At 49.0% G+C, this 55604-nt stretch carries 61 protein-coding genes and 9 pseudogenes (1 of these 70 running past the window's edge); 38 read left to right on the top strand and 32 right to left on the bottom strand.

Features of this window, described 5'->3' with window-relative positions:
• The 3 genes from CRO19_RS24285 to parM all read right to left on the bottom strand — a co-directional run.
• Positions 1-203: the 5' portion of a hypothetical protein gene (locus tag CRO19_RS24285; RefSeq protein ID WP_097098400.1), read on the bottom strand. Its footprint begins 37 nt before the window's first position; only the first 203 of its 240 coding nucleotides appear in the window; the start codon lies at positions 201-203; its stop codon lies beyond the left edge, outside the window.
• Between the two features lie 15 nt (positions 204-218).
• Positions 219-584 carry a plasmid partitioning/stability family protein gene (locus tag CRO19_RS24280; RefSeq protein ID WP_097098399.1) on the bottom strand — a complete coding sequence of 122 codons (366 nt, stop codon included), beginning with the start codon at positions 582-584 and terminating at the stop codon, positions 219-221.
• Between the two features lie 75 nt (positions 585-659).
• Positions 660-1352 carry a plasmid segregation protein ParM domain-containing protein gene (gene parM, locus CRO19_RS24275; RefSeq protein ID WP_320204555.1) on the bottom strand — a complete coding sequence of 231 codons (693 nt, stop codon included), beginning with the start codon at positions 1350-1352 and terminating at the stop codon, positions 660-662.
• Positions 1353-1884: 532 nt separating this feature from the next.
• Here parM and CRO19_RS24270 point away from each other — a divergent pair.
• Positions 1885-3093, top strand: coding sequence for an AAA family ATPase (locus CRO19_RS24270; RefSeq protein ID WP_097098398.1), 1209 nt, complete (start codon positions 1885-1887; stop codon positions 3091-3093).
• Positions 3090-4073 carry a ParB family protein gene (locus CRO19_RS24265; protein WP_097098397.1) on the top strand — a complete coding sequence of 328 codons (984 nt, stop codon included), beginning with the start codon at positions 3090-3092 and terminating at the stop codon, positions 4071-4073. The genes CRO19_RS24270 and CRO19_RS24265 overlap by 4 nt, the downstream gene beginning before the upstream one ends.
• Positions 4074-4855: 782 nt before the next feature.
• Here the strand turns inward: CRO19_RS24265 and CRO19_RS26195 are convergent.
• The gene (locus CRO19_RS26195; protein WP_176519255.1) at positions 4856-5005 is read right to left on the bottom strand and encodes a hypothetical protein; all 150 of its coding nucleotides are present in this window, start codon (positions 5003-5005) and stop codon (positions 4856-4858) included.
• 1576 nt (positions 5006-6581) lie between these two features.
• On the opposite strand from CRO19_RS26195, the gene CRO19_RS24255 reads away from it, so the two are divergent.
• The gene (locus CRO19_RS24255) at positions 6582-7655 is read left to right on the top strand and encodes a RepB family plasmid replication initiator protein (protein ID WP_097098395.1); all 1074 of its coding nucleotides are present in this window, start codon (positions 6582-6584) and stop codon (positions 7653-7655) included.
• Between the two features lie 560 nt (positions 7656-8215).
• Here CRO19_RS24255 and CRO19_RS24250 read toward each other — a convergent pair.
• Positions 8216-9109 (bottom strand): annotated as a pseudogene (locus CRO19_RS24250) (IS3 family transposase); the annotation flags it as partial.
• A 67-nt stretch (positions 9110-9176) separates the two neighbouring features.
• On the opposite strand from CRO19_RS24250, the pseudogene CRO19_RS24240 reads away from it, so the two are divergent.
• Positions 9177-10328: pseudogene (locus CRO19_RS24240) on the top strand (IS30 family transposase).
• Between the two features lie 11 nt (positions 10329-10339).
• On the opposite strand, the pseudogene CRO19_RS24235 reads toward CRO19_RS24240, so the two are convergent.
• Positions 10340-10585: pseudogene (locus CRO19_RS24235) on the bottom strand (transposase); the annotation flags it as partial.
• A gap of 357 nt (positions 10586-10942) precedes the next feature.
• On the bottom strand, positions 10943-11140 hold the full coding sequence (fumD, locus tag CRO19_RS24230; RefSeq protein WP_097098392.1) for a fumarate hydratase FumD: 198 nt from the start codon (positions 11138-11140) through the stop codon (positions 10943-10945).
• Positions 11141-12325: 1185 nt separating this feature from the next.
• Between fumD and CRO19_RS24220 the strand changes: the two genes are divergently transcribed.
• The 5 genes from CRO19_RS24220 to CRO19_RS26365 all read left to right on the top strand — a co-directional run bounded on the left by CRO19_RS24220 (position 12326) and on the right by CRO19_RS26365 (position 15695).
• Positions 12326-13219 (top strand): GGDEF domain-containing protein, encoded by an 894-nt coding sequence (locus CRO19_RS24220; protein WP_097098390.1) that lies wholly within the window; start codon positions 12326-12328, stop codon positions 13217-13219.
• A 937-nt stretch (positions 13220-14156) separates the two neighbouring features.
• Positions 14157-14411, top strand: coding sequence for a hypothetical protein (locus tag CRO19_RS26380; RefSeq protein WP_320204554.1), 255 nt, complete (start codon positions 14157-14159; stop codon positions 14409-14411).
• 112 nt (positions 14412-14523) lie between these two features.
• Complete coding sequence (locus tag CRO19_RS26375) at positions 14524-14868, top strand: cache domain-containing protein (RefSeq protein ID WP_320204553.1); 345 nt, start codon at positions 14524-14526, stop codon at positions 14866-14868.
• Positions 14869-14988: 120 nt separating this feature from the next.
• Entirely contained in the window at positions 14989-15411 is a 423-nt protein-coding gene (locus CRO19_RS26370) for a GGDEF domain-containing protein (RefSeq protein WP_320204552.1), read from the top strand.
• The gene (locus CRO19_RS26365) at positions 15402-15695 is read left to right on the top strand and encodes a GGDEF domain-containing protein (protein WP_320204551.1); all 294 of its coding nucleotides are present in this window, start codon (positions 15402-15404) and stop codon (positions 15693-15695) included. Before CRO19_RS26370 ends, CRO19_RS26365 begins: the two co-directional genes overlap by 10 nt.
• 51 nt (positions 15696-15746) lie before the next feature.
• Here CRO19_RS26365 and CRO19_RS24210 read toward each other — a convergent pair whose 3' ends face one another.
• Together CRO19_RS24210 and CRO19_RS24205 are read right to left on the bottom strand one after the other, a co-directional pair.
• On the bottom strand, positions 15747-16010 hold the full coding sequence (locus tag CRO19_RS24210) for a hypothetical protein (RefSeq protein WP_097098389.1): 264 nt from the start codon (positions 16008-16010) through the stop codon (positions 15747-15749).
• Positions 15986-17767, bottom strand: a complete 1782-nt coding sequence (locus tag CRO19_RS24205) for a bifunctional diguanylate cyclase/phosphodiesterase (RefSeq protein WP_097098388.1) — start codon at positions 17765-17767, stop codon at positions 15986-15988. The genes CRO19_RS24210 and CRO19_RS24205 overlap by 25 nt, the downstream gene beginning before the upstream one ends.
• A 398-nt stretch (positions 17768-18165) precedes the next feature.
• Here CRO19_RS24205 and CRO19_RS26190 point away from each other — a divergent pair, with 398 nt between their 5' ends.
• The 4 genes from CRO19_RS26190 (at position 18166) to CRO19_RS26185 (ending at position 19348) form a co-directional block, all read left to right on the top strand.
• Complete coding sequence (locus tag CRO19_RS26190; protein WP_176519254.1) at positions 18166-18318, top strand: hypothetical protein; 153 nt, start codon at positions 18166-18168, stop codon at positions 18316-18318.
• A 196-nt stretch (positions 18319-18514) separates the two neighbouring features.
• Positions 18515-18841: a hypothetical protein gene (locus CRO19_RS25980; RefSeq protein WP_141400286.1), complete on the top strand. Its 327-nt coding sequence runs from the start codon at positions 18515-18517 to the stop codon at positions 18839-18841.
• Positions 18816-18965 carry a methyl-accepting chemotaxis protein gene (locus CRO19_RS25975; protein ID WP_141400298.1) on the top strand — a complete coding sequence of 50 codons (150 nt, stop codon included), beginning with the start codon at positions 18816-18818 and terminating at the stop codon, positions 18963-18965. Before CRO19_RS25980 ends, CRO19_RS25975 begins: the two co-directional genes overlap by 26 nt.
• A gap of 227 nt (positions 18966-19192) precedes the next feature.
• Complete coding sequence (locus tag CRO19_RS26185) at positions 19193-19348, top strand: hypothetical protein (protein WP_176519252.1); 156 nt, start codon at positions 19193-19195, stop codon at positions 19346-19348.
• Here the strand turns inward: CRO19_RS26185 and CRO19_RS24195 are convergent.
• Positions 19342-19551, bottom strand: a complete 210-nt coding sequence (locus CRO19_RS24195; protein ID WP_097098387.1) for a DUF3606 domain-containing protein — start codon at positions 19549-19551, stop codon at positions 19342-19344. The two genes, CRO19_RS26185 and CRO19_RS24195, sit on opposite strands and share 7 nt — an antisense overlap.
• A gap of 353 nt (positions 19552-19904) precedes the next feature.
• Between CRO19_RS24195 and CRO19_RS26360 the strand changes: the two genes are divergently transcribed.
• From CRO19_RS26360 to CRO19_RS24175, 4 genes are all read left to right on the top strand, one after another.
• Positions 19905-20144, top strand: coding sequence for a transcriptional regulator (locus CRO19_RS26360; RefSeq protein ID WP_097098507.1), 240 nt, complete (start codon positions 19905-19907; stop codon positions 20142-20144).
• A gap of 445 nt (positions 20145-20589) precedes the next feature.
• Positions 20590-22809, top strand: coding sequence for a putative bifunctional diguanylate cyclase/phosphodiesterase (locus CRO19_RS24185; RefSeq protein ID WP_097098506.1), 2220 nt, complete (start codon positions 20590-20592; stop codon positions 22807-22809).
• A gap of 1120 nt (positions 22810-23929) precedes the next feature.
• The gene (locus tag CRO19_RS24180; RefSeq protein ID WP_097098386.1) at positions 23930-24115 is read left to right on the top strand and encodes a hypothetical protein; all 186 of its coding nucleotides are present in this window, start codon (positions 23930-23932) and stop codon (positions 24113-24115) included.
• Positions 24116-24904: 789 nt separating this feature from the next.
• The gene (locus CRO19_RS24175; RefSeq protein ID WP_097098385.1) at positions 24905-25222 is read left to right on the top strand and encodes a hypothetical protein; all 318 of its coding nucleotides are present in this window, start codon (positions 24905-24907) and stop codon (positions 25220-25222) included.
• Between the two features lie 373 nt (positions 25223-25595).
• On the opposite strand, the gene CRO19_RS24170 is transcribed toward CRO19_RS24175, so the two are convergent.
• A complete protein-coding gene (locus CRO19_RS24170; protein WP_097098384.1) occupies positions 25596-25781 on the bottom strand; it encodes a con-10 family general stress protein in 186 nt (61 codons plus the stop codon).
• Positions 25782-28146: 2365 nt separating this feature from the next.
• On the opposite strand from CRO19_RS24170, the gene CRO19_RS24160 reads away from it, so the two are divergent.
• Positions 28147-28461 carry a hypothetical protein gene (locus CRO19_RS24160; protein WP_097098382.1) on the top strand — a complete coding sequence of 105 codons (315 nt, stop codon included), beginning with the start codon at positions 28147-28149 and terminating at the stop codon, positions 28459-28461.
• A 144-nt stretch (positions 28462-28605) separates the two neighbouring features.
• Entirely contained in the window at positions 28606-28857 is a 252-nt protein-coding gene (locus tag CRO19_RS24155; protein ID WP_097098381.1) for a bacteriocin immunity protein, read from the top strand.
• A 42-nt stretch (positions 28858-28899) separates the two neighbouring features.
• Here CRO19_RS24155 and CRO19_RS25970 read toward each other — a convergent pair whose 3' ends face one another.
• Positions 28900-29130, bottom strand: coding sequence for a hypothetical protein (locus CRO19_RS25970; protein ID WP_141400285.1), 231 nt, complete (start codon positions 29128-29130; stop codon positions 28900-28902).
• A 268-nt stretch (positions 29131-29398) separates the two neighbouring features.
• Here CRO19_RS25970 and CRO19_RS24150 point away from each other — a divergent pair, with 268 nt between their 5' ends.
• From CRO19_RS24150 to CRO19_RS24120, 7 genes and pseudogenes are all read left to right on the top strand, one after another.
• On the top strand, positions 29399-29632 hold the full coding sequence (locus CRO19_RS24150; RefSeq protein ID WP_097098380.1) for a hypothetical protein: 234 nt from the start codon (positions 29399-29401) through the stop codon (positions 29630-29632).
• Positions 29633-29785: 153 nt separating this feature from the next.
• A complete protein-coding gene (locus CRO19_RS24145; protein WP_097098379.1) occupies positions 29786-30106 on the top strand; it encodes a GrlR family regulatory protein in 321 nt (106 codons plus the stop codon).
• Positions 30107-30263: 157 nt separating this feature from the next.
• Positions 30264-30602 (top strand): annotated as a pseudogene (locus tag CRO19_RS26355) (HNH endonuclease).
• Positions 30603-30767: 165 nt separating this feature from the next.
• Positions 30768-31012 (top strand): annotated as a pseudogene (locus tag CRO19_RS24135) (P27 family phage terminase small subunit); the annotation flags it as partial.
• Between the two features lie 38 nt (positions 31013-31050).
• Positions 31051-31269, top strand: a complete 219-nt coding sequence (locus CRO19_RS24130; protein ID WP_320204550.1) for a hypothetical protein — start codon at positions 31051-31053, stop codon at positions 31267-31269.
• Positions 31244-31815: pseudogene (locus CRO19_RS26500) on the top strand (phage tail tape measure protein); the annotation flags it as partial. The gene CRO19_RS24130 and the pseudogene CRO19_RS26500, both read left to right, overlap by 26 nt.
• A gap of 65 nt (positions 31816-31880) precedes the next feature.
• Positions 31881-32117, top strand: coding sequence for a hypothetical protein (locus tag CRO19_RS24120; protein WP_097098378.1), 237 nt, complete (start codon positions 31881-31883; stop codon positions 32115-32117).
• Positions 32118-32332: 215 nt separating this feature from the next.
• On the opposite strand, the gene CRO19_RS24115 is transcribed toward CRO19_RS24120, so the two are convergent.
• From CRO19_RS24115 to CRO19_RS26340, 7 genes and pseudogenes are all read right to left on the bottom strand, one after another.
• On the bottom strand, positions 32333-32923 hold the full coding sequence (locus tag CRO19_RS24115) for an ATP-dependent Clp protease proteolytic subunit (RefSeq protein ID WP_320204547.1): 591 nt from the start codon (positions 32921-32923) through the stop codon (positions 32333-32335).
• A gap of 311 nt (positions 32924-33234) precedes the next feature.
• Positions 33235-33579: a LysR family transcriptional regulator gene (locus CRO19_RS24110; protein WP_444505492.1), complete on the bottom strand. Its 345-nt coding sequence runs from the start codon at positions 33577-33579 to the stop codon at positions 33235-33237.
• Positions 33580-33585: 6 nt separating this feature from the next.
• Positions 33586-33633: pseudogene (locus CRO19_RS26550) on the bottom strand (hypothetical protein); the annotation flags it as partial.
• Positions 33634-33793: 160 nt separating this feature from the next.
• Positions 33794-34741 (bottom strand): DMT family transporter, encoded by a 948-nt coding sequence (locus CRO19_RS24105; RefSeq protein ID WP_097098376.1) that lies wholly within the window; start codon positions 34739-34741, stop codon positions 33794-33796.
• Positions 34741-35592, bottom strand: a complete 852-nt coding sequence (locus CRO19_RS24100; RefSeq protein ID WP_097098375.1) for an alpha/beta fold hydrolase — start codon at positions 35590-35592, stop codon at positions 34741-34743. The genes CRO19_RS24105 and CRO19_RS24100 overlap by 1 nt, the downstream gene beginning before the upstream one ends.
• A gap of 157 nt (positions 35593-35749) precedes the next feature.
• Positions 35750-36403, bottom strand: a complete 654-nt coding sequence (locus CRO19_RS24095; protein WP_320204546.1) for a ketopantoate reductase family protein — start codon at positions 36401-36403, stop codon at positions 35750-35752.
• Positions 36404-36408: 5 nt separating this feature from the next.
• Positions 36409-36558 carry a ketopantoate reductase family protein gene (locus CRO19_RS26340; RefSeq protein WP_320204545.1) on the bottom strand — a complete coding sequence of 50 codons (150 nt, stop codon included), beginning with the start codon at positions 36556-36558 and terminating at the stop codon, positions 36409-36411.
• Between the two features lie 114 nt (positions 36559-36672).
• On the opposite strand from CRO19_RS26340, the gene CRO19_RS24090 reads away from it, so the two are divergent.
• Entirely contained in the window at positions 36673-37263 is a 591-nt protein-coding gene (locus tag CRO19_RS24090) for a TetR/AcrR family transcriptional regulator (RefSeq protein ID WP_097098374.1), read from the top strand.
• Positions 37264-37440: 177 nt separating this feature from the next.
• Here CRO19_RS24090 and CRO19_RS24085 read toward each other — a convergent pair whose 3' ends face one another.
• The gene (locus tag CRO19_RS24085; protein ID WP_320204544.1) at positions 37441-38280 is read right to left on the bottom strand and encodes an EamA family transporter; all 840 of its coding nucleotides are present in this window, start codon (positions 38278-38280) and stop codon (positions 37441-37443) included.
• Positions 38281-38300: 20 nt separating this feature from the next.
• Positions 38301-39185, bottom strand: coding sequence for a MurR/RpiR family transcriptional regulator (locus CRO19_RS24080; protein ID WP_097098372.1), 885 nt, complete (start codon positions 39183-39185; stop codon positions 38301-38303).
• Positions 39186-39260: 75 nt separating this feature from the next.
• On the opposite strand from CRO19_RS24080, the gene CRO19_RS24075 reads away from it, so the two are divergent.
• Together CRO19_RS24075 and CRO19_RS24070 are read left to right on the top strand one after the other, a co-directional pair.
• Complete coding sequence (locus tag CRO19_RS24075) at positions 39261-40157, top strand: oxidoreductase (RefSeq protein ID WP_097098371.1); 897 nt, start codon at positions 39261-39263, stop codon at positions 40155-40157.
• An 11-nt stretch (positions 40158-40168) separates the two neighbouring features.
• Entirely contained in the window at positions 40169-40894 is a 726-nt protein-coding gene (locus CRO19_RS24070; protein WP_097098370.1) for a sulfite exporter TauE/SafE family protein, read from the top strand.
• A 45-nt stretch (positions 40895-40939) separates the two neighbouring features.
• On the opposite strand, the gene CRO19_RS26545 is transcribed toward CRO19_RS24070, so the two are convergent.
• On the bottom strand, positions 40940-41035 hold the full coding sequence (locus CRO19_RS26545; RefSeq protein WP_444505493.1) for a DUF3363 domain-containing protein: 96 nt from the start codon (positions 41033-41035) through the stop codon (positions 40940-40942).
• A 648-nt stretch (positions 41036-41683) separates the two neighbouring features.
• On the opposite strand from CRO19_RS26545, the gene CRO19_RS24060 reads away from it, so the two are divergent.
• Positions 41684-42523, top strand: a complete 840-nt coding sequence (locus CRO19_RS24060; RefSeq protein ID WP_097098369.1) for a DNA circularization protein — start codon at positions 41684-41686, stop codon at positions 42521-42523.
• 47 nt (positions 42524-42570) lie between these two features.
• Complete coding sequence (locus CRO19_RS24055) at positions 42571-42699, top strand: DUF2767 family protein (protein ID WP_097098368.1); 129 nt, start codon at positions 42571-42573, stop codon at positions 42697-42699.
• An 873-nt stretch (positions 42700-43572) separates the two neighbouring features.
• On the opposite strand, the gene CRO19_RS26335 is transcribed toward CRO19_RS24055, so the two are convergent.
• The 8 genes from CRO19_RS26335 to CRO19_RS24030 form a co-directional block, all read right to left on the bottom strand.
• Positions 43573-43887, bottom strand: coding sequence for an ImmA/IrrE family metallo-endopeptidase (locus tag CRO19_RS26335; protein ID WP_320204543.1), 315 nt, complete (start codon positions 43885-43887; stop codon positions 43573-43575).
• On the bottom strand, positions 43869-44324 hold the full coding sequence (locus tag CRO19_RS26330) for a helix-turn-helix domain-containing protein (RefSeq protein WP_320204542.1): 456 nt from the start codon (positions 44322-44324) through the stop codon (positions 43869-43871). Before CRO19_RS26330 ends, CRO19_RS26335 begins: the two co-directional genes overlap by 19 nt.
• Positions 44325-44383: 59 nt before the next feature.
• A complete protein-coding gene (locus tag CRO19_RS25965; protein ID WP_141400284.1) occupies positions 44384-44482 on the bottom strand; it encodes a YoaK family small membrane protein in 99 nt (32 codons plus the stop codon).
• Entirely contained in the window at positions 44479-44628 is a 150-nt protein-coding gene (locus CRO19_RS26325) for a putative hemolysin (RefSeq protein ID WP_320204566.1), read from the bottom strand. Before CRO19_RS26325 ends, CRO19_RS25965 begins: the two co-directional genes overlap by 4 nt.
• A gap of 118 nt (positions 44629-44746) precedes the next feature.
• Positions 44747-44959, bottom strand: a complete 213-nt coding sequence (locus CRO19_RS24040) for a hypothetical protein (RefSeq protein WP_097098367.1) — start codon at positions 44957-44959, stop codon at positions 44747-44749.
• A 62-nt stretch (positions 44960-45021) separates the two neighbouring features.
• Complete coding sequence (locus CRO19_RS25960) at positions 45022-45204, bottom strand: hypothetical protein (protein WP_141400283.1); 183 nt, start codon at positions 45202-45204, stop codon at positions 45022-45024.
• A gap of 823 nt (positions 45205-46027) precedes the next feature.
• Positions 46028-46477, bottom strand: coding sequence for a DUF421 domain-containing protein (locus CRO19_RS24035; RefSeq protein WP_097098366.1), 450 nt, complete (start codon positions 46475-46477; stop codon positions 46028-46030).
• Between the two features lie 12 nt (positions 46478-46489).
• Entirely contained in the window at positions 46490-46993 is a 504-nt protein-coding gene (locus tag CRO19_RS24030; RefSeq protein WP_141400282.1) for a hypothetical protein, read from the bottom strand.
• Between the two features lie 769 nt (positions 46994-47762).
• Between CRO19_RS24030 and CRO19_RS24020 the strand changes: the two genes are divergently transcribed.
• The 6 genes and pseudogenes from CRO19_RS24020 (at position 47763) to CRO19_RS23995 (ending at position 52944) form a co-directional block, all read left to right on the top strand.
• Entirely contained in the window at positions 47763-48671 is a 909-nt protein-coding gene (locus tag CRO19_RS24020; RefSeq protein ID WP_097098363.1) for an SDR family oxidoreductase, read from the top strand.
• A 165-nt stretch (positions 48672-48836) separates the two neighbouring features.
• The gene (locus CRO19_RS24015; protein ID WP_097098362.1) at positions 48837-50030 is read left to right on the top strand and encodes a zinc-dependent alcohol dehydrogenase; all 1194 of its coding nucleotides are present in this window, start codon (positions 48837-48839) and stop codon (positions 50028-50030) included.
• A gap of 341 nt (positions 50031-50371) precedes the next feature.
• Positions 50372-50536 (top strand): con-10 family general stress protein, encoded by a 165-nt coding sequence (locus CRO19_RS24010; protein WP_097098361.1) that lies wholly within the window; start codon positions 50372-50374, stop codon positions 50534-50536.
• Between the two features lie 271 nt (positions 50537-50807).
• Positions 50808-51281, top strand: a complete 474-nt coding sequence (locus CRO19_RS24005; RefSeq protein WP_097098360.1) for a YciE/YciF ferroxidase family protein — start codon at positions 50808-50810, stop codon at positions 51279-51281.
• A 166-nt stretch (positions 51282-51447) separates the two neighbouring features.
• Positions 51448-51954: pseudogene (locus tag CRO19_RS24000) on the top strand (ferritin-like domain-containing protein).
• A 71-nt stretch (positions 51955-52025) separates the two neighbouring features.
• Positions 52026-52944 (top strand): annotated as a pseudogene (locus CRO19_RS23995) (manganese catalase family protein).
• Positions 52945-53490: 546 nt separating this feature from the next.
• Here CRO19_RS23995 and CRO19_RS23985 read toward each other — a convergent pair.
• Both CRO19_RS23985 and CRO19_RS23980 read right to left on the bottom strand, forming a co-directional pair.
• Positions 53491-53721, bottom strand: a complete 231-nt coding sequence (locus CRO19_RS23985) for a hypothetical protein (protein ID WP_097098359.1) — start codon at positions 53719-53721, stop codon at positions 53491-53493.
• A gap of 577 nt (positions 53722-54298) precedes the next feature.
• Positions 54299-54787 carry a CinA family protein gene (locus CRO19_RS23980; protein WP_097098358.1) on the bottom strand — a complete coding sequence of 163 codons (489 nt, stop codon included), beginning with the start codon at positions 54785-54787 and terminating at the stop codon, positions 54299-54301.
• A gap of 569 nt (positions 54788-55356) precedes the next feature.
• Between CRO19_RS23980 and CRO19_RS23975 the strand changes: the two genes are divergently transcribed.
• Positions 55357-55604, top strand: a 248-nt coding sequence (locus CRO19_RS23975; RefSeq protein WP_320204541.1) for a thiamine pyrophosphate-binding protein, incomplete at its 3' end; no start/stop codon positions are given.

Raw genomic sequence — 55604 nt, 5'->3', positions numbered from 1 at the left:
ATGAATGCCGCGCGAGAAACGCAGGCTCCCCACAGCAACTGAAGGCCGATTTTGATCAGCTCACTGGCGTGAGGCAGGAAAAGGAGCGGCACGATGAATAGCGCACTCAGCAGGAACCCCCATTCAGCAGCACTTTTTTTGTCTTTGCCGGTTAGCTTAACAATTCCCAGATATCCTGCTGCCAGCAATACCACCCTGTTCATGATGACCTCAATAAGTTAGCTACTACCAAACATCCCTTTTGCATTGCTGCGGGTTTCATCCAACGTGTCATTTTTGGTAGGTTCAAGGGGCTCTCCCTCCCTTTCAGCTTCTGCATTAGGATGAGTTGTCATGCTTTTAGGACTGACAGCCTGGATAACCTGTAGCACTTCTTCCGCTGTCGTGTTTTCACTGAGTAGTTCAGACAGTAAAAACGGTAGACGCGGATCGATACGCTCAAGTGCAAACCCGCTTAGCATAGCGGCCTTCCATAAGCGGCCGCGTTCTCCCTGGGGGGGCTCATCCGTATGACTGTCTGCATAAGCCTCACCGAGGCTGCTTTTAGGATTGATGTAAAACTGGATTTTTCTGCGCGTATCCATAGCGTTATCCGATAGCAATCATCCCCCTGACTAAATCGAACTGGGATGACCCGGTTTTATAAAAGCGCTCTGCCCTCACACCACTATTCGTGCAACGGCCTCGGCAATAATCTCAGCTCCACCGCCAATAACCATTACATGGGTATAACCCTCGAACGCCTTCATAGCGCTGAGAACACGCTGAGTAAGACGTTCAAGTGATTCGTTAATGGTACTTTTAACCAGACTCACGCGGGAGAGATCGTTAATACGGCACTCCAGGTAAGCATCATCATTATGATGGACAATAATATCATCGGCAAGATAACTGCTGCCCCGCGTTCCTGCAACACGCAGCGCGTCCGCGACTGCGTTCGTCACCAGTGACACACCAATTGTTGCATCACCATGAATGCGGGTAATACCGCTCATGCGACCGCGTACCTGTGAAATATCCAGTGTCGTTCCCCCCAGATCAACAATGAGAAGCGAATCAAGCTCGCTCAGCAGCTCAAATCCGGCGGGGATAGATTCTGGCATTACCGAGACACTGCGGATTTTGAAGCTCTCACCACCGGTCATTGAGACCGGACGCAGCAGGCTCGCTTTTTTCTTTTCGATGTTTTCTGCAGCTGGTTGATTGTTGTGATCATAAAACTCCGTTAACGGCAGTGTGACCGTAATGTCCACTTCGCATGGATTAAGGCCAGTCTGCAGGAGCGCATGATGCACACCAACGACGTTCACGTCAGCATGACTCATTCCTAAAATTTCTTTGCTACTAATCATTATCGTCCTAAAACGATAATGATTAGAGTAATGAAGAAAAGAGATGGAGGGTAAGGTAATCAGTTAATGAAATATCGCTTCAAATTTTGCAAAATTAAGAATCTAAGAGCCCTTGGTGCTGCGTGTAAAGCAAAACAAATCAAATGAATAATAATAATGAACGAGAGTTGGTTTACACGCATTATCAAATCTGAATTAGAAAAAAAATTCAGACCCTTAACATGCTGGGAATTTCAATCTGAAATACAATAACAAAATATAATTATATCAATAACTTATCATTGAAATTGGCTCGGGTAAAAATGCAGAATGTGAGTGCATTCCATAAGCATGTAAGAGGGCGAGGGCAGGTTGAAGAGGATATTGAAAATTTGATTACTACTAAAGAGGAGCATAAAGCGATTTCAATAACCGATGTGGAATGGGATCAACACCTCATGCTTGGTACAACATTTCAATGAATTTCATTAAAAGTTGCACGTAGCATCATAAACTGTACACTAGCTTCAAAAGTTACCAACGGAGCGGAGTAATGAGAAGCAATTACGGTGGCGTTGACGAAACAGCACGCAGGGCTAATGCCATGCTACGCAGCATGAGTGATGACATTACCGATAGGCGTAATGAGTATGGCCTCGATCAGTATTACCAGACTTTTACTCGCAACTCAGTTGCCAATCTACCGAAGCTCAGCCGCCGCGCTGTTGAGCAAGCTATAGAAGAGATGGAATCAAAAGGGCATGTGTTTGGCAAAAAGGACGCTGGAAATGCAAAGCATTATGCGCTCACCATTCAGGATGTAGTCGATATATACGCTCATCGTAAAGTCCCTAAGTACCGTGATATCCATGCGGGAGAAGGTCCTTTTGTAGTGTTTGTAGTGAACCTGAAGGGCGGGGTTTCAAAGACTGTTAGTACGGTCACATTGGCGCATGGATTACGTGTTCATCCCGACCTTTTACAGTATGACCTGCGAACGCTTGTTATCGATCTTGATCCACAAGCATCCAGTACGATGTTCCTTAACCATACCAACAGCATTGGTTCCATCGTTGAAACTGCAGCTCAGGCTATGCTGAACGACCTTGATGCTGTCCAAATTAAAGAAGACATCATCAAGCCGACTATTATTCCAGGCGTTGATATTATCCCGGCTTCAATTGACGACGGCTTTATAGCTAGCCAGTGGAGCAATCTAGTAGACCAGCACTTACCTGGAGTATTGCCCTCAGAAGTGTTGCGCCGAAACATCATTGAACGTGTTGGCAAAGACTATGATTTCATCTTTATTGACACCGGTCCGCACCTGGATGCGTTCATGCTGAACGCTATAGCGGCAAGCGACTTACTGCTAACGCCAACGCCTCCGGCTCAAGTAGATTTCCACTCTACTCTTAAGTACCTGACACGCTTGCCTGAGATGCTTGAGCAGCTCGAGGAAGAGGGAATCAACCCCCGCATTAAGGGAAACATTGGCTTCATGTCAAAAATGACGTCCAAACGCGATCATGAAATGACGCATGGCCTGGCTCGTGATGTATTTACCTCTTATATACTCGATGCCTCTTTGCCTCGCCTTGACGGTTTCGAACGCTGTGGTGAAAGCTTCGATACAATCGTTAGCGCCGATCCACATTCATATCCAGGTAGTACCGAGGCTCTTAAAAACGCGAAGCGTGAAGCCGAAAGATTTACGCAAGCGGTGTTTAAGCGAATTGAATTTGTGAGAGGTATGAAGTGAAGAAAGAAATGGTAAAACTGGGCCGCCAGTTTGGGAATTCAAGTTTTTCAAAAATGTTGAGCGAAACAGACAGCGAACGTGTCTTTACCTTGAAGTCTGGCGCAGAAGCCCGATTTACGCTCAATAAGGTATTACACGATGATATTGAAACCCAGACCTATGTAGATTCCTCTATTAATGGCCGTGATCAGGCTCTTCTTACGCCTGAATCAGTCAGAGACATCGCCAGAACGATTAAATTACAGCAGTTCTTCCCAGCGATAGGTCGGGAGGTAGAAGGGCGTATTGAGGTTTTAGACGGTTCTCGTCGCCGTGCTGCATGCATTTATAATGGCACGCCTTTTGAAGTGTTGGTAACACGTGATGAAATTACTCTCACAGATGCACGACAGCTAGCAATCGATATTCAGACAGCCAAGGAGCATACGCTTCGCGAACTTGGTAAGCGCTTAAAGCTGATGTATGCAGTGGATATGAACCAGTCGGAGATTGCAGCTGCAGAAGGTTTGTCAGCCGCTAAAGTAACTCGTGCATACCAAGCAGCTTCTGTGCCGGATGAAATGATAGCAGTGTTCCCGTCTATCAGTGAACTATCCATAAATGACTACCAAACGTTACTAGATATCGCTGAAAAGGCTAAAGCTAAGCACATGAGTATCGAAACGCTTGCAGCTGCGGTACGTGAGCGCATTAGCAATGATGTGGCTTACGCATCTGACGATCCTTCTGTTAAAGCTAAAATTATTGGCTATTTTCGTGCGGAAAATGCTGACGCCAAAAATAGTCGCGGAATCAAAAAAGTTGTCACTGAAAAAATTGCTGATTTTAAAGATAAAAAGCAGTTTGCTCGTAAGAAGACGGATGCTGAGAAACGACTGGTGACTTATGAGTTTTCACGTTTACCATCGACCTATCAAGCAGAGCTCGATGCTGCTGTTAAAGAAGTAATTGCGCGGATGCAGGCTGAAAGTGATAGCTAATTAATATCATCATATGAAAAGAGACACTACCAGCCTCTAGTCGGTTGGTGTCTCATTCAAGCAGAATAAATGAAATTCTGACAATTTCACCCCTTCAAAATACGCTGTAAGCTACTGTCATAACTACAAAAAAATAAAATATTTCACATTGAAATTCCCAACCAAAGTCTATCTTTGCATCAAAAGATGGACATTTGTACATTCACAATTTTCATGACATTTACAAGCCAAAAATGGCACTAACGTAAATATTACAGAAGACACAATTATAGAATGCTAATGCAAACTTGAACCAGATAAATCAAGGGATTGAAGTGTTATCTCGTTTCATGGTTAAAAGAGAGTGCAAATCTGGTTATCATTCTCACAGAGCCATACTGATAAAGACAGCCATGGATCAAGGCTGAAATGGATTTTGCACAGTTATTGCTCGAATTTTAATGATGCCTCAAGCTAGTAGCTTTCAAATCAATGAGCTACAAAATATGACGTCTCTACGCTAAAATTCCACCTTAAACAGAGTTGTTTCCCTGCAGAATTCACTAGAATGCGTCATACATTGGCAAAAACTTATCTTTCACGATTTCATCTCTAGCGCTTTTATCAAATGCTCATCATGAGCAATACGTGATTCAAACAAACTGAAATCTCCAAATACTTTGAACTGAATGCACCAGCTATGTCGTTTTCTCGACAAGTGAAGAATGGACCCAGCGTGCTGGCATGTCACACATTCCTACACTCAAAGTCTTACTATTAACGAAACCATCTGAGAAACATGATCAACGGAGCAGGGTAAAAGCAGAAAAATTTTGAACCTGACTTAAGAAATTAAAAGGATGATGAAAACAGATATCACTATTCAAAGGCATCCAGCCACTAATCTCATCAATCCGCGTACTTTGATTAAGGGTTGGAATCATATCTGGCATATCCCAACCTTAGAGCAAAACACGAGCTAGTCGTGAGATAGCTTTTCGAGATGAAAAGGATCTCGCAGCATTTTGAGGCCATGTTTTCATATCTTTATATAGAACTACATCTGATAACCGATCATTCATACATCCATTCGTGAATGAAATTTGCTCGAAATGGTTTCCAGATTGAGAATTATGAGCTTAGAAGCACTTAATTTTTATAAATAACCCTTATATCTTTGAAAGGAAAAGACAGCGACTAAATCAGGTGGGTGAGGTTAGGTAGGAATTTTTTTCGATAACCTCTTAAACATTAAGTGACGTGCAAAAGTTTATGTATGGAAAAGTAGGAAAAATGAGTAGTAGGACATGTCCACAAAGCCAGCATCAAAAGATGCTATAAAAATTAGCAGAGTTAAATACAACCTCTTGGTCAAATTCATTTAACAGTTGAATTTGTCAGTATTTTTTCAAAAATGACCACTATAGCGAGTAAACTACTCTCTATAGCGGTCATAGAAGATGCCCATAGCAAGTCTTCTTGTATGGATAAAATCTTCCAGTCGAGAAAACCAGAGAATGATCACTCTCTATAGTGGTCTTGTACTCACTACTATGGTCATTAGTCTAGAAGCGTAAGATGAGTAGAAAGAATATTTAATCTATAAAACAAGATATTGTAGATTAATATTTGTAATTCGGTCGCGCTCTTGTACCTTAGATTCCCGCCATGATGAGCATAAAAAAGAAGCTATTCTTCGAGGTTTGATGCGCGAAATCTTCGAACCAATGAGGAACGGATAAGATCTCACCCGTCTAGCGCAGTTTAATTGCTTAATTTCATTAGACGACCTAGCACAAATACGCTGCTCAGAGTTTTCTACAGCCCGTACTCAGCTTTAACCTTTGATATGCGCAAAATTTTTCATGAGCCATTATTTACATCGTCCGGCCCGACTTTATCCACGTTATCCACAGACCAGATCCAATAACTTGATCCTAATATGATCCCATTGAGATCCTAAACAGATCCCGACATCGCTACAGGCCATGGTATTAAAGGCTTAAACCCTTATCGATGACTGCTGTAGAGAGCGTAATGACTATTGTAACGAGTAACTTGACCGTTATAGAGAGCACTGATGACCTTTGTAGGGAGAACATCATGACTGCTATAGTGAGTAAACGTATGATTTGCTGGTTAATAAGTCATGTTGACGATAACTTGAGCTTAGCCTTGATGTTAAAGGGGCTCAGCTCCGTGAGTAATTTCTAGAGCGCTTAGATTTAAATAGTTATGCACCGAAAACAGCACCTGAATGGCAATAATTCGTTTTTAAAAGTTATCAACTGAATAGATCCAATAACAGATCCATACAAGAACCTAAAGGTTCCTAATAGATCCCTTTACACCATGAAGCCTTGATATAGCTGAGTTTAAGAAGGATCGTTGACCGCTATAGCGAGAAGAAAGACTACTGTAGCGAGTAATTAAACCACTATAGTGAGTAGAATAACCGCTGTAGTGAGTGCTAGTATCCCCTGTAACGAGTAACGGCGATTATCGCTTGTTCATATCACGGATTTTCAAATGCCGAAAAAAGAACAAGAAATCAACCTGATAGCTGAAGCATTCAGTGAAACGGACAAACGAACGGGTGAAATTATTCACCTAACGCCCAACAGTAATAATACTGTTCAGCCAGTAGCATTAATGAGGCTTGGTCTATTTGTTCCAACACTGAAATCCACCGCTAATGGTCGTAAGAATCAGATGTCCTCAATGGACGTGACTGATGAGCTTAAACAACTCTCGATCGTTAAGGCTGAAGGTTATGAAAATATCAAGATCACTGGCGCACGCCTTGATATGGATAACGACTTTAAAGCCTGGGTCGGGATCATTCATGCCTTTGCGAAATACAAAGTGCTGGGAGACAGTGTAACGCTCCCCTTTGTTGATTTCGCCAAACTCTGTGGCATCCCCTCCTTGCGCTCTTCTGCGAAGCTTAGAACGCGTCTGGAGGCCTCTCTGACGCGTATTGCGACTAACACAATCCATTTTGCTAACAAAGAGGGGGAGTATTACGTCACGCATCTGGTTCAGTCAGCTAAATACAGTGTCAAAAATGACACCGTGACATTGCAGGCTGATCCTAAGATCTTTGAACTCTATCAGTTTGATCGCAAAGTATTGCTTCAGCTACGCGCCATCAACGAATTAGCGCGTAAAGAGTCTGCTCAGGCACTTTACACCTTCATTGAAAGCTTACCTCCCGATCCCGCTCCGGTGTCCATGCAGCGTCTTCAGGCGCGCTTAAATTTGACCTCACGACCTAATACCCAATATGCCACTGTGAGAAGGGCAATGGAGCAGCTGAAAGAGATTGGGTACCTCGATTACACAGAGTTCAAACGAGGTTCGACGATCTACTTCTCTATCCACTATCGGCAACCTAAGCTAAGGCCTGCAAACATCCCGATCAGTCTTCCAGAACTTGAAGACGATCAGCTGGAGAGTGATGTTGATATTGCTCCTGCTAAGAAGCCAGTGAAGCCGAAAGCAGCTCCTAAAGCCAAGAAGGAAGGCGCTGGCAAGATGGTTATGTTGTCAGAAGAAGAGCTGGCTATGTTGGAAACTATCAGGAAGAGTAAGAAGAACTAACGTCAAAAACTGACAGGAGAGGGCACTCAACCGTGAGTGCTTTTTTATTATTTCTTAAAACTATGACCGCTATAACGAGAAGCCTACTCGCTATAGCGGTCTTTTACCTACGAACCTATTGTGACTGTTTTCACTCTCACTACAGCGGTCATCAAATTCATTTGTCGGAGGTTTGATCTAAATTTCACTCTATAGCAGTCTTTTACCTTGCATTGACACTAACCGCTGTAGTGAGAAAACGCCGATAAACGTCTGGTTGAGCATGACTGCTATAGCGAGTAGACATAACAGCATAAGGTTTACGTTTTATAAAGCGCCCTAGTGATCACTAACCTTGTAGGCCTTTTTGCAACTGATGTTAGTAACTACTAACGGTATATATACTCATCAGGCTATATTCTTTAACATACATCCTTTATTTTGGCTTCGAGTCTCAACTCTCTGCTGATACTCTTCACAGAGGTCATCACCTTTTACTCGCTACAGTGGTCATCGTAAGTCTACGAGCCAATTTCTCACTACAGCAGTCGTTACTCTCTGTATGAATCGCCACGGATAATCTAGATACTTCTGAGCCGTTGATAATATAGGTTTTCATATCCAGCCGGTGGCATCTGCTCGCTCGAACCATGCCGACACTTACTGTTATAAAACATTTCGATGTAATCAAAAATATCGCTTCTGGCTTCGTCTCTCGTTCCGTAGATCTTTTTCTTAACCCGTTCGCGTTTCAGTAGCTGGAAAAAGCTTTCCGCAACCGCGTTGTCATGGCAGTTACCGCGACGACTCATGCTGCCTTCCAGAGCATGTGATTTCAGGAACGACTGCCACTCATGGCTCGTGTACTGACTGCCCTGATCAGAGTGAACCAGTACCTGTTTTTGAGGATTACGCCTCCACACCGCCATAAGTAATACGTTCAGGACAATCTCTTTTGTCATGCGGGGTTGCATTGACCAGTCGATAACTTTTCGGGAGAACAGGTCAACCACCACGGCCAGATACAGCCAGCCTTCGTGGGTTCGGATGTAGGTTATGTCCGTCACCCAACGCTCATCCGGTGAGTCCGGATTGAACTGCCGCTGGAGCCTGTTGGGTGCCACGATGCTGGCTTCGCCTTTACGTGCCCATGGGCTACGGTACCCAACCTGAGCCTTTATTCCGGCACGCTTCATCAGCCGCCAGACCCGGTTCACTCCGCACTGCTGTCCGGTATCACGCAGATCGAGATGGATCTTGCGATAACCATAGACGCACCCAGACTCAAGCCAGAACTGTTTGATCTGCCCGGTCAGCATCTGGTCTGCCTGGTGACGCTGTGAATGTGGCTGCTGAAGCCAGGAATAAAATCCACCTGGATGGACATCCAGAACCCGACAAAGCAAACGAACAGGCCAGCAACGGCTGTTGTCGCGGATAAAGGCGTACCTCAGTCGGATAGCTTTGCGAAGTACGCCGCTGTAGATTCAATTGGTCAATGCAACAACCATGTGAAAACATGTGCTTGCGGAGGATCGTTGGATGAGACGTACATTTACAGCACAAGAGAAAGCGTTGTTTTTTGACCTGTGGAAGAGTGGGGCAGGCTTTAGTGAGATAGCTAAAATTCTGGACTCAAAACCCGGAATAATTTTCACAATGCTGAGAGATACGGGGGGCATAAAACCCGGTGATCGCAAGCGGGCAGAGGCTCATCTGACGCTGTCTGATCGCGAGGAAATACGAGCCGGCCTGTCAGCCAAAATGAGCATTCGTGCGATCGCTGTAGCACTGAATCGTGCCCCTTCTACGATCTCACGGGAAGTTCAGCGTAATCGGGGCAGGCGTTATTACAAAGCTGTTGATGCTAATAACCGAGCCAACCGGATGGCTAAAAGACCCAAACCGTGCTTGCTGGATCAGAATGTGCAGCTGCGGGAGCTTGTTCTGGAAAAGCTGGAGCTGAAGTGGTCTCCAGAGCAAATATCAGGATGGTTAAGGCGAACGAAGCCGCGTCAGAAAACGATGCGAATCTCAGCTGAGACAATTTATAAGACGCTGTATTTTCGTTGTCGTGAAGCCCTTCATCATCTGAATGTTCAGCATCTGCGCCGTTCACACAGCCTTCGGCATGGAAGACGCCATACCCGTAAAGGGGAAAGAGGCACGATCAATATCGTAAATGGAACACCCATCCATGAACGTTCCCGACATATTGATAACAGACGCTCTCTGGGGCATTGGTAGGAGGATTTAGTCTCTGGAACAAAGAACTCTCATCTCGCGACTCTTGTAGATCGAAAATCGCGCTATACGCTCATCCTTAGGTTGAAAGGAAAAGACGCTGTTTCGGTGAACGAGGCGCTTACAGAAAAATTCCTGAGCTTGCCAGCTGAACTACGGCAATCGCTGACCTGGGACAGAGGGATGGAGCTTGCCAGGCATCTGGAATTTAGCAGCAGCACGGGAGTGAAAGTTTACTTCTGCGACCCCCAAAGTCCCTGGCAACGAGGCACAAACGAAAACACGAATGGACTGATCCGTCAATACTTCCCCAAAAAGACATGTCTTGCCCAATACACCCAGCTGGAGCTAGATCAGGTTGCAGCCCAACTAAACAGCAGACCGAGAAAGACACTGAAGTTCAAAACACCGAAAGAGATAATTGGAAAGCATGTTGCGTTGACAGGTTGAATCTACAGCGGCTTTTTTAATATATCCCGTTCGTCGGTGTCTCGCTTCAACTCCTTCTGAAGACGGCGGATCTCGGCCTGAGTATCTGACTGTTCATGATTAGTGGAAGAATCCGGACCGTACTTCTTTATCCAGGCGTAAAGACTGTGAGTGGTGATATCGAGACGTGTTGCAACACTGGAAACAGAATGACCGCGATCAACAACCTGTTTGACCGCTTCAATTTTGAACTCTTCGGGATAACGTTTACCGCTCATGGGTACCTCTCTTTTAAGTCATCTTAAATGACTCTGAGGTGTCTGTTAAACCCATGGCGATTCATCTATCTATTTTGGGTAAATATTTTAAAAAGCTGGGGTGCGGCTTTAATTAGATCAGATAAGACTGTTCAGATAAATACTTATCTGAAAGGGTTAATCGACAGGAATGAGTATTTTAACGTATTATTTTTATCCTGATAGGAGCTTTCTGTATAGTGAGTAAGTTAAAAAAGCAAACAGCATGTTGAATAAATGTAATGTTAGTCCATTAAGAAAAAATCTTTTGTCGCCTGAAATTAACATCATCGGTCATTGATATTCCCAAATAGCTTTGTGTAAAAAAATCAAACATACCTATCTATCCAGCGTTCTGACTGAACATTCAATTGCCTTGATCATTAGCTCGGATCGCTCAATTTTTTTGTTAGCTAGTACTGTTCGCAAGGCATCAGCAATTACCATTTGCTTTGACTCAATACCTGCATCATGAAGCGTAAACACCATATCACCCACAACACGACACATCTCATTATAAAGTTCATTAGCTTTCATTGTATGTGCCTGTATATTAATAAGTGGAAATGACAATAATGGTGAGTGAATTTCGTATAAAACTTCCCCGTCTCAATGACCGATAGAATGAACTCTGATTAACTGGATCATTCCCAAGTCGATCATTGAAACTATAACGATATCACTGAGTTTCTTTCCTGAACCGGTTCTTATAGAACATAGCGGTTCTCTTGCGCGTTTTAATTCTGTTCCTGGCGTGGGTAATTATAGTTTCCCATCTCGGGTCAACTCTGCTGTTGTTATAGAGATTCAGGTCTTCAAGCAATTGTGACCACTTTTGAACTTGGTAAGCCTTATCGGGACCCATTATATCACGCATGGACTGGATGAGTTGGTCAACTTCCCTTTTTGTATCAGAGCAAGGCTTACCCGCCTGATGCTCAGCCGCTAATTTTCGTATTCCTATTGCAAAAAAATGTGTGCTAACATCATTCACGTATAACTCCTTTGATAGAATATTGTCTCATGGATGCTGGTGAGATACTTAAAACATTTTAAAATTCACTGTCATCTCAGTATGGTTACAATCAAAGTATTCTTTAATTATATCGCCACATGGACTTTATCGCCAATTATTTGCCGTTAAATTGATTCAAAATGGAAGATGCCTAATGGCATTAACCTAATTTTGAAAAGGAATGAAAATACGCGTTTCCTTACCATATGTTTTCGCTTTGTAAATAATTGTTTTTTTAAGTGCAGATGGTCTGGTTGATAAATTTAGAAAAATTCCGCAATCCTGAATCGTTTTACGGCCGCGCTGAAAATTGCCGGGGGAAGACATGAAAATAAATTTTTTATCTATTTAATCTTTCAGTAATTATATTTTTACGCCTGTCAATGGTTACTAGTCATGCTTCTTTCATTGATATGACTCGAGTTCATTTGGCTAATTCTCTAATTAGTTAACCTTTGAAAGATTTAATGAATGAAAGAGGGGCTGAGAAGTGATTTGATCATTAAAAATTTATCATGGCTTGCGGAAGCGTTAAACCGGGCCAATGTCATGTTTTAACGCCTCATTAACACGAGATCAACATTAATAAGCGCTGTAATTAACAAGCAAACATTAATGCCATTTTACATTTAGGGAAAGCATAAATAATAACCATTATAAATAATCACATGGTACCATTTGCGGCTGAATTACATCAGGACTTTATAATGAACTTCAAAATCTCTAACAAACTGGTATACGAAGCTGAAACACCTAAAGGATTGCTATGCAGGTCAATTATAATTTATGTCTTTATCATGACCGGCAGTGTTTTGGCTCTTTCCCTAATCTTTAGAAATGCCGATCGCTTAAATTTTTATTTTTTCATCAATTCCTGCACCGTATCTATTCTGACATGGATCATCAGAAAATCTTTTAATATCAAGTCAGAGGAAAAGCATCTGGCTGTTTTCAGGATCGGCTTGTTTTTTTTACTTAACTCATCTCTTGTATCAATGGCCGGTGGCCTAGCGTTACTAGAGAGGGATGTGGCTTCACTAGTGGCTGCAGTCCTTTATATACCAGCCATTCTCATGATTATTTATTCATTTAACAGATTTATTAAGTATGTTAATCATAACTATCAATCTGTAGTGAGTCTTTCTATGACAGATGAATTAACTGGTCTTCCTAACAGACGACACCTAAATTCAAAGCTAAGGGAGATGGAAGGGAGAGTAGGGACCATATGTATTGCGGATATTGACCATTTCAAAAAAATTAACGACACTTATGGTCATGAAATGGGGGATAAAGTTTTAAGAAATACGGGGGCGATATTAAGTCGGTTAGCCAATGAAGGCGTTTTTATTTCACGATCTGGCGGCGAAGAATTTGCCATTATTATATTCGATAGTCTGAATGCTGGGGAGACTGTAAGAAAAATAAAAACGTCAGTTTCTGAGGTATGTAACAGCAAGATAAAGGTCACGCTCAGTGTCGGCGTGGCCACAAAACAAGCTGCAGAATCAGCTGATTCTGCTGCCGATGAAGCCCTCTATCGTGCCAAAAGAGCAGGCAGGAACCGAATCGTTCATGCTTCAAAATACAGTAAACTCTGATTGTTGTGTAGTCAGTTGCATGAAGCGTGCAGAGATCGTGATTTCTCATTTTTTAATATCATTCTGTTTGATATCATCCTTCTGCCTGCACGGGTGACGATGCCCCCGGTTTATAAACTCTTAGTAAACCCAGCATAATCATTGCTAGTAGCGGGGCGTACGATATCCAGGCGCCGTGGTTTTTTGGGGTGCGTATCTGACAGGTTTGTGTAACGTTTTACCCCTATTAACTATGCATTTTGAGGGGAAATCGCTAGTAAAATTTATAATTTTCATAATTAAATGCTGAATAAGTTTGGGGATGATAAGGTACAATTTCGTTAAGATATGGCTCGTTAAAATATATTTTTATCAGGAAATCTCGTTTTACCAAGAGCGATCAATGATTTGCTTTCGCTTCGGATTCTACACTACGACGATGCTCAAGGTGATAAAGCCTGCAGTTTGAAAAATTTCCGCCATGGGTGCTCTTCACAGGATACATGCCAATTTTGGATCATAAACGGAGTAATTGCGCTTGATGTAAGTGCATGATTTTATTCAAAATGTTTACATGCTAACATAGAGATACCCTCATGTATTGAGTGGTGGCAGTAACCCCTCCTGTTTTTAATGATATTTCTTGCGATATAAATAAATTACCCAAAATCTTGGAAAAAAATGCCCGCAAGCCTTAACGGGCTAATCGTTGATTTGTATCGCGGTGAGACGATACCGCTCTTTGATAATCTTTTTTCTTTCTTTAATCCACTTAAATCGCATATAGCTGAATAATTGTTGGTCACAATTGACTTAAGTAAGAATATCTGCGTTATATGCCCTCGTTCAGTCTTGCGCAATCATCCTGAGTAGAACATATATTGTGCCCTCCTCTCACCTTCAGCATTGGCTGGCGCTGATAACATCAGATGTCACCTCTAACCGGGCCCTTATAGCCATGCTTCAGAAAAAATTTCGCCTGCGCACGCTACTTATTTCGCTTTTCGTGGGGGGCGTCATGCTTACCTCCGTCCTGCTGCTGGGGGCGCTGCTTCTCTTTCAGAAGTGCAACATTGAAGACAGCCTGATGGAAAGCAACATTGCCTATGCCCGGAAATTAGCAGACACCATGGGCCGCTATCTCGCTATCTCGCTACGGCGCAGCGCGAGCTGGCCTGGAGCACAACCAGGATCAAGGGACTTACCGACCTGACACTGCTGCGGGATGAGACCGATCGACTCCGTCTTCAGTCTGGTTTTTTAATTCAGTCGTGGTGGTAAACCGGGACGCCGTCATCGCCGTCACCTCACCAGAAAGCTTGAACTTGGTTGGCCTGAAGCTATACTCCGACTCGAGTCGGCGGGCTATTGCTACGCAGAAACCCTTTATTTCAGCGCCGTTTACCTCCGCCTCGGGTAACTACGTGGTGTTTTTGCCCCACCCCCTTTTTGCAGCGGATGGTAATTACCTGGGTTACTTAGGCGGCACCATCTACCTTAAAAAGCAGAGCATCCTGGGCGACATCCTTAGCCAGCATTTTTATACCAGAGGGGCGGTGGTGAGCATCGTCAGCAATGACGGCATGATTATCTTCAGCCATGATCCGGCCCGCGTAGGTGGACGTATGCCCCTCAGTCCTGAGCTACAAAAGCAGCTTGCCGCAACCTAAAGCGGGCGTTTCAGCACAGAAAGCGGCGGCCAGCATTTCCTCACAGGGTATGCGAACCTCCAACGGAACGACTGGAACATCTTCATCACCGGCACATCTGAGACTGTCCGGCACATCCTGATGCAGACGGTAGAAAATGCGCTCTGGTTTTTGCTCGGAATTATTGGCATTACGGCCGCCGTAATGGCACAGCTGGCACGACACCTCGTTTTTCCGTTAGAAAGGCTGGCTGACATGGTGCGCAATGGAAGCAGCGAAGCACAACCTGTTCTGCTTACATCAGAGAAGGCCTGGTATTTTGAAGCAGACCGTCTGAAAGAGGCTGTCCAGGAACACCTCAACGCCATGGCGGGGCGCATGGCGACGCTCAGCGATGAGGCCATGACCGATCCATTGACTGGGCTCTGTAACCGCCGCGGTTTTAACGTGCTTGCCGATCAGCAGAGTGACGACTTGGCTCAATGCGTGATAGCCATTGATATTGATCACTTCAAGAAAATTAACACTGGTACGGACACGAAGTCGGGGACGCGGTGCTGGTAAGCCTCGCCGCCCTGCTGCGTCAGATAAGCCGAACAGACGACGTGGTTAGCCGGTTTGGCGACGAGGAGTTTATTCTGTTGTTGCCTCAGTCAGGGTTGACGGATGCGGCGCGGACGGCCGAACGTATCCGACAGGTTGTCAGCTCAACGATGTTCCCTTTCGTGGGTACAATGACAGTTTCAGCGGGCATTGCAGCCCTCAACGAATGCGGGGGAAGCCGCGATGCATTACTGCGCCGTGCTGATGAGGCGCTCTATGTGGCGAAGGGGCTGGGCGCAACGTAGTGATAATAGCGAGTTCTGCCGGCTTCAGCCGTTACGACGGGCTCTGATTAGTTAGTGATTGAAAGGGCGCAAAAATAAGCCTCTGCTAACCAGGGTGGTCAGAAATCCAGGGCGTTGCTTCGCCGGCAGGGGAGTTAAAGATGTCGCAGCGCTCTGCTCATGTACTTTTAAGGGTTTTAATGCCCTCTTTCTGTTCCCGACATACCCCTTGCCGGGTTTTTTCATGGTCGGGCGAAGCGTCATTTTTCTGAAGCTCCGGCCGATTTGTTTTCCTGCGCCCATAAAGCATTTCAGCACAGCCCCCGCATCTTCCATGCAAGCCACTCGTCAAGCTCTGCTTCCGGGAGAGCCCTGGAGTAGAAAAAGCCCTGAGCCTGGTCGCAGCCGTACTCGGTAAGTGCCGTAACCGTTTCTGCATTTTCCACACCTTCTGCGAGCACGGTATAGTCAAGATCTTTAAGCATCGCGATAATGCTGCGCGCAATGATGCGTGAGGCGGTATCAGACGATATTTCGCTGATAAGAGAACGGTCAAGCTTGATTACGTCAAGCGGCATGCGTCGCAGGTAGCTGATATTGCTGTAGCCGGTGCCGAAATCATCCAGCGAAATGCCGAACCCCCGTAGCTTGAGCATTTCCAGCCCCCGCATCGCCGCAGTGCTCTCAAGAATACGCTCAGTCTCAAGACACTCAATGCCCAGTAGCGAGGTCGGAAGCTTAGCCCTGATCATCTTAGTCTCAAGCGCGTCGGCAAACCCCTCCCGGGCAAAGTCGCGACTACTGATATTGATGGTTACCGGGAGCTGGGTGCAGCTGTTACGCAGCCGGGTCAGCCGTTTAATAACGCGCGCCGTAACCCACGTCGTCAGCTCGCTGAGAAGCTCAGTCTGTTCGGCCAGTGGCACAAAGTGTGCCGGAGACAACTCTCCACGTTGCGGGTGCCGCCAGCGGAGTAATGCTTCCAGGCCCACGGGTATCCCGCTGTGCAGGCAGATTTTGGGCTGGTAAGCCAGCCAGAGCCCGCAATCTTCGCGCAGGGCGCAGGCCAGCTCGTGCATCAGGGTGAAATCCTGTGTATGCCGAGCGTCAGCGTCCTGACTGAAACGCATTGAGGGCAGCCCTCGCCCGATAGCCTCATGAAGGGCGCTTACCGCACGACGTAGCGCCTCCTGAGGAGGAATTTCACCGCAGGTAAAGGTGACTTCACCCGTGTGCGTTGCAAGGGCGACGGCGATACCTTCGCCAAGATCGGCGCTGATGCCCTCCAGTCTTCCCGCCACCCATCCCGCAGTAAGGTGACTATGGTCACGCGTCAGAATCGCAAAGCGGCCTGTTGCGACGGTATACAGCATTTCCCCCGGTCCAGGCCGCAGGCGCAGCGGCAGCAATGTGGCGACATCTTTCAGCAGGCTTTCAACCGGCCCCATTCCCATAGAACGGGCGAGTTCGTAAGCACGCGGCATATCGATGCAGTCAATCAGTACCAGACGGCGGGACGTATTTTCTCCCGAGGCAGCCAGGAACTGCAGGTCCCGGATAAGCCGCTGACGGTTGGGCAGACCGGTGACAGGATCGGCAAAGCCGGCTGAGTGCCAGGCTTCAAGAAACGACATCACCAGCGCGGCCAGCAGCTTCAGCGTGGTGACCTGTTCGGCACTGAACGGGTGGGGTTCGGTATCGGTAACGCACAGCGTGCCCAGCACGATACCTTCACGGTTTTTCAGCGGCGCACCGGCGTAAAAGCGAATATAAGGCGAGCCCGTGATGAGGGGATGGGTAACGAAGCGGGCGTCCAACCACGTATCCGGAACAACCACCGCGCTGTCGCTATCCACCGCGTGGCGGCAGAGCGAGTCTTCCCGCGAAGACTGACGGAGCGCAAAATTGTGTGCTGCCTGGACGAACTGGTGCTCATCGTCCAGCACGGAGATAAAGCTTCCCGGGATGCCTAGCGCCTGACTGGCCAGCCGGACAAATTTTCGCAGCACGTCGTCCCGGCTTTCATCGGGGTTTCGCAGGGCTTGGAGCGCCTGTGCACGACGATCATTGTCGCCGTTGAGATTCATCAACATGGGTTCCTCCGCCTCGGCCTGGTTCCGGAGCGAAATTAAAAAGAAAAAATGTACAGTAGCGGACCGTAAGAATGCGCAATGTCTGCGAAAGGAAAAAATAATTGAAAATTTATTATACGGTTTATAATAAGCGCATAGAGATTTAATGTCATTTTTATTTTCTTTAACGAATTCCTTACACATTTACGATTCTTTAATTTTATCGTCTGCGCGTTTTATTTTTTTAAATAATCTGCCAAGCTTATTCTATTAAAACATTGCGCATAATTTAATAACGCATGCAATTAAACAGCAATTATTAACTAAAATAATTAATACTTATTAAGTAATTACCATACCAGGGAAATCACATGCACTTACTCTGACACTTTACCATCCGCCGCGTCGTGCAGTGGACGATGGTCGTCTCACTGCCAGTAGTGGCGCTCATGGGCGGCTACGGCACACTGACCCTGCGCGACATATACTGGCACGCGGACCGCGCAGAAGCGCTGACACAGCAACTGACTTTTCTCACGCGTAGCGGCAACGTGATGCATAGCGGGACGTAGCACGAAAAAAGGGCATTGATGGCCGCCAGCGCGCTGCTGGTCTTCTGTGACGCTATCTTATGACTATTCTCGTACGCCTGCAGACTAAAAACCACGCCCACGTTAAAAGCCTCTGGGAAGGAGAACTCATACGAGAGCCTGAAGACCTCGACAGCAATTGCTTGGATCAGCTGTTGCCGTTTGTGAAAGAGATGCGGTGCTACCGGCAAGATGCATTCAGATTATTCGCGACAACGCCGTCATTCTTTACCGCGAGGCCGGCAACATTGAGGCCGGTAATGCGGATTTGTCGGATCGCGCCTCGGCACAGGCTGCTGCGCTTGAGCAGACTGCGGCCAGCATGGAAGAAATCATGTTCACAGTCAGCCACTATGCCGAAAATGCCTGCGAGGCCAGGGGGCTGGCTGGCCGCACTGCCAGCACCACGTACCTGGGGGCTGAGCTGATGCGCTCGGTTGTGACGGCCATGGGCAGCATTACCGAAAGGCTCAGAAAAAATCCGGCAGTTTACCAATACCGTTAACAGTATCGCTTTTCAGATTAATATTCTGGCGCTGAACGCCGCCGTTGAGGCCGCTCGCGCCAGCGAGCAGCGCCGTGGCTTTGCAGTAGTGGCTGCGGAGGTCCGTTTGCTGGCGCAGCGCTAATGCCTCGAAAGAAATTGAGAGATTCATCGCACGGTTACGAGCGATCGGGTCAGCGAAGGTCGCCATGCGGCGGACAACGCTGGCATAACTATGTAAGAGGTGCTGCACGGAGTCGGTGAGGTAAACGAGTTTATTCGGTATAGCAAAGTAAAGGCATCGCGCATGTAACGCTTGCCATTGCTGAGCTTGACCGCGTCACGCTGCGAGTGCGGGGCTGTCAGCAGCTTTTGGCCATATTCAGTAGCCTCAGCAGACAGACTGATGCGCTGGGCGGCGTTATTAGCCGCTTCACGTTACCGGATAAAGCTACCCCAATGGCCGCCTTGGCTGTACCGCTGGCGGAGCTGTTAACCGGTAACTGGATTGTCTTCAGTCGTCAGTAGCGGGACGCACGTGGGGGCGGGTTTTTCTCCAGCCACGCCCGCACCTGATCTGCATCCGGGCCAGCCTCACGCACGGCCCTTGTTAAACGCTCCTGTGTTGTGTGTAGCTCCAGAACCCAGAAAGTTATTTGCCACTGCTCGCGAATGTCTACCTGGGTGAGATCGCCGGGCACACGTCGCTGAATATAGTCACGATGTTTCATTGGGGAATCCTTTTATTCTTCGAAGGGTAAGGCGATGCATGTATTTCGCCCTGTAAATCCCCCATTTCCCTACGAATGACCGGCCGGAATAAACCGGAATAATCTCTCTGTGTCAGTAATGCCTCAAAAGGAGATAAATCCTGGCTGCCATATGATTCACATCCTTGCTCATTGCGAACGAGAATCTGGGATAGGTAAGAGGATTAATTTGGTTTTTATTCCGGGGAGTTATTCTGTACTGAGTTTGAGCATCTTGACTGCGCCAGCTAACAATTAAGATAATGTGAAGTTTTAAACCGGTGCACATACCGCACCGGTTCCACCCGCCATAGTAACTTAAGCAGGGGGTATCTCTGGGAAGTAAGCCATTACTGCGGCCCGTAGCTGTAGAGTTCAACGTTCGTGAACTCCGACTCGCGGCCGGCCTGTCGCAGGAAAGCGCCGCCGAACGTTTCGATCTCAGCCTGCGGGTCTGGCAGACGAAGGAAGCCGCAAAAAATCCGGCGACGCTAAGCCAGGGCGAATATGAACTTCTGCTGCTGCTCGCCGGTCAGCATCCGCATTTTACTCTCGTGCCGCAGAAGAAAAAATAATACGTTCTACTTACTCCCAACCTTAAGTTCAGTTGAAATATGCCGATACAGGTGGTGGGGTAGGAGAAGAAAATATTATTCCGCTATGTGGGCCAGCTTTACTGAAAAGATCCTGCGGGAACACAGCTGTGAGCACGGTCAGGTAGCGTCGCCCGGTTCGTTACCCGGCTGTACACACACTACAGTCTGCCTGCACGGGATATCCTGAACGTGTACTGCGGGGGCGCTTTACGGCCCCCTTAAAGCCCCCACCCAGGAACGCTCCGGAAAACCACTTTCAGGATCGGTTCATTGGGCTGGAGGACTATTTATTATCCTGTATCTGCCTGCGGGGAGATAAAGAACTTCAGGGCTCCCATCGCGCGCGGGCCCACGGACGGGCCTTTCTTCCGGCAGCGAAGCGGCAAGTTTTATGCGGCTCCGTCTGATTGAACGTGTCCCCTTTATGCTGTGTCATGCCGGCCACAGACCACTAAACACAAGGGGCCAGACTGTGAAACGCCTGACCGATATCCACGAGGCGGCCCGCCTCGACGCGCTGGCACAGTACCAGCAGACGGGCGCGCTGCCGGCAGACGCACTTGACCGCCTCACCACGCTCGCCGCGCGCCTTTTTCGGGTGCCAGTAGCCTTTGTCTCGCTGATTGACGATCAGCGCCAGTTCTTCACATCCCGCTACGGGCTGAACATCTCTGGCACTGCTCGGGAGGTGGCCTTCTGCGACCACACGCTGGCGCAAGGCGACATTCTCTGCGTGCCGGACACCCTTGCCGATTCGCGCTTTCGTGATAATCCTCTGGTACATGGTTATCCGCATATCCGCTTTTATGCGGGGATCCCGCTCTCCACCCCGGACGGACACCATATCGGTACAGTTTGCCTGACCGACACTCAGCCGCGAACACCGCTGACGGATGCAGACAGACAGCACCTAGCCGATATCGCCGCGCTGGTGATGGACCGCATGGAAGTGCACCGGCTCGAGGTGCTGCGACACGCCAGTCAGCAGCGGCTGCAGGCGATATCCGCCACATCTCCGGACGCCATCATCTGCACAGACCTGCGTCGCGGCATCACCTTCTGGAACCCAGCCGCTGCCGCCCTGTTTGGCTATGATGAGAAGGAGATGTCAGGGCAGTACGTGGCTGCGCTCATTCCAGAGCGGTGCCAGATTGACTACCGCAACGAACTTGATCGGCTGAGCGCAGATGAGGCCGCCATATCCCAGCCGCGTACCATGCAAATATGGGGGCTCAGGCGTGACGGTCAGGAGTTTCCTGCCGAAGTGTCCTTTTCTGGCTGGCGAGAAGACGGCGAGCGGCTGGTCGGCATGATCATCCGCGATGTAACCGCCCGTCATGAAAGCGAGGCCCGGCTATGCGAGCTGGCCTCTCTTGATATGCTGACCCGACTTGCCAGCCGCAATGCATTCATGCATCAGCTCGGGCAACTTACTGAGGCCGGCGTGCCGTACACGCTTCTGATGACCGATCTCGACGGTTTCAAGGAGGTTAACGACACCCTCGGCCACGCCGCTGGCGATGCGCTACTGTGTCATGTTGCGGAGCAGATACGTGCGGTATGCACTAGCGCGGTTACCGCTGCGCGACTCGGCGGGGACGAGTTTATTATACTGTTGCCGGGCGAAAGCACGGAGGCAGCCCTCATAGCTGAGCGACTGATTGCCGCGATACAAACACCGTTCCGATATCATGATTCCCCGATTGTCATAGGCGCCAGTACGGGGATTGCCTGCTATCCAGAACACGGGAATGACCCGTCAGCGGTAATGTCCGCGGCCGATCTGGCTCTCTATAGGGCCAAGGCATCAGGGAAAGGCTGCTGTGTGTTGTTCCTGCAGGCATTTCGCGAAGCGGAGCAGCAGCGCCGACGCTTTGAGCGCGAACTGGAGGCCGCAGTGCGTCAGCAGCAGTTTGTCCTTTACTATCAGCCGCGCTACGACGTGCAGAGCGGTGGCCTCATTGCTTGTGAAGCGCTGTTGCGCTGGCAGCACCCGACTCGCGGGTTGCTGCTACCGGCAGAATTTATCAGCATGCTGGTGAAAAGCCCCCTGTCCGTAACACTTGGTGAATGGATTATCCGCTGCGCGCTGGCACAGGACCGCCAGTGGCAGCTATGCAGCCCCCTGCTTCGGGTCAGTATTAATCTCTTTCCGCGCCAGCTAACGGGGACAGGGCTGGAAAACGTGCTGCGGGAATCTGCCGGCGGCGACGCATGTTTTGTAGATCTGGAGGTTGATGAACCTCAATTGACGATTCTGATCCAGGACACGCCGGCGCGATTTGAAGCCGTAAAAAAAACGGGCGCTTCATTCGTAATCGACCATTACGGTAAAAGCCTTGGAGCGATTAACCTTCTGCTGCACGGTTTCGTAAGTGGCTTTAAAATCGACAAGTCGCTGACGCACGAAATAGAAAAGAGTATGCGCGTGCGCATGTTGTTTAGGGCCATTGCTGCTCTTGGTAAAAGCCTGGGGATCAGCGTGGCGGCGGAAGGAGTCGAGGATGCGGAGCAGCAGGCGTTTGTAACCATTACCCAGTGCGACATCATGCAGGGAAATGGACTATGCCAGCCGCTTACCGCAGGAGAATTTGAGATCCTGCTAGTGGCAGAGGATGGCAGACGAACACACATGATTCCATGAAGAACCGAAAACAGTGCGTGTCAGCACTCATCTTAGTCTAAAAAGCAATCGGTTTGCGACCATTACCAGAAGTAGAAAGGCAGGGGGCCTGACTATATAACCTCTTCTCTCATCTCAAGGTTAATCCGAAATTTCAGTTTAACTTTTGCTGGGTCAAACAGTCCGAATGATAAGTATCGGAGGTGCAGGTGGCTCGTGTGCTGACGAGCCCGGTCGTAACTGCAGTCTGAGCATGCACAGTACGTTTTACAGTGGTTTGATTCTACCGACGTGATCTGCACCTGAGCATGCGCGGCTTCGCTGGCTCAAGGGATGCGGCAGCACCTTGGGTACGGACTGCAGATCGCCGATACCGCCGGGGTAGTTGCAAAGCAGGAAGATTATGGCGCAAACCCTAAGGAAGCGGGTGACGGAGGAGGTTGTATGGAAGCCGAATGTCTACCTGGATAGAACGACTTGCAAAATCATGGACCCAAAGATACCTCCGCCAATCCGCAATATAATGGGCGGTAAAGAGTTTCGCGCGTACATGGCGCGGTGGAGAATAAGGTCGTAATTTTCAGCATTCCCCCTCAGCGAAGACTCACATCTTCTTGTAAGTAAAAGAAAAAAATCGACGCCACAGAGCTGCAGACATCGCAAGAGAAGGAGAACAACTCACTTTAAAAGGGTTGGTTATCAGCGGTAGCTCACTGTGAATCATTACGATGATATGCCCAGCCTTCAGAGAATACTGATCACTGCTGCACTATTGCCAGAAATCCGGCTGTTAGTTCTCCGGCTACACATGCGCTGACAGGGCGTAGCACATTACACGCGCATTGTATGAAGCAATCCAGCTAACTGTATCTGTCCGATCCGTCGCAGACACCGGTCTGTGAGTATGATCTCGAATGTGAGTTCAGCTGAAAGCGTTCGCCTTTTACTGCGGTCCGTTCGGCGGTAATCTGCTGCATAGTGGAGGAAGGCCTGCCCGCGTGGGGCACAAGCTTTTAGGTTCGTATGTCCTAACCGGTAACTATGGACATCGCGCACAAGGTCACTGAGAAAGTTGCGCGGATCTCTGTGGCTCCTGCCCATTCAAGGGAATTTCACAGGAAGCCTGACTGAAGGAAATATGATGACGAAAAACTGCGCAACGCCTTATCGTGAATCCTTAATTCGCCTGATTGCGCTGCGGCTGCGCTATCGGCGCGCCTACAGTAATCCATCTGCGGACGTAACCGATCTTGCTGCGCTGCTGTCGGAGGTGGAGGCTGCCGAACGTGATGTGGAACGCTATGAACAGAAATACGCGCACGGCTGACGTTTGCAAAGTCGATGATGACATGCTGCTAAGATTTTCCTTACAGCTTCTGATTACTTAAAATAGCTGACCTGAAGGCGTTAGAACCCCAAAAAATTTTCCCTGATCACCTTATCTGGCGGGAGACTCTTTTTGACACCCCTCCTAGATGCGCCTGACTAGATTTGAGCGCGAGGCTTTTTCATGTTCACGTATCCATAATTCAGCGCTGAGCCTGCCTGACGCAGGAGAACATTCAAAATGTGGTTTATTCAAATCTTACAGACCCATGTCGGTTTAGCAGAAAACACCGATGAAACGGGTTGTGGACATCATGTCCATGCCGATGTGGCTGACAATATTTACTGGCAAGGCCTTGACGCCCTCTCTTCCACTTACCCCGATGGGGTGCGAATCAACCAGTTATCAGCACCCATGATGAGGCACATAGGAGCATACGTTTTGAGAATTATAGCTTCGTCTCACCCGAATCACCCGAAGTTGTTGGTCACGAGAAGCGTGAAAGCATCGCGGAGTGGACATCAGCATGTTCGTTAGTGAGGTCTAAGTTGTTTACCTTAACGAGCATGCCGTGGTGAGAATCCGGAGCCATAGGGGGATTCTCTTGTAAAAGGGGAGGGTAAGGTCAACATTCTCTGCATAGGGCGCATCGGGGCAGCATTGTGTGAAGAACCAAACATTTTTTCTTACTGCGCAGCTTTGTTCAGGCTAACCGGGTATATATTAAGAATGGACCGAATTTAAAATGGTTTGCCCTGAGTCTGATTGAAGCCGTTCTCCTGAAGCTCGATGATGAAGAAAATGTTGAAAGGGAGAAGAGCGATGAAACTGGCCCCGAAGCATTTTCGGCTGCTGTCGATTTTAAAGGATAGAGGCTCTGTACCTGCATGGGTCAAGCCTGTGGTGCGAGAGGAGCTTGTTACATCTGGCTTCATTGAACACTTTCATGGCGATGACTGGCTAAGAGAAAAAGATCGTTACCGCCTGACATATCAGGGCCAGGCTTTGATTGATGAATATGATGAAAAAGTACGACAAGACAAATTGCGAGCAACATGTCAAACCATGCAACATGGGCAACGAAAGAAGAAATATGGTGAGACTTGACCTTGACCGTCGGCCAACTAAGATTTATAGGATTCTAATAAGCATAATTTTAAGAAACTCCGCATTGCCCCGCCGCGCTAAACTGCGCGGCGTTTTTGCTTGCAGTTATTAAGTTACTGATGGGTACTGTAACTGGTGACTATCAGTGGATTGAACCAGAAAAATTAGATATCAATCAAAGCGCCTCAAATCCAATGTAATGTTTTAATGACTGAAAAATGGCCATGATTAATCTGTTACCACAGCTTCTAATAGTAAATGTATTTAATCAATTACATGTTGGTAATGAAATTGTTAATTAATGAAATTCGTAAAATTAGGCAATAATTTTATAATTGATGCCAGTCCATGGCGAAAAAAATCCTAAGGCACCTTACTCAGACTTTTTGGGAGGACGACGGCTTTTTTTACCTCCTTTCCGGCCCGCTTCAACGGCTCTTTCGGGGTCATTTTTGAAATTACCACCACTGGCTTTGCCTCCGGCGCTTCCAGCTTCTTTAGCACGTTCCGGATTATTGGCAAAATTCCCTGCGCCGCCTCTGTAGCTCTGTTTGTTCATAGGAAGACCTCTTATCAATGTTCCATTAGATTCAAGGACTAGCTAATCACAATTTTAATTGTAGTAGACCGCTACGGTTATGCCACTGAGATAAAATCTCTGTAAGTGGGAAGGAGTTCCGCTTTTAGCCTGTGGTAGAAGAGGAGTCATGCGAAGGATAGAGATATATTCTAATGCTACGAAATAAAATCCTGCAGTATTTTTTTACTATCCACATTAATCAAGGAATATAAAATTCAGCATCTACAATGACTAATTTATACACGGTTGCAGACTGGTTATAATGCTTAAGTGTTAATGAATAGGGAAATAATTCATAACATGAACAGCGAAAAAAACAGGAAGTCTTATTTTACTTGGCCGTGACAGGAGCCCCATTCTTATCCGAACTATATAAATGAGTAGTAACAAATCTGCATTTAATAGGCGTAAACTATTTCTTCAGACATGGTTGTCTGGTTGTCTGGCATTCTGATATTGAGAAAGAAATATATGATTTAAATTAATTAAATAAAAACTATGTTCAGGTCAAAAAACCAAAGGGACAGTCTCGAAATTCAACTGTAAATATAAAATTTAATTTTGAGTGATATGGCAGCATTTGTTTAAAAATTAAAGAAAACCGCTCACTTCGTTAATTGGATGTCAAAAGGTAAATTAACGAAAACGATATTGCTATAGGTTAAACCCAAGCCCATGACACTATATACTCGGAACTTGCTGCCTATCCCGAATATGCAACCGTTTCACTACTCTATATTAATGCTCTACAATGCTGATAGAGCACGGTCAAATCATGACGGTAAGGCATTGGCAGGAAGAGCATGGATAAAGATAACCTTAACGCCAGTCATCTTGCCTAGTGCTGTCTGGTTGCACTTCACATTGCGCGTCGCGAAGGAGTCGTCAGCTCGCTGGCGTAGGAAAACCTTTTCATGGATTTGACCCTATATATCCAGATTAGCGCTTCCCTGAAAAGGTTGAGTGGGTGGATCGTTACCACCAGTTTGCACCAGATTACCCCTTCGGCTGACGAGCCAAGAAGTTAACGCCGATGCGCGGAAGGGTTTTTTAAAAGATAGCTATGATTTAGAGTGGGGCTAATGCGGTGAATCCCTCTATGCGACAGGGCTAAGCCCAGAGCTTTTTGTCTCGGCCAATAGCGATATGGGTTGTGGCAAATCTCTTATCACCGGGAGGCACCCGGCACCGCAGAATACAATGCCGGAGTAAATCCCCCTATGCGGCGGGGCAACAGTTACTACATTCCTTAGGGAAGGCAAGCCTAATTGCGGGTAAGGATGACTGGACTTACTCACCGGGAGGCACCCGGCGCTCCGGCAACCCACAGTTTTCAGCACTTACAAGGCACAGCTTCGGCGGTGCCTTTTTTATGCAAAAAATCCGCACTCAGGCGGATTTTTCTCATTGGCTACCCAACGGCAACCGGTCTTTTATATTTCGACAACTCAAAAGCTAACCGGATTTGTCCAGTTCAGAAAGTAGACAATTCCTAATTGGACAAGTCCCCGATCCGGGGGTGGATATGATTCGCATGACCTAACACGTACACATTGCAATCAGCGGGGGCACCTGGATGGCAACTCTCTCGAGCCTCACTGTGTTGTGCCACTCGACAGGGTGTACATGATCACCGCCGTGGCAGGTTTAGTGATAGTCATCTTTGGGTATCTGGATAGCGAGCAATCGACGCGGCCATCAATATCGCAGGATTTGATGAGCCCACTGTGCAAACTCAGTCCGGCGGGAAAGGACAGTGACGCTGACCTGCAATCGGATGTTGAGAATGCGGAGTGTGTAAGAACCCTCCGCCTAAACACTTATCGATGGCAGGCTTGGTACAGAGCCTCGCAATAGCTGAATGTGTGAAAACCTGTGAGGTGATGGGTTGTGACGTGGGATGCTAATGAAGGTTGATCTGCAAGGAAAACGGAAGGCAAGAGTTAAATATTCTTCAAGAACGGGTTAAGCCTGATTGGAAAAAAGACCGCCGTATCGGACTACGGCGGCAGATGTCACATATAGGATTGTCAGCTATTAATGCTGCTCGTTAGTAATGGTATATGCCTACAGGCACATTACCAGTGCAGTGTGAATTGTATACCTATCTGAATATGTTGCCGGGATTTGACGGAAACTTTTGGAAATAATGATAAATACCAGACACTTCTTAAGTAAATAGAGCGCAATTAATAGATAACCCATTGTCAATGCTGAAGTATCCAATGCTTCTGGCTGATGAAAGCCCCATCTAACATGAAGTCACCCTGGTCGAAAGTTTGATTGGCTGAGACTAGACTTTTCTTCGTTAAGTCAAATTTCAAAGACGAAAACGGAGCGGACGATGCAGGATGACATAGTAGGTGAATGTGTGATTCAGATAAAACGACTGGCGGGCATGTATCAGATGGGTGACGGCTACCAGCAAACCAAAGAAGCGATCAACTCAATCCTATTGGATTTCAACCATAGACTGGAGAGAGATGTTTTCGTGCGCGTTATGGTCTGGGGTACCTTCCATGCTTCACTGAAAAATTCCCTGATAATTTCGGCTGATCCCCGCTGGATTGAAGCGATACGCTATGCGATTTCCCGAGTTAAGTCATTTAAGCATAATGCTATGGCATCGCATGCTGCCCGGGTGGCTTTCCATGCCTGAGCTGTATAAGAACAGAATTAATACATCCTCTAAGAGCGAATTGTTATGGCAGGAAAGCAAATAGTCGGATTACAGCAGTACATCACTGAGCAATGCTTAAAGTGACATCGTGAGTTAACATCACCCTAAACATGAGGGTGCCCAATGAACTTAAAGCCAAGATTCGAAGAGTACACGGAAACAGAGTTTACTCAGCTTGTCAGTGAGATTTGCATCGCTGAAGGTAATGAGGCTTATCAAGATGAATTGCTGGATAACTTCATTGCAGTCACTGAACATCCGGAAGGTTCGGATCTGATTTTCTACAATGAAGACAATGGTCTGACGCCGGAAAAAATCGTTGCCACTGTAAGGTCATGGCGCATGAGCGAAGGCTTAGCCGACCTTAAGACCTGAGTCATTATAAGGCGCATTTGCGTGGGCGTCTGAAGATGGATTTTATGAGCCAGGAATAAGATAGAAAGCACTATTAAACGAATCGCCATCCTCTAAAGAACGACGTTTCGCTGACATGAAATCCTCCTGATACCAGACTACATCATCGACAGAAATCATTGTCGAGCATTCTTCGCACTGGATGCTGGCAACAGTTTCATCTCTGGAAGTTGTCGTTGATGAAACGAAGCGATCACAACCACATTTTGTGCACGTCACTTGAATAACGGTCATAACGCAACCCCCTAAAACTAAAGTCTCACTAAGAATAGTACCAAATTTAAATGGAGTTTAAGGGATGATGGAAAAGAATTACTCGGAGAAATGCTTGTCCACAGTGCAATTTTTCGAGGCACCCAAGAAAAATAACTCGCAAATTAGTGGAACATTCTGAAATGTTGACGACCTTAGGCCCGTGTAACATTTTATGATGAAAAGTAGTCTACATGTGGCGATAATTTGATCGCGGGTGTTTGCCCGCTTACAGAAAGGTGAGCATGTAATGAGCGTGGATGTTTTGGTTTTTGAACAGGGCAAGGCACCCCTTAAGGTGACTCTGGAAAATAATGAAAAATATTATGAGATAGGCGGAGTCAACAAGGTGATAACTATACGTACAGCTAAATGGGAGCCATCATTACCCCAACCAGAGTACCTAGTGGTATTTGATTTTGAACCTGTTACGGCCACATTGAAAAAGGCGGTAGAGGATTTAAATCCAAGGCCATATTTATAATAAAACTAACCGCCTTCGGGCGGTTTTTTTGTATCTAATCCACCGACAAGGGATAACGGCTAGCCACGCGGTGAAGCCTGACTGATCAATTTTACTTCATCAATAACAACCTTAATATTAGCGTGGAACCTTTCCGAGCGACCGGAAGTTGCAATGAAAGATGGACTATATCATCTGAGGTTCAAAAGTAATCAGCAGGACTTCGGAGTAGGCATTATCACGATTAAGGATGGAAAAGTTAATGGTGGTGACCCTACATACTTTTATCAGGGCGACATTACCAAGAATTCAGCTCTTCTGAGATTAACAAGATTCAGTGACCAGACCGCTCCGCTGTTTGGAGCTCCCAAAGAGTTTCACCTTGAACTCAGAGTTAAGCACGTAATGGGTTACCATATCCTGGAAGGACATGTTCAAGGGAAGTCAGGTATAAAGATTCAAATCCATATCAGGCTACTTGCGCCACTAGCATAAAAATATGGAACTGACAAAGCCGCCTATGGACGGTTTTTTATTGTGTGCTGAAAACTGCATTCAAAGAGTTCAACTTTCAGCATAAACACCAAGAATCATCGGTTGGTGATATCGCTATTTCCAGGGGTTATATCTATCTGATCAGTAGGAAACGCCAATGTCCGAGCGACGCATTTATAACAGCCGCTGGGACAAAGCCAAACTTTCATTCCTTAAGTCGCATCCGCTATGCGTCATGTGTCATCGTCAGGGAAGAGCAGTGGAAGCAACTATAGTTGACCACATCAAGCCGCACTGACTGAAAGAGGCCATCAATGGCGGCAAGCAGGACGAGATAGCGAAAGCTTAGAAGCTCTTCTGGGACAAGGCTAACTGGCAGCCCCTCTGCAAGCAGCATCATGGCTTGACCAAGCAGCGCGGAGAGAAGTGAGGTCACATCATTGGGTGCGATGAAGACGGCCTGCCCCTAGACCCGTCATCTCATTGGCATAAATGAGAATGAATATTATTCACCATTATGAACGGGCGGTATTAGCTCAGGTGAGAATAATTATCATTACTATTGGGTGGGCGGGTGCAAAGTTCAGAGGATAGCGACCTCCCGACCGCCCCCATTTTTATGCACAACCGCGAAATGAAAAGTTTTTTCTTGGAGATTTTTATGGCAGGAAGAAGACCAAAACCTACCCATCTGAAAGTTGTTACAGGGAATCCCGACAAGCGCGCTCAATAAAAAAGAGCCGAAGCCCGCACGGGAAATTCCAAGCCCTCCATCACATCTGACCGACTGGGGTAAAAATAGCCTGGGGAAGGCTCACCGTTCTTCTGGACGGTATGAGCGTGCTCACGGTTGCGGACACATTTGCGCTCGAACGGCTCTGCGATCTTTATGCAGAAATTCTGCAATAGCGCCAGATAGTCGATATCGAAGGGCGCACCATAAAATGGCTTCAGAATTTAACGCCCTGCGAGAGGCTGAAAAAACACTCAAGATAGCGCTGGGCAAACTTGAGAAGCACGTTGCACTGATGCCGATGAACAACGCAAAAAAAGTTGCTGAGTCATTGAGGCAGGTGGTGATCAGTTCTGAGGCGCTCAAAACATTTGCAGCCAGCATTGAAGGCGGCAAGCGCGTAAGCGTACCGGTTGGGTGTGGCATTTGACCAGACCGCTGAAAAGTCAGGTCAGATGATGGCGTAATGGCCAAACGCGTTCAAAATGACCCAGGATGGCGCGGTGGTTCTCGCCGATAAAATTAACTATCTGGGCAACACTGGCCCGGCTAATGCACAAAAGATTTCCGACATTGTCCCCAGCATTGGTCTTCTGGGTGGTGTTGCAGGCGTGGCTTCCGGTGAGATTGCCGCGATGGGCGCAACCATCACGGGTATGGGCGTGGAGTCGGAGATTGCAGCAACGAGCATCAAAAACTTCATGCTTTCCCTTACATCCGGCAAGTCGGCTACGGCGTCACAAAAGAAAGCGCTTAAGTTTATCAAGATTGATCCGGCCCGCTAGCGGCTGACATGCAGAAAGTTTCACGCACCGCGATGCTGAAGGTGCTGGACTCTCTCGCTAATGTGCCCAAAGACAAACCGGCTGTGGTAATGAATGCGCTATTTGGTAAGGGGTCGCTTGGTGCTTTCGCGCCTCTGCTGGCCAACCTCGACTTACTGCGCACCAACTTCAATCGCTTTGCGGATGGCAAGACGGGAATGATGTTGTTGAAGTTATGGGTGGGTGGCACAGCACGATTGAAGGTGTCAGCGCTGTTATGGCTGGCGTATTCACTGTGCGCACCGTAGGCACTCTGAAAACTGCGCTCACAACAGCGACTTCACTTTCCGGCGTGCTGGCGCAGATAGCTTCACTAGGTGCTCTGACGGTGTCCATCGGCGTTGCGATTTACATCTTCAAAAAACTCAATGATATTGCTGAAGCAGTCACTGAAAAGGACGGCACAACTTCCTTCTGGCAATCCCTGAAGAACAGCTGGAGTGCTGGCGGCTAGTATAACAATCAGCAGGGCGGTCCGGGCTATCAGTCAGCGGTCCCGATTTCACGCCCACAGAAGGGTGAGCTGAAGGTGACATTTGATAATGCTCCACCAGGCATGCGCATCGCGCCAGCGGGTAATACTTTGCCCTGGCTTAACTATGTTATCGGATATAACCGCTTCTCAAACCAGTAACCCGCTTAGGTGGTTTTTTGTAGGGAAAAAATATGTCAGCAGGTTACCCACCAATTGGCGGCGGAGTTCGACAATGTAGCTTTTGTCACAGAAGTAACCATACCGTTGGCGGCGGCGGTGTCGGCGTCCAATATAGTGGCGGCATTAATCAATGCTCCCCAATCGACATCATTTCGCTTCGTCTCGCTATTGAGGACATTAATAAAACGCTGGAAGTCGTTATCGAGGCATTTGGACCACTCAACCATTCTGGCATGATCTGCTGCCGGAGTAGTAAACCCCCAGTGCAGCGGATGAAGAAGAAAACGTGAGCCTGGATTGGCTCGGCGCTCAGTGCCTGCCATAAAAATGACGTTAGCGACTGATTCAACATTACTAATGTTATGAGTGATTACCGATACTGGTAGTGACTTTAGAAAGTGATAGGCGGTAAATCCCGATATCAGGTCGCCACCACCGCTTGAGATATGGATTAGAAGTGATGATGCTCCATTCCCAACTGCTTGAAGACAGCATTGTTGAAAAGAAGATAAGGTTTGAGCTGTGACTGGGCATAAAAAGTGAACTGTATGCAGCATACCTTCATCCTTAAGGAAATTTCGAACATCAACATAAGTCTGATTCACTAAATTTGTAATCCTGACATTTGATCAGTAACCCGCTCCGGCGGTTTTTTTTATTTCACGATGACTTCTGCACCAAGTTTGCCTTGACTGCGCCGACACTCGAGACATCAGGTTTATCAAAGAGTTAGATCAGTTCAAGCTATGCCGGTGCATTCCTACCCCTGACCCGGCGTCACTTCGCATGGCTCCCATGCGGCACTTGGAAACCGGGCCGTTTGAAGAGCCGTCATGGCGAAAATCAAATACGTTTACGGTTCAACAGTGGATGCTTGGCCAGAACCGCGACCACAAGCGGATCACGCCAAGCAGGTTCAGCAAGCAAACCATCGCTCGCCCACATCGTCTGACTGTGTGAATCCTGGGTCGTAGAGGTCTTCGCGAAGCCCCTTGATCTGCTGCGATAAGGAGACTTTAATCAAATGGATATCGACTTCTGGATCATCGTCCCGGCACTTTGCCAGGAAGGCGCTCAGATGTGGTGGCGTGATGCCGTCGGACAAGGCAATGCGCAGTTGGCCGTCATAGCCAGCAGCAACGGATCGGGCGCCATCGCGGGCCTGTTGCAAGGCGGTAAATATGCGCGGTACATGCTCCTTGAAGACCTCCCCGGCACGCGATAGGCGAGTGCTGCGCGTGTTGCGGATGAATAGGCGCACGCCCAGGTCTTCTTCCAGTTCTTTGATAGCGCGAGACAGCGGCGATTGCTCGATGTGTAGCCGCTCGGCGGCGCGAGCGAAGTGGAGTTCTTGCGCTACAGCCAGTTAACATCGTAAATGACGTAATTCCATAGCTGACCGCCTTGATAATTCATGCACTCGATGATGAATCAACTGTTCATCACGGTTCGCCTTCCGCGATCGCCTCATCGATTCATTCGCGATTATTTTTTGCTGGAAGTTCCCGGTTGACGAGCCAAAGCGCGAGGCCGATCAGTATTCCTCCCGCAGCCTGCATCCAGGAAATTGCCGTGTCCAAGATGAAGTACGCAAGGATGACCGTGAACAGCGGAGCCAGGAACAGAAATCCGCTAGTCCTCGTTGCTCCACCTCTTTTCAGTGCCACGAACCAGAGGCCAAATGAGCCAGTTGACGCGGGAATGGAAAGCCAGAGAAACCATCCCCATTGCTCCCTCGTTACGTTATCGGGCCATTTCTCGCCATTGATGTAGGCAATGACTAGAATGGCGATCGCGCCCACAAGCATTTGCCAGAAACTCAAGGCCCAAGGCGCGAACGGCAATGCCGCACGTTTATTGATGAGCGTCGCGCTTGCCCAGCAAAGCGCAGAGACGATGCCGATTATTTCGCCAGCCAGGGCCATCCCGCCAGAAAACATGGATGGGCTGAAACCAATGGCAAGCGCCACGCCGACAACGCCAAGCAGTAACCCGGCGAGCCTTGCTCGGTGCAGGCTCTCCCCAAGAAAGATGCGACCCAGGAGGGCAACCCAGATCGGGTTGGTGAACAGTAGGATGGCGGCGGTCGATGCGGGGATGAACTGCATGGCCCAGAACAGCAGCCCCATGACGGCGGCCGTCTGAAGCAAGCCAATCATCAGGGTCGCTAGCGCAACATTACGCAGCCCTGCTTTGGTTGGCAGGAGCGCGGCGACAATATTTCGCTCGCCGGCCAGCACTAGCGGCAAGGTCGCCAGGGCCGCGACAAAGAAGCGCCACCCGACCAGGATCATCGGTGTGAAGCCCTGCTGTAGCAGGATTTTTCCTGCGACGAAGCTGGACCCCATCAAGAAGGTCGATGCGAAGAGCGTGACAAAAAAGCCAGCCTGGCTAAATGCAGGAGCGTGGGATTTTCGTGCCATCAGCGTGTCCCCTGTTGGCAGCTTGTAAATTCCGAGATACGGGAAGCCAATGCTTCCGGCACATCCTCTGGCAGGAAATGCCCAGCCTCATCGAATACCTTGATTTGGGCATTGGGCATCTTTCCGCCCAATCGCTCTGCAAAGTGTAACGGCTGGAATGAGTCGAGCCTGCCCCAGACAAGGAGCGTAGGCACGGCCAACTTCTCGACGTCTTCCATGCGCGAGGAAAGTTCTTCTGCCCTCAACGCCCGGGCTGCACGCAGGTATGCGTGCCTCCCGTCGATGCCATGGAACGGACGCTCATAGGCATCAACCAGTTCAGGGGTAACTCGATCGATATGGAACATGCCTCGTGAAAAGCCTTTCGCTAGGCCCTTCTTCAGATCGAAATCTGCCGCGCCAAGGATTTCGTCCCAAACCGGCTCCTTCAAGCGGGCAATCCCAGGCTCTGGAAACGAGTCATAGAGGATGGAGTCGATCAGAACGAGGCGATCCAGAATTTCGGGATGGTTGATGGCCACGAGCTGGGCAATCCCACCTCCGATGTCGTGGCCCACTATGGTCGCGCGCTTCCACTCCAGGGCCGAAAGCGCCTGAAAGATGATTTCGGATTGCGCCAGGATTCCAAGGTCCGCGTCCGAAGGCTTGTCGGAATCGCCATAGCCGAGAAGGTCGAACGCAAGCACTTCATGGCCTGATGCGGCGAGGAGCGACATGACGTTGCGCCAAAGATGGCGGCTCGTAGGAATACCGTGAACAAGGGCTATTGCACTTCCGCGGCCCTGGCGCGTGTAGGCAATGCGGTGACCTGCCACGTCAAGATAACCATTTTCAAGAATTTCGTTATTCATGGCACCTCCTCATGTTGAAAGAGCAGAAACTATCACTGATGGCTCACCGCGCTCCATCCGCATGAACCGCAAGGATTTCGCAGATCACTGAATTTCGCGGAGTGGGCACGCCGAGTCGGCGGCCTCTGCTGCTGACGCTGCCGCTGAGCCACTGCACTTACAGCCGGTTTCCGCGTTTAAGGTCGCGCAACATGGAAGCAGTCATGTCGGCGGGCAGTTGGTCGCAGAAGCGAAGCCGGTCCAGGGCAAAGTCGGCGGCGAGGTTGGCGCCTTCGGCCCGGCCGACGTCCACCACCTCCTGCATGACGCCTTCGAGCAACTTGCGGGAGGCCGGGTTGCCGCGCACCACGCCTATCGGGCGCCGGGTGGACGCGGTGGTCGCCGACAGGCCAACCAGGAAAACGAATTTCTCCCAGATCACTCTGGTGATGTCGTCGCTGATCTCGGCGTCGATCCCCGACTGGATACAGGCCCGATGGAAGCGCTCGATATGCGCGCTGCGATAGCCGCCGTACTCGCCAAAGACCAGCTTCTGCAAGTTGTTGGCATGACCGATGACGCCCGGAGCCTCGATGGTTGCCGCGATGTAGCAGATGCCACCTGCTACCGGCTTTTCTCCGAGCGTGGCTCTCAGCAATTCGTCCTTGATCACCCCGTTCTGGAACGAGATCACCATCGTTTCGGGTCCGATCAGCGGCTTGATCGCTTTGGCGGCCGTCTCGGTATCCCAAAGCTTGACACCGAGCAGAACGACATCGACTGGCCCGACGTTCGACGGCGTGTCGGTTGCTCTGGGCGTGGGGACATGCATCTCCCCTAGCGCGGACTGCGCACAGTGAGGCCTTGGGATTTGATGGCAGCCAGGTGCGCCCCTCTGGCAATGAAGCTGACGTCGTTGCCTCCGAGGGCCAGTTTGGCTTCGAAATAGCCACCTACGCCTCCGGTGCCCATGATCGCGATCTTCATCCATGGCTCCATTCTTGAATATGAATTCAAGAAAATTCTAGCTTCAATAACCATCTATGGCAATGTATGCTTGAGCCTTGTGATAATTCTTGATTGATGAATCATCAATAAGCTATGGGCCGAATACGAAACTTTAACCGCGATGCGGTGCTTGAGAGCGCGGTGGATGTCTTTTGGGAGCGGGGCTATGACGGGGCAGGCATGCAGGAGATCTGCCGGGTCACCGGGCTCAACCCGGGCAGCGTCTACGCCGCCTTCGGTGACAAGCACGGCCTCTTCATCGAGGCTTTGAAGAGCTACATGGCGTCCATGTCGCGAGAGACGATCGCGCGCCTGAACAGCAATCCGTCCGGTCGGGCCGGCATTGCCGACTACTACGCGGCGCTCATCGAAGCGATGCTGGACGGCAAACGGCGCTGGGGATGCCTTGTGACGAACTCGATCGTTGAGTTCGCCATGAATGATCCGCAGATCAGCGAAGCCTTCCAACTCCACCTGGCCAGGCTGGAAACGGCCTTATCTGGCGCGATCGAGCGGGCAAAGCAAGCGGGAGAACTATCGCGGGACGTCAATGCGGCCGAAGCGGCCGTATTTCTCGTATGTACGACGCAAGGACTCAATGTTCTGGCCAAGACCCGGCCCAGCCAGCGCACGCTGGAGGCGATCACGCGGCATGCATTCACGGCGGTTGGATTCAAGGCCTGAATAGCCATCTGTCCAAGTCGTAGTAGGTGCGCTGCCGCGAGTTGTTCCAGGACTGGCGCACCAAGATCGAGGGTAAGCATGCCCCGTTAGGGCGCTCAATGCGGTGACGGGGAACCAGAATTCCAGCCCACGCGCAATCCTCCCCAGAACGCCTTGCTCATGCTGCCGTTGAAAACATCAAAAACTAATCGCCGCGATCCCTGTTAGTACGATCACCGCTCCGACTATGCGGCGTGCTAGATGCCCCTCACGAAAGAGCCTGTACGCGAAGAGAGAGCCGATGATGATGGACGACTCACGCAGAGGGGCGACCAGCGCGAGCGGTGCCGTCAGCATGGTGGTTAGCACGAGGATGTAGGCCAGTGGGGAGAATATGGCCACTATGAGTATAGGCACGGCATCAGCACGGATAACTGTGTGAATGTGGTGCCATCGGCGCAGTGCGCTTGGAGTCAGGATCAGGGTTTGCAGAAGCAGTGTGCCAGCGTAGTAGCTCACGGGCGCCAAATGCAGCGACGTGACCGCGTAGCTGTCCCAGACGGTATAGCTTGCGATGGTGGCCCCCGTAGCACCCCCCCAAAACATCCCCTGGAGCGGGCGGCGGGTTCCGCTTCTAAACGGGTTGCCGGTAACGACAAGAATGCCTAAGACGACGAGGAGCGCGCCGAAAAGCGCGACGAAGGAGAGCCGCTCCCCCAGAAGAAAAATCGCAAAAAGCATTGTCAGTACCGGCCCCGTGCCACGGGCGATCGGGTAAACCACCCCAAGTTCGGCACGATCGTAGCCAGCCTGCAAGGTCAGGGAATACGCAATGTGCAATGCCGCCGAAGCGGCCGCTCCAACCCCGAGTCGCCAATCGATCGCCCCTTGGTCCTGAACCATAAGAACGAGGCCGATCGGGACCCACAGCAGCGTCGAAGCACAGCTATAAGCCCAGACGAACAGTAAAGTGTCTCCCCGCTTGTACTTCGAGGCCAGGTTCCACACCGCATGGGCGACCGCTGCGGCGAGAATCATTGCGATGGTCCCTGGCTGCATCAGGAAATGTCGGGAAGATCGATGCCCGCCCGCTCCGCCAAGCGGGCCCGCTCTTGATCGCGCAGCGCCAGGGATGCGACCAACGCATCGATAACGACGAGCTGAGCCAATCGACTTCCCGCAGCGGCCATCTGTGCCGGTAGTGGTACGCCACCGACGACAAGCGCGACGTCGGCGAGGGTCGCCAGGGGCGTGTCGTACTGATTGGTGACTGCGATCAGCGAGGCGCCAGCCGAGGATGCCGCATCCGCGACGGCTAGCGTTGAAGACGTGCGGCCGGTCGAGCTGACCGCGATGACGACGTCTTCTGCGCCCAAGAGCCGTGCCGCGATCATGGCCGACAAATGATCCGTGATGCCCACGGTCATCACGCCGATCGTACGCAAACGGAAGACCGCATCGGCGGCAACCGTCGAGGAAGGTCCAGCACCGAACGCAAACACTTGGCGCGCGCGCTGGATAAAGCCGACGGCTTTATCCAGCGCAGAGAGTTCGATGGCTCCACTGAGCGCGGTCAGCGCATCGGTACCAGCACGAATGGATGTTTCGAGCACTGAGGCTGACGTCGCATCCGCGGCGAGTGCTTCAGGAGGCGCGAAGAACCGGGCTGTGCCGCGAGCACGAGCGATCTCGATCTTCAGCTCGGTAAACCCGCTGAACCCGAGCGCACGTGCAGCGCGGATCACTGTCGGCGGAGAAACGCCGGCATGGGCGGCAACCTCGGCGGTCGTGCTTGCTCCAAAAAACAAAGGATCGGCGAGCAGGAGATCGACAACTTTCGCCTCGCTTGCGGCGAGGCCGCCGCTGCGGGCTTGAATGCTGCCGATCCATTGCTGCAATCGGTGTTCGCTTTCTGAAACGCTATTACCATTTTCATTTTTCATGTGTAATATATTACATGCGCCGCGTGAAGGGCACAACCATCACGTGGACACATACCGTTAAAGGAGGCCGCTTTCATGAATCCTGAAATCAACCCTGGCGTCGCTGTCGTCGGTCCAGGTGCCATTGGCACCACGATCGCGGCGGCGCTACACGAGGTCGGCCGCACGCCGTTGCTGTGTGGACGCAGCCCCCGCGATCACCTAACCCTCCAAAATGACGGCCGCTTTGTCACCGTACCTGGTCCTGTTCGGACGAATCCGACACAAATTGCTCACACGGCTGATCTTGTTTTTTTGGCAGTCAAGGCGACACAAATCGAGGCGGCAGCAGAATGGCTCGCGGTGTTGGTCGGGCCGGAAACAGTGATATGCGTTTTGCAGAACGGGATCGAACAGTTGGATAGGGTTCGCCCGCTTTCGCCACACGGGAAAATCGTTCCTGCCGTCGTGTGGTTCCCTGCGCAGGCGCAATCCGACGACTCGGTACGCTTGCGTGGCGAAGCGCGCCTCAGCCTGCCGGAAACGTCAGCTTCCCGCGTAGTGGCCGCAACGCTGCAAGGCACACGGTGCGCCGTAGATTTGGCCGCGAACTTCAGCTCGCTAGCTTGGCGCAAGCTGATGCAGAACGCGGTGGCTGGCCTCATGGCACTTACGCATCGCCGCTCAGGCATGTTCGGCCGCGCTGATATTGCTAGGCTTACGTTGGCTTATCTGCAGGAATGCCTGGCCGTGGCACGTGCAGAAGGTGCTGAACTCGGCGACGAAGTGCCGCAAGAGATCCTCGACAAGTTCCGGGGGGCACCCACAGACATGAGCACCTCCATCCTCACGGATCGAGAAGCTGGCCGACCGCTCGAATGGGATATCCGCAACGGCGTCATTGCGCGTCGAGGCCAGATTCACGGCATTCCGACCCCGATCAGCGACATCCTGGTGCCGCTTCTTGCGGCTGCGAGCGACGGCCCCGGTTGACCCTAGAGGCGATGATTGCTCTGTTATTTCTCTTCTTTCTCGCCCTTGGTGCTGGTGTGCTCAGCGGCGTCGTCGGCACCGGCTCGTCGCTCATCATGCTGCCCGTCCTCGTCACGCTGTACGGGCCACGGATCGCTGTACCTGTTATGGCGATTGCGTCCTTGTTCGGGAACATCGGGCGGGGGATTGCCTGGTGGCACGAAATCTGTTGGCGGCCGGTGTTTGCCTATTCGTTGGCGGGAGTTCCTGCGGCTGTGCTCGGGGCGCACACGCTGCTGGCGATCTCTCCTGCCACTGTGGACGTGTTCCTGGCAGCTTTCTTCCTTTCGATGATCCCGCTGCGCCGCCTCATCAGACGATCGAACCTCCATCTGAACCTCTGGCACATGAGTTTTGCCGGGGCGATTGTCGGGTTCCTGACCGGATTCGTGTTGTCCACCGGGCCGCTCAGCGTGCCGGTATTCACCGGATACGGAATGAGTAGCGGTGCATTTCTAGGATCGGAGGCGGCAAGCGCTACCCTGCTCTACGCAGGCAAGCTTGGTACGTTCGGTGTGTCAGGCGCACTTACGCGGCCCGTCATCGCACGTGGACTTGCCATCGGCATCGCATTGCTCGTCGGTTCGATGATTGCGAAACGTCTCGTCCAGCGACTCCAGACGCACACATTCGAGCTTCTCATCGATGCTGTTCTCGTCGCTGGGGCGGCAGGAATGATCCTCTCCCTCAACGGATGAGCGGAAGCGGAAAAGGTGTAATCGCTCGCTTCAATTCACGCCGTTTCAACCAATAGTTGGCCCACGTTGCCGCCCGATCTTCCAAGATACTCTGCCACCGCGTACCGTCGTGGCGAGCTGCTGCCCCAGCCGCTGTTCGATCGCAGGTCGTCACGGCACCAACGAGAAACCCATGCTGTCATCGGCTATCGCGTAGCGTCCGCTAGCGAGCATGACGAAACACCGGTAGAGGCCGGCCCGCGTTGCCCGAGTCGTTAAGTCATGACTGGATTGTCTGGAAGTTCTGGCGTTTCCGGTCGTACGAAGCACACGGACATGCCTGTGTTGGTGCGGGCTTTACGCACCATACGGCACGGTGCTGAAACCGCTCTGTGCCGCGTCTTCTTCACGTGCAGACTGACTTTCGATGCGGCACGGTGCCTCATCCTTTTGTCTTGCCTTCCGCCTTTGTCCCTCGCTATCGCTCCTGACAGCGGCGGTCCAGTGTTGCCGCTATGCATACGGCCAGTTTTTTGGCGAATACGGTGATGATCGCGGGCAAGGCAAGATACCTGCAAGTGAGACGGCCACGCAGGGCAAGCGCCAAGGCGATGATGATATGACCTTGCGCGACGCAATGTCCTTGGGTTCGCCACCGCGAAGCGCCTATGCCGCAACTAGCTCGAAAACCAGTAGTGGCAAACAATGGCTGGAATTTGGCCTAACCTATTGCCCTGAAAGACCTTTCATGCCGCTGCCTCGTCTCTCAAAGTACTTGACAGCGGACATTTTTTATTACCCGGAGCTCGCATGAGCTGGATTGATAATCTGCAGGATGCTTCACTGCGTGGCGTGCCCTTTAAGGTCGATGAGGATGAAGCAACTTTCGGCAGACGCATGCAGGTCCATGAATACCCTAACCGAGATAAGCCATGTGCTGAAGATATGGGGCGCGCAACACGGCGCTTCATCGTTCAGGCGTATCTTGTCGGCGATGACTATTTTGAGCAGCGTAACAATCTAATCGAGGCAGTTGAGAAGCCCGGAAGTTGCAAGCTGGTTCATCCTTTTTATGGGGAAAAGACCGTCACCGTTACGGATGAAGTTCGCGTAAGCCATACCAAAGACGAATGCCGCATGTGCCGCGACAGCCTCAGCTTCATCGAATCAGTTGAACTGTCATTTCCTAAAGCCGGTATTGCAACAGGAATGAAGCTAACTGGCGCTGCAACATTGATGAACGATTTTCTGTTATCGGCATTTGAAGCGTTTGGGCTTGATGGCCTCCCAGACTTCACGCCAATCGGACTGATGTATGATGCATCGGAGATGTTCAATACCGTGACTGACGCCATGCAGTACGTGGATTCCGGTATCAGTGCTGCTTCACGACTGATGCAGGGTGATTTGTCATTACTGCTGATGCCGCCGTCCAGTGGCATGAATTTTGTGAATCAGCTTCAGGCCATGTGGCGTGCGGGTACAAAACTGAATGGCAATGTCACAGATCTGATCTCAATGGTCAAAGGTCTCAGCGGCATTACGCTAGATACCGGACTTGCCCCGCGTGGGGTGTGGAAAACTGACAGTGCCAGCACTCAGGCCAGAACGCATCAGCGCAATTACGTTGCGCAGGCCATACGCACATGATCGCTCAGTGAGGTGGTAAATACGGTAACGAGCCTTCCCAAATCCTCATGGTGTTCATACTTCATGATTTTGACTTGGAGTCGAAGCAAAAGGTCATAGCTGACGCGTTGAGAACGGCGCTGGCGTTGAATAATCCTGAGCGATCAGAGGTGCAGGTGAAGGTGCTGGATAGATAGACATAAAAAAGCCCGCTCACGAGCGGGCCAACCACTAAAATTGCTGTGTTAGTCTTAAATTTTTCGCGGAGCTTTTTACCACTCCGTCAGTAAGAATTATCGGCAGCCTTAGAAAAATCTTTATGAAAATGCAAAAAAAGCCCGCATAAGGCGGGCATAAATTCGTTCAAATGAAATTTTCTCGTAGGCGTTACGCTTGCTGTGTGTAACCCGTCGCTATAGTAGCAACAACACTTAGCATGATCAGAAAATGATCGATGATAACTATTACTGAGTGGAGTAATGGATTTGGTTCCGTTACAAAAGTGATAGTTATACTTCCAAAAAAAAGCCCGGCACTGATGGAGTCCGGGCTGCACGATGGGTGCGAATCATTATCAATCGGAGTTTGTCGTCAATACAGGGAAGTAGAAGCGACATTAATAATAATAGGATGGCTCTAAGGAAATGCTAGCGAAGCGGGGAAATGGATAATCGATCAAAAAACCGGCGCGGTGGCCGGATGGGGATTACTTCTCTCTGAGAATGAATGATATTACATTGTCGCTTTGAGTCAATTCAGATGCACTAAGTTGGGTAATTGCATTTAGTTCAGATGCAGGTAATCCGAAAATATCAATTAGAACAGTTGTCTTCATTATTGAATGAGTGTCAAGCAACTTTAGTAGTTTGTTTAATAATTGAGGTGTTTCTTTAGGTATAACATCATCAAGTGGATCCTTACGTTTAAAAGGGGGTAATTGCCTAAAAACATAAACTTTTCTGATTATCACTCATTAGATTTAAGCTATGAGCTATCATTGTTATGCTTCCAATAGATGCTCTCCATCGCCCTTTTAACTGCTCAAGAGCAGATAAATTTGGAGAATAATACTATCTACCAAACGTGTTTGATGGCATTAAAAAACAAGAGGCAAAGTAGTCAGCCTGGCTTTCCACAATATCAAAAAGTTTCTTATCTTCTAAATAATCATTTTCAACGGTCCTATGCATTATGAGATGGCCTAGTTCATATGCAAGACTAAACCGCATCCTAACGGCTGTCTTCGAGCGGTCTAGAACCACAATAAGGCGATCACTTTCCCAGAATGAAAAGGCATCAACTTTTTCACCAGAAGATAGGCGGGATATTACGATTCCTTTATTCTTTAAAAGTTTAGTAAGGTTAGCTATAGGGCCGTCACCCAACAGCCAGTACCTTCTAACTTTTGTGGCAATCTCTTTGATATCAGATTTTTCGAGTAATTAAAATCAGCAATATCTAGATCAGGCAATGTTACAGGTGGAAGTTGAGAATATTTGCTGCATTCCTTTAAAATTAGTGCAATCCAACGCCCTCTCGCACGACCGCTCATTCTTGCTTTTTTGGTTGCAGTGCTACGGCTGCGAAAGTGTACAGCTCCCACAATTTCTGGGGAGCTGTTATTGGATACAAAAAATCGCTCAGGAAAGCCGAGAATTTTTGTCAGGACCATTAAAGTTTCATGGGATGGAGTTTTTATCCCTATTTCGAAAGATGAAATAGCTTGCCTAGAAATATCAAGCACTGTTGCTAGTTCAGCCATGGTTAAACCTTTGGCCTCTCGCGCCTCAGTGAGCCTCAACCAAACGTCTCTTCCGCCCATAGTTCTCTTCCCTGAGCTACTACTTCCTGCCAGCCCCCACGGCCAGATTCTCTCACCGGTCATCCACCCGGCGCATAAGCTCCGCTTGCGATGAACCAAATCAGCAGTGCTAAACCTGCGATGATTATGGCAACCGGGAAAAGATATCCAATTTTCATTTTATGTTATCTCTCCTGTAAAGTGACCACTCTTCAAGCCGTTCTCCGCCCGGGAGAGTGCAGTATCCATCATCGCCCCCCAACCCCCTGACAATATCCATCTTGCCTCCTACCTTAGTGCAATAGACTGAGGCTGGATTACCCATGACAATGTTCTCAGAGTTTTTTCTCTGCATATCGCAAGCTGAAAGAATAATGATGCCGATAAGAATCAAAGCACAGTTCATTTGCATTTCTTAATTATTCGAAAGTCTCTTCCGGCCACTACTCACCTGTAATGCGCTGCTTCATTTCACGATGATGCTTGTGATAATCCTCATCGCACTCAGCCGAGCAGTAGGCTGTATCTGCAACCACTGGTTCATCCGTACACCATATGCAATTGCCATTGCGGCTGACAAGACGTGGCGCACGTGCGAAAAGAGCTGCGGAAAGTCGTGCCTCTTCGCGTTCTTGTGCCAGATCGATATCGTCCATAATTCATCTCCTTCATTTTTTAGCTGATGTTTTTACTACAAGCGTAGCTGCTTCTCAATGTTTCAATCGACAAACCGCAGACTTGGATGATTCATCCCTACGTCAATCGCATCTGCACACTTAAGCAATTCAGCAGCTGGATTTGACCCTATATATCCAGACGCATTTTCTCTCTTACGGTTGCGATAATTTCCTGCGTATAAATTCCCGCGGCGAACGATACCGGCACCTTTGTAAGTCGTCATAATAACCTCCTGAAGTGTGTGAGCCGAGTGCATTAAAATAATAGTTATCAGCTGGTGAACAAGAAAAAGAGGATGGCAATGACGCTTCGCGTAAGCGGTTTTAGGAAAATTTTTAAATCAAATGCGTCATGATGAGTTTATTTTTCAAATCAGACTTACAGGCATGGCTCAACCGTTAATGCATGCTATGCATCACTCATTTGTTGCCGAAAAAACATCATCGGGACTGCGTTAGGCCTACTTGATATTCGCGTACTGTATGGCCACCGCTACGGCAGCAGTTTCAAAAGCTAAGTATCAGGTTGTATTTAGTAAAAAAAACCATACAGCGCGGGTAAGGTTCCTTATAACGGTGATATCTCTTTTTGCTTCAGATGGTTTCCGCTGTAAAACTTTCATTATCACATTGCATATATTGATTTATAGGGCCACTTGAAGCTGTCGTAAAATCGGGTCAACTGCCGGCACCATTTCCAACCATTTTCCATATTTTATGCCGGGGATAGATCCTCCTCTGATGGTCTTGTTCAGCTTCCAGCTTCCTGAAAAGTACCCCAGACTTCCTCTTCTGTCTTGTTTCGATTATTAAGTGGCGGGCAGTTAACGCTGCTGATGTCTTTCATCCGCGAATTATCAGCAGAGTGCTCTCTGATTCAGAAATTTTGATCATTGCACCTTTAGTCATTAAACCAGTTCTTAAAATTCCATGTAAGACTAGTAATATCGGCTTAAATGGCAAGCGCAAGCGGGGGACGTATTTAAATGGGACTGCCCTGTAGCGGCAATCTTGATAAATTTTTACGCTGCCGGCGGTGATATAATATTATTTAGTGTCTCTGCTAATGACTGAAATATGACCATTTTTTTCCAGGATGGCGAATTTTATCATGGACAGGTCATCAATCCCCTGGCTTGTTCGCGCCGACACCATGATGTCATCCAGTGTGATACCGGTTTTTTTCATTTTGTCTTCCATCGGCATGCCATATTCGACCAGGAGCACCGCGGAGCCATCCAGCATATAATCAGCCCAGCGTGTTCTTTTCTTGATGAAACCAAAAATAATATCCAGAACGATAAGTGTGATGATTGTAAGCGCGGCGCCAGTGACTGAAAAATCATCCCCCAGTAAGGCCTGCTGTGTCGCTTCACTTATTATTAGGAGAAGAATGAGATCAAATGATGTCATCTGGAGCAGCGCTCTCCGGCCCGCAATCCGGAATACCACTAAAAGAACGAGGTAGATCCCTGCCGCACGAAGTACCGTTTCCATTTCAGGCTCCTGTCATGGGTAGACAAGCTGAAAGAAAGATAAGGGCTTATTTCCGTCTACAGTGACGAAAGTTCGTCCCGCGCCAGCTTTGCGGGGTTGCAAACCCAGCCAGATAGTCTGTTGCCGTGCGGGAATCAACAGATGATATTCCAAGATGAGTTTTCTCCCATCACTGAATGCACGAAAGGGCTGAGGGTGTAGCGTCAGCACCTCATAATTTTCCATAAAATCCCCCCCGAGTGAGATGCGGGACATTTCTGTGCCGGACGACACATACGTTATCTTCATATCCATACCGCTGAGCACTCTGCCGAAGCGCTCATAGATAATCTGTGTGGTGCCATCCCCGGCGCGACCCTCGCTGAAATAGCCTTTAGAAAAAACGCCGGCCATCCCTGAAAGAATGAAAATGATGAGGAAACCCGTTCCCCATCTTTTCAGCTTGTCTTCAAAATTTATCCACCGTTGATCTTCATGAACGCGCTCCGGTCTATCGGCTTCTTTATTCTGATTCATCGTGGCTATCCCTTCAGTTAACTTCTGGCAGAAATATAAGGCACTTAAAAATTTGGCAGGATAGGCTGCCTGATAACGTCTTCCATGCATAACTCAGGGGATAATTTTCCTATCGCGTTCATGGACGTAAGAACCGGAATATTTTTTACGTCTTTCGTCCTTTTAAATTCTAGAGCGGTTTACAGAAAGCCGATAATCGGCTATATCTTCACCATCCTTGAAAACGATCTGAATAAAAGCTGTGTGTCTCTGTGTTTTGTTGTTAAACAAGCAGTTATAAATTAATCTGAAAGTATATCATGGCAAAAACAGGACACGAAAGTTTGATCGGACAGACACGTCAGAAGAGCCCGGGGCCGGAGCTCGCCCCTTTCGCATGGGCTTTGCTGGTTTCTCTGCATATGCACCTTAAGGGAAACCTATGTTCAGAACTTCAGTAGCATCTGCACTCATGCGTAGGCTGGATGATTGCAGAAAACGTCCTTATTTCCTAAATCACTTGCCGCTGAAATTGACTGGTTTATTACTGCAGAAAGATGCAAGGGCGAAGGGCTGTGACTGCAATGTTTAACGTAGATAATCTGGTCGTTCATTAATAATATTATTTCAGTATTATTTACCCGCTAGGCTTCATTTTTTTATCTTTCTGGCTTCGCTTATTCTAGCGCGCTGCTGGTGACCAAATCTCAATATATACCGGTCGTTTGTCATAAGTCGGAATATATACCTATGCTTTAATTATCTGTATTCAGAGAACAGGAGTATTTCAATGAGTAAGGCAAACGGCATTCCCGCTTCAGATACACATTCTCCTGCTGACGCTTATCCTGTTCCGCCTTTCGCACATCAGAAACAGCCTTTTCCTGGTCTGACCGGTAAAAAGAATCCGCGTCCCGATCACGGTGAAGCATCCTACAGGGGAAGCGGACGTCTTGCAGGCAGAAAGGCGCTCATTACGGACGGGGACTCCGGGATCGGACGCGCAGTTGCCATCGCGTTTTCACGCGAAGGTGCTGACGTTGTCATCAACTATCTTCCTGCGGAAGAAGAAGATGCTCAGGAAGTGGTTGAACTGATCCGGGCAGAGCACGGTAAAGTTGTCGCGATCCCAGGCGACATCCGCGAAGAGTCTTTCTGTCAGCTGCTGGTCAGTCAGACTGCTGGCGCGCTGGGTGGACTTGATATACTTGTCAATAACGCTGGGCGTCAGCAGTTTTGCGAGTCGATAACCGATCTCAGTACCGAGGATTTTGACTCCAGGTTCAAAACGAACCTCTACGCCATGTTCTGGATCACCAAAGCGTCGCTTGAATATCTCCCCCGTGGCGCATTAATAATTAACACCTCTTCCGTTCAGGCCTTCAAGCCCAGCGATATTCTCCTGGATTATTCCCAGACCAAGGCAGCTATCGTCGCCTTCACCAAATCACTTGCTAAACAGCTTGGCCAGAAAGGGATAAGGGTCAATGCCGTCGCGGCGGGTCCATACTGGACTGTCCTGCAGTGCTGTGGCGGACAGCCACAGGAAAAAATAGAAAAATTTGGCGCCTCTTCCCCGCTGGGCCGCCCGAGTCAGCCCGCCGAAATTGCCCCTCTTTACGTGACGCTGGCCTCCCCCGAAAGCAGCTATACCTCCGGTCAGGTCTGGTGTAGCGACGGTGGGACCGTAACGTTGTAATGGTTTTAAATTTTACCAACGGGTTCTCGGGCGGCTCTATTAGGCTGCCTGAGCATTCCATCGATAACGGCGTGTATCCAGGCAGCCATGCCTCAGGCTTCAGCGGTATGCCCTCCGCTCACAGTCCGGGGCCAGCAGAGATACCTCAGGAAGGATTGCAAAAATATGAAAGCCCTTACTTACCATGGCCCCCATAAAGTCAGCGTAGACACCATGCCTGATCCAGAGTTACAGGCTTCAGATGATATTATTCTTCGCGTAACCGCTACCGCAATCTGCGGCTCCGATCTTCATCTCTATCGGGGTAAAATTCCGGGAACCCATCATGGCGATATTTTCGGCCACGAATTTATGGGGGAGGTTGTCGAAGCCGGGACGGCAGTGACGGCTGTCAGCAAGGGGGACCGCGTGGTTATACCGTTTGTGATCGCTTGCGGCGACTGTTTTTTCTGCCACCTCAGCCAGTATGCAGCCTGCGAGAACACCAACAGCGCAAAAGGCGCGGCCCTCAATCGCAAGAATATTACCTCGCCGGCAGCGCTGTTTGGCTACAGCGATCTCTATGGCGGGATCCCTGGAGGTCAGGCGGAATATGTGCGCGTGCCCAAAGCGAATACAGGTCCTTTTAAGGTGCCGGACACGCTGTCAGATGAAAAAGTTCTCTTCCTCTCGGATATCCTGCCAACGGCCTGGCAAGCGGTTAAAAATGCAGAGGTGAAGAAAGGTTCAAGCGTTGCCATCTTTGGCGCGGGCCCTGTGGGGCTTTTAAGCGCAGCCTGCGCACGCCTCGAAGGCGCTGAACAGATATTTATGATTGATCACAACGATTACCGGCTGGCTTTTGCCCGGGATCGTTACGGCGTTATTCCCGTCAACTTTGACAAAGTGGACGATCCTGCGGCGTGGATAATCGAAAATACCCGCGGTAACCGGGGCGTGGATGCTGTTATCGATGCGGTGGGCTTTGAAGCGAAGGGAAGCATGACTGAAACCATCCTCACCAACCTGAAAATGGAAGGGAGCAGTGGTAAAGCGCTGCGTCAGTGTATTGCCGCTGTGCGCCGGGGCGGAACGGTAAGCGTGCCGGGCGTCTATGCAGGATTCATTCATGGCTTTATGTTTGGCGATGCCTTCGATAAGGGATTAACCTTCAAAATGGGGCAAACGCACGTGCATGCTTACCTGCCGGATCTTCTTGCCCTGATTGAACAGGGGCATCTTAAGCCTGAGGAGATCGTTACTCACCACCTTCCACTTGAGGATGCCGCCCGTGGGTATGAGATATTTGAGAAGAGGCAGGAAGAATGCCGGAAAGTGATACTCGTGCCGGGGATGCCTGCCACCAGCGCAACGCTATGAATTAAAAAGGAACGTCTCCCCGCTGCAGGTTTAGCGGGGGACTGACTCTCTTATTCTGCCCCAGGTTAAGTTTGAGATGTCTATGTCAGGAGCCAACTTAATTAATCTCCGCGAATCAGAATGTTATTGATGATATAAATGAAACCATTTTAAATCATTAATCTTAAATTAACGAAGCGTGAGAAATCTGATGATTGACCACATCTTATTTTTCGAAAAAATATTTACATCTCCTGTATTGGTTGCTAATATTTATCCTGCGGAACGCGCACCGGACTGCTATCTGAAATAGATAGTGTATTCGAGACGGTGTTAAATTCTAACACGAAGAGGATATTATTATGACTCAGCATCGTGGCAATTCCGGCAACTTTGCCGAAGACCGTGAAAAAGCTTCTGAAGCCGGTAAAAAAGGCGGGCAGCACAGTGGCGGTAACTTCCAGAACGACCGCGAGAAGGCTTCTGAAGCCGGTAAAAAAGGTGGACAGAACAGCCACCGCAGCTAGGCGGTAACGCAAGGGAATGCCGGTCAGCGACCCTGAGTTGCTGAACCTCAAAGCCTGCCTCACCGAATGGTGAGGCAGGTTTAAATATTTCCTGAAACTTATTTTCCTTCATTTTTTAATCTACAATGATTGCATTCACTTTCCCCTTAAGATTATTCCTAATCAATTAATTCCGCCTTCATGCTCCTCCTAATTTTAAATAGTCATCTAATGTTTATGATGATGCTAAATAATATTCAGACATGATGCCCCTACATCTCCGGAGAACATTATGACGATTAAGACGCTGGAAGATTTATTTATTCACGATCTGTCAGATATCTACAGTGCTGAAAAGCAAATCACCCGCGCCCTGCCGAAAATGGCTAGAGCTGCCATGGATGAAAAGCTGATTGCAGCATTTGAGCAGCACCTTGAAGAAACCCGCGGACAGATTGAGCGAATCGATCAGTTGGTTGAGAGTACTGAAGGCGTGAAGATAAAACGCATGAAGTGTCATGCCCTTGAGGGCCTGGCTGAAGAAGCACAGGAAATAATTGATTCGGTTGAGGCAGGACCCGTACGGGATGCCGGGTTGATAGGCGCCGCACAAAAGGTCGAGCACTATGAAATTGCTACCTACGGGACGCTACATGCACTGGCCACCAAGCTTGGATATGAGGAAGCGGCGCGCCTGCTGGCAGAAACACTTAAGGAAGAAAAGGCGACTGATGAAAAGCTGACCATCATTGCGGAAAAGCAATAGTTCGTGAGAGCCAGGCATTTCTGCATTTCGCGCTTTCCCATTAGTAGCAATGAATATGAAAGCTCGAAACGCGTATAAGAAGGGCTTCGTTAAATAATCAGGTCCCAGGCCCTTAACCCGGTGGCAGTCTGGATGGGGGGGACATTGCTAACCTGAGAGGTACACCATGACGAATGAAGAGAACTATCTGGCCTGGGTGAAAGATGCCCATGCGATGGAAAAGCAGGCGGAAAGCATGCTGGAAAAAATGTCCGGCCGACTTGAGCATTATCCGGACCTTAAGGCACGTATCGATCAGCATATTGAAGAAACGCGTTAACAGCAAGCACTTGTCCAGTCAGTAATTGAACGTTACGACACATCAAGCTCCACCCTCAAGGATGCGATGGGCAAGCTGTCGGCGATGGGACAGGCGATGGGCGGCATGATGGCTGATGATGAAGTGGTGAAAGGCGCCATCAGCGGTTACGTTTTCGAGAACCTTGAAATTGGTAGCTATACGTCGCTTATTGCCGCCGCAAAACTTGTTGGTGATGCTTAGGGCGTACGCATCTTTACTCAAATCCGCGAGCAGGAGATCGCCATGGCCGAATGGTGCCTGCAGCATCTTCCTGACGTGACGGAGCAGTTTATGATCCGCTCTGCCACGCCCGGTGTGGAAGCAAAAAAATAATCCTGTGTTCTTCTGCCCGCTCAAGGCGGGCATTTTTTCGTCCGTAATATACCGGTTAACAGGAGTGAGCAATGTTCAGACATGTAAAACAACTGCAATACACGGTACGCGTTGCGGGGCCTAACCCGGGGCTCGCTAATTTATTATTTGAGCAGTTTGGTGGCCCCCAGGGTGAACTGGCCGCGGCATGCCGCTACTTTACTCAGGGGTTGAGCGATGAAGATCCTGGGCGCAAGGACATGCTGATGGATATTGCCACGGAAGAACTGAGTCATCTGGATGATCATCAGTTCGCTGGTTGGTATGCTTAACAAGGGCGCTAAAGGTGACCTTGCAGAAGGTACCGAAAAGGAGGGCGATTTGTACCGAACCATTACCGGCAACGGTAACGACAGTCATCTTACCGCACTGCTTTATGGTGGAGGTCCTGCCTTAATGAATTCTGCCAGCGTTCCCTGGACCGCCGCCTATGTCGATAGCATTGGTAAAGTCACTGCCGACCTACGTTCCAACATGGCAGCAGAGGCGCGCGCCAAAATTCTGTATGAACGCCTCATCAATATGAGCGACGATCCCGGGGTGAAGGACGCGCTGCAATTTCTGATGACCCGGGAAGTCGCACATCAGATATCCTTCGAAAAGGCGCTTTACTCCCATCAGAATAACTTCCCGCCAGGGAAACTTCCGCCGATTTAAAAATACGCGGGTGTTTATTACAACATGTCCGCTGGCGGAGAGGTCAGGGGAAGCTGGAACTCTGATGAAAACTTCAGGTATATAGCCGATCCGTCACCCGCCGTTGACGATGGCGACGGAACGGCCAGCGTACAACTGCCAGCGAAACAGCAGGCGGCTGTTGATGCGCTTACGGCACGAATGGCTTCCGATCCGGAGGTAAACCCGGTAACGGGAACTGATATTGGTGCCGTCCCGCCGATTGAAAACGAAACCGTATCTCAGCGTCCTGTAAAAAAACCGTCAAAAAAATAGGGTCGTGCTACCCGGGCGTTCCTTACGGAGGATAGTGCATGCTGAATTTCATCAGGTCATTGTTTGGAAGTCCTGAAAAGCTCCTGTCAGTTCATTCACGGAGTGATATACAGGAGCTGTAAGAAGACGTGGAACGCGTTCTCATCAATGAAGATGGAAGGGCCTTAGTTAACACCCTGTGCAGGGAAGTACAAAGAGACTTTGCCCGTCACGTTGCCCCGCTTTGTAACGTCCTTAGGGGATATAATCCCGGACGGAACGCTGGCTAAGCCGTGAATATAATATAAAGGATCGGAAAATTTGCCTGCGTGCCTCGCTCACCTGAGTGAGTGAAGTCTCCCGATGTAACGCACTCTGAGCCTCCCATTGCGGAGGCTTTTTTCTGAGGACTGCTCCATCAGAGAAAGGTGTAAAATTCAGGGTTCCTGGCGAACCAGCGACTTAAAAGTATCGATGCAGCTGCCATGGATAGTCTTAAAATGTTTCGTTAATGAGCTTGCCCATTAATATGATTACGTCATCTATAGCTGATATGCCAGTGAGTATTTACTCATGACAATTCTGTTTTGACTGGTTGCGGAGACGTTGAGCCGCTTCAAGCGTAATCGACCTGGTGTAAAAATCGGCAGAGTTGGCTTTCATCTTCTCAAGTTCATAAAGAATGTTTTCACGACTAACCGGCAGGCCTGAGGCTATAAGTTCATTTACAGCTGTACCAATGGCTAGCTCGATAAGATTATTACGGTCTCTGGAGGAAGTCTTCATATAGTTGATCATATCAATTCGCTTTAAAATTAATTTACATCAAATCATAAACAATCTGAATAAAGGCGGGAAAATAGTAGGTACTTATATGCAATGAGGTCTTTGACACTTCTGGTTCAGACGGCAACGTATAGAGTCACTGTCATGGCATGGAATGCGTAACGATGCTGATGCCCAACGTGGCTGGCAACAAGAGTAGGTCGCTTATCTCAAACTTAACCTTAGCTGATAAAATGCGCTGCGCTTAATGAAGATTAAGAATCGTCCCAATTTAAATTAACTTCCCGTATATTCTTCAGGGTTTACTGCAGACACGAAAAGTATTGCTAGTATATAAAAAATAGTCAGCTACTCAGTGTTTCCATGTATTGTCATCTCTGTGGCTCCCGCTTAGGCGGGACTTTTTTTTAGAAAAAAACCGCCCCACAGGGTAAGGAAGTTTATTACTGCGGCTAATAGCGTGTTCACTCATTGAATCATAGAGCACACAGATTGGAAGAGCCATTTCCCGCACTGAATATACGTTACACCCTTTTATTTTGTAATATTATTCAGCTCCTGTTCAGGAGCAATGTTGTCTTATCTCATTTTATTCTTTCAGAAAACGCTGCATTTCATTGATACTGAATAAACTCGCCTTTAAAACTACTTGTTCATTGTCTCCGGAGAACATTTGCCGGGATGTACGAATGCTGCCGTCCTCCAGACACCAAGCAAACCAGACTGTTCCTGCAGGCGTACCATCTGTTCCACCTGCCGGCCCTGCATAACCGCTAACGGCAATTCCAATATCGTCACCAGAAAGGCGCTTAGCTCCACAGGCCATCTCTTTAACTGAAGCTTCGCTTACAGCTGAATGAAGCCGTAGTGTTTCTTCCGCGACGCCCAGAACCCTGTATTTTGCATGGTCGGTATAAGTGATGAATCCACAATTATAAAAGGTGGTGCTTTCTTTCGCAGCTGCCAGTGATGAGCCTATCCATCCAGACGTACAGGATTCTGCTGTAGTGATTGTCAGCCTTTTCGTCTTCAGCATTGCACCTAATTTTTCGGCGGCAATCTTCAGTTTGTTATACATAGCCTGAGTCCTGAAAATAAATATACTTAAAATTGTATCTAAAAAATCGCGAAGGTTAAGATTAATCCAGTCTTGTCATACCGCCCGTGAGGTGTATCACCTATTCCCAATATTGCTCATGTGAAGCCTAAAAATTATGCGTTTCAATAAGCGCATCTGCGGACAATAGCAAAAGGCCACTGCTCCATTTCAGCCTGTAACTCACTGTACTGCATTGGTCCATCATTAACCTTGTTGAAGCAGATTCCGGCGGAATATTACATAAGATCCGCTTCAGGCAAACAGTGGATACAGAATTACATCATTCGTACATTCCTACACGCCTAAGCGGAGGCGGGTACTTTTTCGCGAAATACCCTATAAGGCATACGCTCTACCTTCTGAATTGTAACCCGCTGATGTAGTAGGCATGTAAAAGCATTCTTTTCACTTCCCCCGAAAGTTAAAGGGAGTCTCCGGTTGCGGGTTTGCTTCGTTTAATGCCTAAAGCCGAATTTAGCCAGCGCCCCCTGACTCGACCCTATTGGCTATCCTTTTAGTTCGCAGCATCCTTTAACGGGAAGGTAATGATGAAAATGAAAACCAGTGACTTTTTTGTTCAGCGCCTGAAAGAGTGGGGCGTGACGCGCATTTACGGCTATCCGGGCGACGGCATCAATGGCGTGCTTGGCGCTATTCAACGCGCGGATAAAAAAGGAGAGGGAATTGAGTTCATTCAGGTTCGCCATGAAGAAATGGCTGCTTTTATGGCTGCAGGCCATGCCAAATTCACCGGAGAAATTGGCGTTTGTTTATCCACGGGGGGCCCGGGGCAACC

This window comes from Candidatus Pantoea floridensis (genome assembly GCF_900215435.1).
GTDB lineage: Bacteria > Pseudomonadota > Gammaproteobacteria > Enterobacterales > Enterobacteriaceae > Pantoea > Pantoea floridensis.
The sequence above is the reverse complement of the archived record's forward strand: the minus strand, read 5'-3'. Positions and strand labels throughout refer to the sequence as shown.

Excerpts from the sequence above, each read along its gene's own strand:
- CRO19_RS24280 (WP_097098399.1), bottom strand. The coding sequence starts at position 584 with ATGGATACGCGCAGAAAAATCCAGTTTTACATCAATCCTAAAAGCAGC.
- parM (WP_320204555.1), bottom strand. The coding sequence starts at position 1,352 with ATGATTAGTAGCAAAGAAATTTTAGGAATGAGTCATGCTGACGTGAAC.
- CRO19_RS24270 (WP_097098398.1), top strand. The coding sequence starts at position 1,885 with ATGAGAAGCAATTACGGTGGCGTTGACGAAACAGCACGCAGGGCTAAT.
- CRO19_RS26195 (WP_176519255.1), bottom strand. The coding sequence starts at position 5,005 with ATGCCAGATATGATTCCAACCCTTAATCAAAGTACGCGGATTGATGAG.
- CRO19_RS24255 (WP_097098395.1), top strand. The coding sequence starts at position 6,582 with ATGCCGAAAAAAGAACAAGAAATCAACCTGATAGCTGAAGCATTCAGT.
- fumD (WP_097098392.1), bottom strand. The coding sequence starts at position 11,140 with ATGAAAGCTAATGAACTTTATAATGAGATGTGTCGTGTTGTGGGTGAT.
- CRO19_RS24220 (WP_097098390.1), top strand. The coding sequence starts at position 12,326 with ATGAACTTCAAAATCTCTAACAAACTGGTATACGAAGCTGAAACACCT.
- CRO19_RS26380 (WP_320204554.1), top strand. The coding sequence starts at position 14,157 with ATGCTTCAGAAAAAATTTCGCCTGCGCACGCTACTTATTTCGCTTTTC.
- CRO19_RS26370 (WP_320204552.1), top strand. The coding sequence starts at position 14,989 with ATGCAGACGGTAGAAAATGCGCTCTGGTTTTTGCTCGGAATTATTGGC.
- CRO19_RS24210 (WP_097098389.1), bottom strand. The coding sequence starts at position 16,010 with ATGGAAGATGCGGGGGCTGTGCTGAAATGCTTTATGGGCGCAGGAAAA.
- CRO19_RS24205 (WP_097098388.1), bottom strand. The coding sequence starts at position 17,767 with ATGTTGATGAATCTCAACGGCGACAATGATCGTCGTGCACAGGCGCTC.
- CRO19_RS26190 (WP_176519254.1), top strand. The coding sequence starts at position 18,166 with ATGGTCGTCTCACTGCCAGTAGTGGCGCTCATGGGCGGCTACGGCACA.
- CRO19_RS24195 (WP_097098387.1), bottom strand. The coding sequence starts at position 19,551 with ATGAAACATCGTGACTATATTCAGCGACGTGTGCCCGGCGATCTCACC.
- CRO19_RS24185 (WP_097098506.1), top strand. The coding sequence starts at position 20,590 with ATGCTGTGTCATGCCGGCCACAGACCACTAAACACAAGGGGCCAGACT.
- CRO19_RS24180 (WP_097098386.1), top strand. The coding sequence starts at position 23,930 with ATGACGAAAAACTGCGCAACGCCTTATCGTGAATCCTTAATTCGCCTG.
- CRO19_RS24175 (WP_097098385.1), top strand. The coding sequence starts at position 24,905 with ATGATGAAGAAAATGTTGAAAGGGAGAAGAGCGATGAAACTGGCCCCG.
- CRO19_RS24170 (WP_097098384.1), bottom strand. The coding sequence starts at position 25,781 with ATGAACAAACAGAGCTACAGAGGCGGCGCAGGGAATTTTGCCAATAAT.
- CRO19_RS24160 (WP_097098382.1), top strand. The coding sequence starts at position 28,147 with ATGCAGGATGACATAGTAGGTGAATGTGTGATTCAGATAAAACGACTG.
- CRO19_RS24155 (WP_097098381.1), top strand. The coding sequence starts at position 28,606 with ATGAACTTAAAGCCAAGATTCGAAGAGTACACGGAAACAGAGTTTACT.
- CRO19_RS25970 (WP_141400285.1), bottom strand. The coding sequence starts at position 29,130 with ATGACCGTTATTCAAGTGACGTGCACAAAATGTGGTTGTGATCGCTTC.
- CRO19_RS24150 (WP_097098380.1), top strand. The coding sequence starts at position 29,399 with ATGAGCGTGGATGTTTTGGTTTTTGAACAGGGCAAGGCACCCCTTAAG.
- CRO19_RS24145 (WP_097098379.1), top strand. The coding sequence starts at position 29,786 with ATGAAAGATGGACTATATCATCTGAGGTTCAAAAGTAATCAGCAGGAC.
- CRO19_RS24130 (WP_320204550.1), top strand. The coding sequence starts at position 31,051 with ATGGCTTCAGAATTTAACGCCCTGCGAGAGGCTGAAAAAACACTCAAG.
- CRO19_RS24120 (WP_097098378.1), top strand. The coding sequence starts at position 31,881 with ATGGCTGGCGTATTCACTGTGCGCACCGTAGGCACTCTGAAAACTGCG.
- CRO19_RS24105 (WP_097098376.1), bottom strand. The coding sequence starts at position 34,741 with ATGGCACGAAAATCCCACGCTCCTGCATTTAGCCAGGCTGGCTTTTTT.
- CRO19_RS24100 (WP_097098375.1), bottom strand. The coding sequence starts at position 35,592 with ATGAATAACGAAATTCTTGAAAATGGTTATCTTGACGTGGCAGGTCAC.
- CRO19_RS24095 (WP_320204546.1), bottom strand. The coding sequence starts at position 36,403 with ATGCATGTCCCCACGCCCAGAGCAACCGACACGCCGTCGAACGTCGGG.
- CRO19_RS26340 (WP_320204545.1), bottom strand. The coding sequence starts at position 36,558 with ATGAAGATCGCGATCATGGGCACCGGAGGCGTAGGTGGCTATTTCGAA.
- CRO19_RS24090 (WP_097098374.1), top strand. The coding sequence starts at position 36,673 with ATGGGCCGAATACGAAACTTTAACCGCGATGCGGTGCTTGAGAGCGCG.
- CRO19_RS24085 (WP_320204544.1), bottom strand. The coding sequence starts at position 38,280 with ATGATTCTCGCCGCAGCGGTCGCCCATGCGGTGTGGAACCTGGCCTCG.
- CRO19_RS24080 (WP_097098372.1), bottom strand. The coding sequence starts at position 39,185 with ATGAAAAATGAAAATGGTAATAGCGTTTCAGAAAGCGAACACCGATTG.
- CRO19_RS24075 (WP_097098371.1), top strand. The coding sequence starts at position 39,261 with ATGAATCCTGAAATCAACCCTGGCGTCGCTGTCGTCGGTCCAGGTGCC.
- CRO19_RS24070 (WP_097098370.1), top strand. The coding sequence starts at position 40,169 with ATGATTGCTCTGTTATTTCTCTTCTTTCTCGCCCTTGGTGCTGGTGTG.
- CRO19_RS24060 (WP_097098369.1), top strand. The coding sequence starts at position 41,684 with ATGAGCTGGATTGATAATCTGCAGGATGCTTCACTGCGTGGCGTGCCC.
- CRO19_RS24055 (WP_097098368.1), top strand. The coding sequence starts at position 42,571 with ATGGTGTTCATACTTCATGATTTTGACTTGGAGTCGAAGCAAAAGGTC.
- CRO19_RS26330 (WP_320204542.1), bottom strand. The coding sequence starts at position 44,324 with ATGGGCGGAAGAGACGTTTGGTTGAGGCTCACTGAGGCGCGAGAGGCC.
- CRO19_RS25965 (WP_141400284.1), bottom strand. The coding sequence starts at position 44,482 with ATGAAAATTGGATATCTTTTCCCGGTTGCCATAATCATCGCAGGTTTA.
- CRO19_RS26325 (WP_320204566.1), bottom strand. The coding sequence starts at position 44,628 with ATGGGTAATCCAGCCTCAGTCTATTGCACTAAGGTAGGAGGCAAGATG.
- CRO19_RS24040 (WP_097098367.1), bottom strand. The coding sequence starts at position 44,959 with ATGGACGATATCGATCTGGCACAAGAACGCGAAGAGGCACGACTTTCC.
- CRO19_RS25960 (WP_141400283.1), bottom strand. The coding sequence starts at position 45,204 with ATGACGACTTACAAAGGTGCCGGTATCGTTCGCCGCGGGAATTTATAC.
- CRO19_RS24035 (WP_097098366.1), bottom strand. The coding sequence starts at position 46,477 with ATGGAAACGGTACTTCGTGCGGCAGGGATCTACCTCGTTCTTTTAGTG.
- CRO19_RS24030 (WP_141400282.1), bottom strand. The coding sequence starts at position 46,993 with ATGAATCAGAATAAAGAAGCCGATAGACCGGAGCGCGTTCATGAAGAT.
- CRO19_RS24020 (WP_097098363.1), top strand. The coding sequence starts at position 47,763 with ATGAGTAAGGCAAACGGCATTCCCGCTTCAGATACACATTCTCCTGCT.
- CRO19_RS24015 (WP_097098362.1), top strand. The coding sequence starts at position 48,837 with ATGAAAGCCCTTACTTACCATGGCCCCCATAAAGTCAGCGTAGACACC.
- CRO19_RS24010 (WP_097098361.1), top strand. The coding sequence starts at position 50,372 with ATGACTCAGCATCGTGGCAATTCCGGCAACTTTGCCGAAGACCGTGAA.
- CRO19_RS24005 (WP_097098360.1), top strand. The coding sequence starts at position 50,808 with ATGACGATTAAGACGCTGGAAGATTTATTTATTCACGATCTGTCAGAT.
- CRO19_RS23985 (WP_097098359.1), bottom strand. The coding sequence starts at position 53,721 with ATGATCAACTATATGAAGACTTCCTCCAGAGACCGTAATAATCTTATC.
- CRO19_RS23980 (WP_097098358.1), bottom strand. The coding sequence starts at position 54,787 with ATGTATAACAAACTGAAGATTGCCGCCGAAAAATTAGGTGCAATGCTG.